Raw genomic sequence first — 53169 nt, forward strand, 5'->3', positions numbered from 1 at the left:
AGTCCAATAGCTCATCCCAACTGACGGGGATGTGTCAGTAGCGTTTTGATTGGGAGAGGAAATGCGCAAGGCGTCGCGCCTGTTCGAGATCATCCAGATCCTGCGGCTGGCACGACAGCCGGTGACCGCCGCCATGATCGCCGGGCAATTGGAAGTGACGGTGCGCTCGATCTATCGCGACATCGCCGCACTGCAGGCCATGCGCGTGCCGATCGAGGGCGGGCGCGGTATCGGCTATATATTGCGTCCCGGCTTCGATCTGCCGCCGCTGATGTTTTCGATCGAGGAGATGGAGGCGATCGTGTTGTCGCTGGCGTTGCTCGAGCGCACGGGCGACAGCGAGCTCAAGCAAGCGGCCAAGCGGGTCAGCACCAAGATCGCCGGCGCGGTGCCGCCGCCCTTGCGCCAGGCGTTCGACGCCAACGCGCTGCATGTCTGGGGTTTCGCCGCACCCTCGATCGGAACGATCGATCTGGCGCTGGTGCGGCGCGCCATCCGCGACGAGGAGAAGCTCGACCTCTCCTACCGCGACGAAATGGGCCGCGCTTCCGAGCGGCTGATCCGCCCGATCGCGCTGATCTACTACGCCGAGACCGCCAACATCGTCGCCTGGTGCGAGTTGCGCGAGGCGATCCGCAATTTCCGCAGCGACCGCATCGAGGATTGCCGGGCGACCGGCCTGCGCTTCAAGGGCGAAGGCGATCGCCTGCGCAAGCTCTGGGTCGACGGCTGGGAGGCGAACGCCGCTGTCGCCGGTTGAGCCGGCCCTGGCCGTAGACCACGGTCATGTCGCCTGGACGCTTGCCGCGGCAAGACGCTGTCCGCGCAGCAGTGCCAGTCCGATTTCGGCCACTGCGAACAACAGGACTGCGACCAGGAACCCTTGGGTTCCGACATGGACGATCAGCCAACCACCGAGCACCGGGAAACCGAAGACGCCCAGGAAATAGGCAACGACGAACCATGTCAGTGCGGCGTTGCGGTGTTCGGCTGGAGCATCGTTCACCACCTGCGTCTGGATGACCGAGTAGACCAGGCCGTAGCCGACACCGAGCAGGATCGCGCTGACGATCTGGACCAGCACTCCATAGGCGAGGCCGAAGGCGACAACGACGCCGGCGATCATGATCGCCAGCAGGATGATGGCGACATGATCGCCCTTGGCACGGCCAATGATTGGCGCCAGCAAGAACCGCGACGCGACCACGGTGATTGCATAGACGGCAAAGAAGGTGCTGGCCTGCAGCCCCGTGCCGCGAACCAGCGACGTCTGGAAGGTCAGCATGCCGCTGAACACACAGGCGCCAAGCCCGACCATCAGGATCGGATACATCGCCCGCGTGTGCAGCAATGCGGGCAGGGTCCGTACCCAGGCGTTGCCCGCTGCTTTGATCGCCGCCGCAGCCGGCCGTACCGCGTTGGCTTCGAAGATAGCCAACATCAGAGCCGCCAGCACACAGATAGCCGTGACGATGAAGAAAGCCTGCGCGGTGGTGAGCCCGACCTGGTTGATCAACGCGCTCGCCACGATCGGGCTCAGCCCTATACCGCCCATCTGGAAGGCGCCGAAGCGGGTAAACCAGAAGCCACGCTCCTGATCGGCCACGCGCATGGACAGCGCCATCGGCGCGGCCAGGTAGAAAATGCCCCAGCCAAGGCCGATGAAGAAGCCGGCGACGCCGATCAGTGGCGTCAGCGCCGACAGCGATGCCAGACCGAGATAGCCGCAGGCAACCAGCACCGCGCCAAGGGCGGCCATGCGACCGGCGCCGAGGCGCCAGGCAAACCAGCCGACCAGGGGAACGCCGACCAGCGTGCCGAGCATGGCGCCGCCAAGCGTCGTGCCGGTTTCGATCTCACTGCCGCCAAGCGCGCGAAAATGCTCGGTGAGAAGGAATGTGGCGCCATAGCCCATCGATGTGAACAGGGTGGCGACGAAGAGCAAATAGGCGTGCGCTGTGCGCATGGAGCTGCACCTTTCCGAAAATACGTTCTGCCTGTCTCAGGCAATGTGGTACAGTGATCTCTCAATTTTCGATCGATTTACAGGTCCTCTTGGAGCCGCCTCCGGGGACCACTTGGAGGGAGGCGCATGACAGAGAAGGCATCGCGCCGGCACGAAGGCGCCACGCATCTGGTCGACATCGCCGTCGACCGGACGTCGCAGGCCTCGATTGGCCGGCAGCTCTATTTTGCGCTGCGCGACGCCATTATCTCTGGCCGGATGCCGGCTGGCGCACGCCTGCCCTCGACGCGGGCGGCGGCCGGGCTGTGGGGCGTCTCGCGTGGTGTCGTGGTCGAAGCCTATGACACGCTGCTGAGCGAGAGCTACGTCGTCGGCCAGCACGGCTCCGGCACCTTTGTCTCGGCCGACGTGCCGGGGCGACCGGAGCGCGCACGCCGGACCGCGCGTCCAACTCCAAGAAGTGACATCTCCTCAGCGGCGCGCTCGGTCCTCGGCAACGCGCTGCTCGTTCCGCAGCTCCCGGTCGCTTTCGCCACCGGCCGCGCCGCGCCCGACGACAGGACGCGCGCCATTCTCAAGCGCCTGGGCCATCGGCATCTCGACGCGCTCAGCGACCATTACCGTGATCCGCAAGGTGAAGAGCGGCTGCGCCGCGAAGTGGTGACCTATCTCGCAGCGGCCCGCGGCGTGCGCTGCGATCCGGAGCGCGTCTTCATCACCTCCGGTTCGCAGCAGGCGATCGATCTAGCCATCCGTACCCTGATCGACAGGGGAGACAATGTTGCGATGGAAGAGCCGGGCTATCCGCCGGCACGGCTGGCCTTCACCGCAGGCGGTGCCAGACTGATCCCCATCCCCGTTGACCCGAACGGCATCAACGTCGACCTGCTGGCCGAGCGCGCGGAAAACGTTCGCGCCGTCTATGTGACACCCTCCCATCAATACCCCACGGGCACGGTGCTTTCGATGGCGCGGCGCCTGGCGCTGATCGATTGGGCAGCGGCGAAGGGTGCGTGGATACTCGAGGACGATTACGACAGCGAGTTTCGCTACGACGATCGCCCGCTGGCGGCGCTGCAAGGTGTCGACGAGCATGACAGGGTCATCTATCTCGGCACCTTCAGCAAGGCGCTGCTGCCCGGCCTGCGGCTGGGCTACCTCGTGGTCCCCGCGGAGCTGGTACCGGCCATCCGCGCCATGCGCGTGCTGCTCGACCGCTTCCCCGCACCCTTTCACCAGCTGGTGGTCGCCGACTTCCTCAGCGAGGGGCATTTTTCCAGCCACCTCAGGCGGCTGCGGGAAAACTATCGCGGCTCGCGCGACATGCTGGTCGAGCTGCTGCGCGAACAGTTCTTTGACCAGCCGGAGATCGCGATCGAGGTGCCTATGCAGGGCGTCCATCTGCTTGCCCGATTGCCCCCGGGCCTCGACGATGTCTCAATCGCGCAGGCGGCGCGCCGAGCCGGCGTCACCGTGCTGCCAATCACCCCGATGCATATCGCGCCTGAGGTCAGCCACGGCCTTCTTCTAGGCTTCTCCGCCCTTAACCGCGAGGACGCAGCATCCGCTGTCAGGCGATTGGCCCGGGTCGTTCAGCAGGCCGGGCAGGGATAGTCGGCCTATCGCACCTCCACCCAGCGCTTTTCGTCGAACGAGCGCGCCATGGCGTGCACGGTGCGCTCGATCTCCAGCCCTTCGGCAAACTCGATCACCCGCGCCGGCTTGCCGGCAAGCCTGGTCAGCAATTCGTGGCATTCGATGATCTTGAGATCGTTGAAGCCGAGGCCGTGGCCGGGTGCCGGCAGAAAGGCGTCGTAGGGCTTGTGGTGCGGTGCCACGAGAATGGTACGGTAGCCCTGCTCGGTCGGGCGGTCGGCGGTGACGTAGAGCTGGATTTCGTTCATCCGCTCTTGGTCGAACAGGATCGATCCCTTGGAGCCGAAAATCTGGATGGCGATGCGGCCCTTGCGGCCCCAGGCGGAACGGTTGACCAGCAGCGTGCCGGCAATGCCGTTTTCCAGATGCATCAGCACACTGGCGATATCGTAGGTCTCGACGGCGCGGCGGCCGCCGCTCGAAACCTTGCGGTCGGCATAGGGCTTGGCCATATCGCAGATGACTTTTGCCACGCGGCCGAACAGCGCTGAGACCAGCGACAGCGGGTGCACGGCGAAATCGTCGAGCGCGCCATAGCCGGAGGCCGCCTCATGCTTCCAGAAGAACAGCGCTTCGGGGTCGGCCATGAAATCCTCATCCATCTCGATGCGCAGATGGTTGACCTCGCCGATGATTTTTTCGTCGAGCAGCGCGCCGATGTGGCGGATCGCCGGGCTCTGTATGTAGTTGTAGCCGAGTGCGGCGACCTTGCCGGACTTCTTCGCCGCGGCTGCCATCGCCTCGGCCTCGACAAAGCTCGGCGCCATCGGCTTTTCGCACCACAGATGCTTGCCGGCTTCGAGAATGGCGATGGCCATTTCCGGGTGGAACTGGTTCGGCGTGGTCAAGGAGACGATGTCGACCTCGGGATCGTTGACCACGGCGCGCCAGTCGCCGGAGGCTTTGGCAAAGCCGAACTCGCCAGCCTTGCGTTTGGCAAGCTCCTCATTGACCTCGCCGAGATGGACGAGCCTTGGCTTGGCGACATCGGGAAAGACGGCGCCGACGGCACTCCACGCAATGGCGTGGCACTTGCCCATGAAACCCGTGCCGATAAGCCCGACGCCGACCATCTTCTTCTCCACTGGATAGATCCTCGGTGGATGAATTAGTCCATTTTGTTCGGAAATGGAATGTCTGCCTCATTTTTTATAGCGTTCTTGCGCAGGCTCGCTATGATGGGGCAGAGAGGACGTTTCACCGATGAGCTTGGACGGGCCGACGATGGACGAACGGGTACCTCGCGACTTCGAGACGCTGCGCGCCACGATCCTCAATCGCCGCGAAACCTTGCCCAAGCGCATCGCCCAGATCGCCGCCTACGCGCTCGACAATCCCGACGATATCGCCTTCGGCACCGCCGCCAGCATCGCTGCTTCGGCCGGCGTGCAGCCGTCCACCTTGATCCGCTTTGCCCAGCAGCTTGGCTTTGACGGCTTCACCAGCCTGCAGCAGGTGTTTCGCGAGCGGCTGCGCGAGCGCAACTCCTCTTATGACGAACGCTTGCAGGCGCTGCGCGCCAAGGCCGATGCGGGTGCGGGCCACCGCGCCATTTTCGACGGCTTCGTCGCCGCCGCCAGCACCTCGCTCAACGACATTTCGCGCGCACTGGACGAGGCGCATCTCGAAGACGCGATCTCGCTGCTGGCCAAGGCCGAGACCATCTATGTGCTCGCCAAGCGCCGCTCCTATCCGGTGGCGACCTACATCGCCTATGCCCTGGGCAAATTGAAGATCCGCAACCAGCTGATCGAATCGGCCGCCGGTCTCAACGCCGAAATGGTCGCCTTCGCCACCCCGGCGGACGCCGTCATCGCCATCAGCTTCTCGCCCTACGCACCGGCCACGATCGAGGAAGCCCGCACCATTTCCGAACAGGGCGTGCCGATCGTCGCCATCACCGACTCTTCGTTTTCGCCGCTGGCGCAGTTCGCCAGCGTCTGGTTCGAGGTCGCTGAGGCCGATTTCGCCGGCTTCCGCTCGCTGTCGGCAACCATGGCGCTGGCCATGGCGCTGACCGTCGGCGTCGGCGAGAAGCGGCGCAGCACGGGCAAGAAGCGCAAAGCCTAGATCACTTCGACGGCGGCCTCGCCTGCAGCCGAAAGCCGCGCCGCGTCGCGCGCCGGCGGTGACCCGAACTGGCGGGCATATTCCCGGCTGAACTGGGAAGCGCTCTCATAGCCGACGGCAAAAGCGACGCTGGCAACATTGCCTGGCTGGGCAAGCAGCAGATGGCGGGCCTCCAGCAGCCTTATCTGTTTCTGATACTGGATCGGGCTCATCGCCGTCGCCGCCTTGAAGTGACGGTAAAAGGCAGCTTCGCTCATGTGGGCGATTTGGGCGAGGTCGCTGACCCGGATCGGTTGATGACAATGCGTCCGGATCCAGGCGATCGCCTGGCCGATGCGGGACAGATGGCCATCGGTGCGCGCCAGCTGGCGAAGCTTTTCCCCCTGCGGTCCCTGCAGCAGCCGAAACAGCAACTCGCGTTCAAGCGCGGCCGAAAGCACGGGTATCTCGGCCGGCCGGTCGAGCAGCCGCATGATGCGACGCAATGCGTCGAGCAAATCGTCATTGACGGGCGAGGTGGAGAAACGGTCGCCGCCAAGCGCCGGCTCGTGCTCGACAAGCAGGGCGGCGACAGCCTGCAGATCAAGGGCGAAGCCGATGGCGAGGTACGGACGCCCGGCGCTCGCTTCGACGATCTGGCTGATCGTGGGCGTTTCCACCGTGTAGATGAAATAGCTGGCGGGATCGTAGCGCAGAGCCCTGTCGCCGATCAGCACCGTCTTCGCGCCCTGCAGCACGAACAGGATCCCGGACCCCCACACACCCGCCACCGGTGCCGTGGTGGTCTCGCTGCGGCCGATCGAAACATGCGGGATTGCCGTTCTCACCCGCCGTCCGTCTGCGTGACGGCCGGCAATGTCGATCAGTTCCCGCAAGGCCTCGCTCATGGCGCCAGCATCGCGCATCCGAACCGACCGGGCAAGCCGGATGAGAGGATCAGGCAAGAGGAAGAGAGGTTCCGGCGCGCGGCATTGCCGGCGAAGCGCCATCTCTGTGTCCCCGATATGGAGAAATGGAGATATCAAAATGACGACGACGAAAAACGCCGTGGTGACCGGCGCCAACAAGGGCATCGGCCGCGAAATCGCCAGACGGCTGGCGACGATGGGCTTCAAGGTGTGGCTCGGCGCCAGGGACGCCGAGCGTGGCATGACGGCAGAACGAGAATTGCGCGCCGAAGGCCTGGACGTTCAATGGCTTGCGCTAGATGTCACGCAGGACGACAGCGTGGCGGCCGCGGCCAAAACCGTCGGCGCCGAAAGCCCCGGTCTCGATGTGCTGGTGAACAACGCCGGCATCGCCATCAATTATGAGCTGCCGCCGAGCGAGCAGCATCTGGCCGATATCAGGGCAACCTATGAGGTCAATGTCTTCGGGCCGATCCGCGTCACCCAGGCCTTTCTGCCGCTGCTGCTGGCCGCGCCGGCCGCGCGCATCGTCATGGTCAGCAGTTCGACGGGATCAATCGGCCGCTCGCTCGATTCCGGCACCCCGAACCAGGCGGTCAACCTGCTGGGCTACGGCAGCTCCAAGACGGCGCTGAACGCCATCACCGTGGCCTTTGCCCGGGAGTTCGGGCCGAGTGGTATAAAAATCAACGCTGCGGCCCCCGGCTATACCGCCACTGACTTGAACGGCTTCAAAGGCCACCGCACCGTGCAGCAGGCGGCCGAGATCGTGATACACTTAGCGACCCTGGATGCCGATGGTCCGAACGCCGGCTATTTCAACGACGATGGTCCGCTCCCCTGGTGAACGGAGCCGGCGCGAAAGTCGTCCAGCGGCGATCGTCCATAGCACTTTTCCGAGAAGGAACGCTCATTCCATATTGACTATGGATTGGAATTATTATTTCATATTGGCGGCGTCACGCTGCCGCTCGCGCGTGTCCCCCAACTAGGTTGCAAAGCAATTCCAGCGAAAGTGTGAGCGGTTTCGCGTCCGGAATTGCGTGAAACAAGAGTTAGAGTGGTTCGCCGTGAAACGGCTAGCCGCTCTAACGACAACATGACTGACGGGAGGTTCCAATGAGCGAAGCCGTGGACGCGAAATACGCTCCGCTCGATGTCATCACCATCGGTCGCGCTTCCGTCGACCTTTATGGCCAGCAGATCGGCTCGCGGCTGGAGGATATCGGCTCTTTCGCCAAGTCGGTCGGCGGCTGCCCGGCCAACATCTCAGTGGGTACGGCGAGGCTCGGCCTGCGTTCCGCACTGCTCACCCGCGTTGGCGACGAGCAGATGGGCCGCTTCATCCGCGAACAGCTCAGGCGCGAAGGCGTCAATGTCGACGGGCTGAAGACCGACAAGGAACGGTTGACGGCTTTGGTGCTGCTTTCGGTCGAGAGCGAAGGCGTTTCGCCGATGATCTTTTACCGCTCGGACTGTGCCGACATGGCGCTGGCGCCGGAAGACATCGACGAGGCCTTCATCGCCTCGTCCCGTTCCATCGTCGTCACCGGCACGCACTTTTCCCGCCCCAACAGCGACGCCGCCCAGCGCAAGGCGATCCGCATCATCAAGGCCAAGGGCGGCAAGGTGGTGTTCGACATCGACTATCGCCCGAATCTCTGGGGCCTTGCCGGCCATGCCGAAGGCTTTGAACGCTACGTGAAATCCGACCGCGTCTCGTCTCAGCTGAAGACGGTGCTGCCCGATTGCGATCTCATCGTCGGTACAGAGGAAGAGATCATGATCGCTTCGGGCGCCGATGATTGCCTGAGCGCGCTGAAGACCATCCGTTCGCTGTCGGCCGCCACCATCGTTCTGAAGCGCGGCGCCATGGGCTGCATTGTCTATGACGGGCCGATCAGCGACGATCTTGAAGACGGTATCGTCGGCAAGGGTTTTCCGATCGAGATCTACAATGTTCTCGGCGCCGGTGATGCCTTCATGTCCGGCTTCCTGCGCGGCTGGCTGGGTGGCGAAAACCATGCGACGTCGGCGACCTGGGCCAATGCCTGCGGCGCCTTTGCCGTGTCGCGGCTGCTCTGCGCGCCGGAATATCCGACCTTCGACGAGCTGCAGTTCTTCCTCAAGAACGGCAGCAAGCATCTGGCCCTGCGCAAGGACGAGGCGATCAACCACATCCATTGGGCGACAACCCGTCGGCGTGACATCCCCTCGATGATGGCGCTCGCTTGCGACCACCGCGTCCAGCTGGAGGACGTCGCGGCCAAGACCGGCGCCGATCCGGCCCGGATCCGCGATTTCAAGGTGCTGGCGGTCAAGGCTGCGGCCAAGGTCGCCGCTGGCCGTGACGGCTATGGCATGCTGATCGATGAGAAGCATGGCCGCGACGCGATGTTCGAATTCGCCCGCCATCGCTTTGCCTGGCTCGGCCGTCCCGTCGAACTGCCGGGCTCGCGGCCGCTGCGCTTCGAATTCTCGCAGGACATCGGCTCGCAGCTGGTGGAATGGCCGGTCGACCACTGCATCAAATGCCTGTGTTTTTATCATCCCGACGATCCGGCGGCGCTCAAGGAAGAGCAGCAGCAGAAATTGCGCGCGCTGTTCGAAGCCGCGCGAAAAGTCGGCCGCGAACTTCTTGTCGAGATCATCGCCGGAAAGCACGGCACGCTCGACGACACGACGATCCCGCGCGCCCTGGAAGAGCTCTATGCACTCGGCATAAAGCCGGATTGGTGGAAGCTCGAGCCGCAGGCGTCGGCCGGTGCCTGGGCCAAGATCGAAGCCGTCATCCTGAAGCACGATCCGTGGTGCCGCGGCGTCGTGCTGCTCGGCCTGGAAGCGCCGCAGGACGAGCTGGAGGCTGCCTTCGCCGCCACCGCCAAGGCGCCCATCGTCAAGGGTTTTGCCGTCGGCCGCACCATCTTCGTCCATGCGGCCGAACAATGGCTGGCCGGCAAGATGTCGGATGACGAGGCCGTCGCCGACATGGCCGCGCGCTTCGAACAGTTGACCGAAGCGTGGCTTGCCGCGCGTGGCCGTAAAGCAGCATAAAGGCGCGGCACAGGACTGCGGAGGAAAACACCATGAGCAAGACCATTCGCCTGACGATGGCGCAGGCACTGACCCGCTTTCTGAGCAAGCAGATGACCGAGATCCACGGCAAAAAAGTGCCGATCTTCGGTGGCGTCTGGGCGATTTTCGGCCACGGCAACGTCGCCGGCATCGGCGAGGCGCTGTACCAGGTGCGCGACGAACTGCCGACCTTCCGCGCCCACAACGAACAGGCGATGGCGCATGCGGCGATCGCTTATGGCAAGGCCAATTTCCGCCGCCGTTTCATGGCCGCGACCTCGTCGATCGGCCCCGGCGCGCTCAACATGGTGACGGCGGCAGCACTCGCGCATGTAAACCGGTTGCCCGTCCTGTTTTTGCCGGGCGATGTCTTTGCCAACCGCATCCCCGACCCGGTGCTGCAGCAGGCCGAGGATTTTTCCGACGGCACGGCAACGGTCAATGACTGCTTTCGTCCGGTGTCGCGCTATTTCGACCGCATCACCCGGCCCGAGCAGATCATTCCGGCGCTGGCGCGCACCATGCAGGTGCTGACCGATCCGGCCGATTGCGGTCCGGTGACGCTGTCGCTGTGCCAGGACGTGCAGGCCGAGGCCTATGACTATCCCGAGAGCTTTTTCGCCGAGCGGGTCTGGCATCAGCGCCGGCCGCGTCCGGACCGTGGCGAACTGGCGGCGGCGGTGGCAGCGCTCAAGGGCGCGAAGAAGCCGCTGATCATTGCAGGCGGCGGCGTGCTCTATTCGCAGGCGTCGGATGAACTGACGACATTCGCCGAAGGTGCCGGCATCCCGGTCTGCGAAACGCAAGGCGGCAAGTCCTCGCTGCCCGACACCCATCCGCTCAACATGGCTGCGGTCGGCGTCACCGGCACATCGGCCGCCAACCGGCTGGCGGAAGAAGCCGATGTCTTGCTCGCCATCGGCACGCGCCTGCAGGATTTCACCACCGGCTCATGGGCGCTGTTCAAGAACTCCGGCAAGACCATCATCGGCCTCAACGTGCAGCCTTTCGACGCCGGCAAGCATCGCGCGCTGCCGCTGGTCGCCGATGCGGCCGAAGGGCTCGCCGAACTCGGCGCGGCGCTCAAGGGCTGGAAGGCGCCGTCCTCCTGGACCGACAATTCCGCCACCGGCAAGCAGGCCTGGCAGGCCGACGCCGGCAAGGTGACGGCCTCGACCAACGCCGCTTTCCCCTCGGATGCGCAAGTGATCGGCGCCGTGCAGCGCGCGCTTGGCTCGGGCGTGACCTTGTTGCATGCCGCCGGCGGTCTGCCCGGCGAATTGCACAAGCTCTGGCAGGCCGGCGCACCCGGCTCCTACCATGCCGAATACGGCTTTTCGACCATGGGCTACGAGATTGCCGGCGGCCTCGGCGCCAAGATGGCCAAGCCCGACGAAGAGGTCGTCGTCATGATCGGCGACGGCTCCTATTTGATGCTGAATTCCGAGATCGCCACGTCGGTGATGCTTGGCCTGAAGCTCACCATCGTGCTGCTCGACAACAGGGGCTATGGCTGCATCAACCGGCTGCAGATGGCCACCGGCGGAGCCAACTTCAACAATCTCCTGAAGGACTCGCGCCACGAGGTCCTGCCCGACATCGACTTCGCCGCGCATGCCGCCAGCATGGGCGCGATATCAGAAAAAGTGCCGTCGATTGCCGGCCTGGAAAACGCGCTGCAAAAGTCGAAAAAGAACGACCGCACCACCGTTCTGGTCATCGACACCGACCCGCTCGTCTCCACCGATGCCGGCGGCCATTGGTGGGATGTCGCGGTGCCGGAAGTCTCGGCGCGCAGCCAGGTCAACGCGGCGCGCAAGGCATATGACGAAAAGCGGCAGATGCAGACCATCGGCGATTGATGTACATGCACTCGGCCCCTACCTCCCCCTTGTGGGGAGGTCGGACCGAAGGTCCGGGTGGGGGTCGGTGCCGCACCCGCGCCCCGCTGCTTCGCAGCGACTCTCCCCACAGGGGGGAGGGTTAACAAGAAACCGGAGTGACGACTTGAAAGCCAAACTGGGCATGTCCCCCATTGCATGGTGGAACGACGATCTTGCCGAACTCAGCGACGACGTCTCGCTGGAGGAATGCTTGGCGCAGTCGCGCTCGGCCGGCTTCACCGGCATGGAAATGGGCCGGCGTTTCCCCAACGATCCCGCTGTGATGCTGCCGATCCTGAAAAAGGCTGACGTCACGCTATGCGGCGGCTGGTTCTCCGGCACGCTGGTCGATGAGGACATGGGCAAGAACAAGGACCGCATCCAGCCGATGATCGACCTGTTCAAGGCGGTCAACGCGCCTTGCATCGTCTATGGCGAGGTCGGCCGTTCGATCCAGGGCGACCGCTCCAAGCCGCTCGCCACCAAGCCGAAATTGTTCGGCGACGAGATGAAGGCCTATGGCCGTCGTCTGACCGAATTCGGCGAATGGTGCGCCGAACAGGGCATGCCGCTGTCCTATCACCACCACATGGCGGCCGTGGTCGAGACCGAGCCGGAGCTCGATGCCTTCATGCGCCATTCCGGCGACGGCATTCCGCTGTTGCTCGACGCCGGGCATCTCGCCTTTGCCGGCGGCGACGTGCTGCGCGCCATCGACAACCACCACAAGCGCATCAGCCATGTCCATGTGAAGGATGTGCGCATGGCCGTGATCGACGGGCTCGACCGCACGAAACAATCCTTCCTCGACGCCGTGGCGCTTGGCGCCTTCACCGTGCCGGGCGACGGTTCGCTGGATTTCGGCGCCATCGTGCAGCGCTTCGCCGATCATGGCTATGAAGGCTGGTTCGTCGTCGAGGCCGAGCAGGACCCGAAGAAGAACCCGCCGCTGAAGATGGCGCAGGTCGGCCACAAGGAGCTGATGCGGGTGATGACGGCCGCCGGCTACACGGTGGAAACGCAGGGCTTTCCCAATGCGTGAGCCGATCCGATGAAGGATTACGAGCACCCGTTCTTCCGGCCGTTGTGGCGGCGCGTTGCGGTCGTTGCCGTCTGCGTGATCTGGGCGGGAATAGAATTTGCCTCCGGCACACCGTTCTGGGGCGTCATCGCGCTGGGCTTCGCCGCCTACGCCGTCTGGCAGTTTTTCTATCTCTACAAGCCGGCCGAGGAAGCGAAGCCTCCGGTCGAGCCGAAGACAGGTGCTGAACCGAAGGAATGACCGCAATGTCGAAACTGCTCGTCAAAGCCGACAAGGGCCATGGCCGCGTCGCTCATGTCACGCCCAAAAGCGCCGGCTGGACCTATGTCGGCTTCGACCTGCACCGGCTGAAGCCGGGCGAAAACGCCTCGGGAAAGACCGGTGATCGCGAAATCTGCCTGGTGTTCGTCACCGGCAAGGGCGCCGCAACAGCCGGCGGCCGGGAACTCGGCCTGCTCGGCGAACGCATGTCGCCCTTCGAAGGCAAGCCATGGTCGGTCTATATCCCTGAGGGGTCGGACTGGTCGGTCACCGCGGACACCGATCTGGAACTCGCGGTTTGCTCTGCGCCGGGCCTGGGCGGCGGCTTGGCCGTCCGCGTCATTGCGCCCGACGATCTCGGCCAGGAAGTGCGCGGCAAGGGTACCAACACGCGCTACGTCACCAACATATTGCCGGAGGGAAAGCCGGCCGACTCGCTGCTGGTGGTCGAGGTCATCACGCCCGGCGGCCATACGTCGAGCTATCCGCCCCACAAGCACGACCAGGACAATCTGCCGGCCGAATCCTATCTCGAGGAAACCTACTATCATCGCCTCAACCCGCCGCAGGGCTTTGCCTTCCAGCGCGTTTACACCGATGCCGACAAGAATGGCGCGCGTGAACTGGACGAGGCGATGGCGATCGAGGACGGCGATGTCGTGCTGGTGCCCAAGGGCTACCACCCTTGCGCCGCCTGCCACGGCTACGACCTCTATTATCTCAACGTCATGGCCGGGCCGAAGCGGACGTGGAAATTCCACAACGCGCCCGAGCACGAATGGCTGATGAAGGCCTGAACAGCCTTCATTTTCGGCTGAACCTATTGGTCCAGCTTGGAAAAATCGTCGGCTAAGGACCTGTGGGCTCGATTCGCCATCGAAAACCCGCATAAGCTTCGTCAATCCGTCATGGAAATCACCTATGGCAGCGTGCTGACGAGGATTTTCGATGCGGTATGCCATCTACTTCACCCCAAGGCAGGACGAGACGCTGGCGCGGATCGCCGCCAATTGGCTGGGACGTGACCCCTTTGGCGCCGCCACACGGCCGGTCGAGGCGGTGGGCGAGCTGTCGGCCGCGGAAGTTGCCTTCCACACCGCTTCGGCGCGCCGCTACGGTTTTCATGCGACGCTGAAGGCGCCTTTCCGGCTGGCCCCGAACGAGACGGAAGCCTCGCTACGTGCTGCCCTGGACGTGTTTGCCGAAGCGACGCCGACCGTCACCGTCCCGCGCCTCATCGTCAGCCAGATCGACGGTTTCTTCGCCCTGGTGCCGGAAGGCCCGCTGCCGCCGCTCAACCGTTTCGCCGACGATGTCGTGCTTGGTTTCGACCGTTTCCGCGCGCCGCTCACCGAGGCCGAGATCGAGCGGCGCAGCCCGGATTCGCTCAAACCCGCCGAGTTCCGTAATCTCTGCCAGTGGGGCTATCCCTATGTGTTCGAGACGTTTCGCTTCCACATGACGCTTTCCGGACGGGCCGGGCCACAGGAAAGCCAACGTCTGCGTGCAGCAATCGACAGCCTGTTCGCCGAGGTGCTGCTAAAGCCGGTACTGGTGGATGCGCTGACACTGTTTGTCGAAACCGAACCGGGAGCCCCATTCATGGTGCTCTCCCATCATGCGCTCGGCCGCCGCGCGGCCAAAAAAACCGCCTGACCACTTCGCCTGAAAACCTAAGGACTGCCTGAAATGACCGCCGAGACCGTTTTGACCAATGCCCGCATCGTGCTTGCCGACGAGATCGTTGAGGGCTCGCTGCTGCTTCGCGACGGTCTGGTCGCCGGCATCGACGCCGGCAGCGGGCGGAGTGGCGAGGATATGGGCGGCGACTACATCATCCCCGGTCTGGTCGAGCTGCATACAGACCATCTCGAAGGCCACTATGCGCCGCGCCCGAAAGTGCGCTGGAACCCGATCGCCGCCGTGCTCGCCCATGACGCGCAGGTGGCGACCGCTGGTATCACCACCGTGCTCGACGCCTTGCGCGTCGGCATGGACGAGGATGCCGACCTGACCTCCGACGATATCCGCAAACTGGTCGACGCCATCGAAGACAGCGGTGCGAAGGACCGGTTGCGGGCCGATCACTTCCTTCATCTGCGATGCGAGGTTTCCGCGCCGGATTGCCTGCAGGCCTTCGCCAATTTCGATGGTGACGAGCGGGTCAAGCTGGCATCCCTGATGGACCACGCGCCGGGCCAGCGCCAGTTCGTCAACCTCGAGACCTACGCCTATTACTACCAGCGCAAGCTGAAGCTGACCGACCGCGACTTCAAGCTGTTCTGCGAAAAGCGCATGTCGGAATCGGCGAAGAACTCGGGACCGAACCGGGTGGCGATCTCGGCTGCCTGCAACGAGCGCGGCATCGTGCTGGCAAGCCATGACGATGCCACATCAGGCCATGTCGACGAAGCCATCGAACAGGGCGTGCGCGTTGCCGAATTCCCGACCACGCTGGAAGCCGCCAAGGCTTCGAAAGAGGCTGGGCTGGGTGTGCTGATGGGCGCGCCCAACGTCATGCGCGGCTCCTCGCACTCCGGCAATGTCTCGGCCCGCACACTGGCCGGCGATGGGCTGCTCGACATCCTGTCCTCCGACTACATCCCGTTCAGCCTGATCCAGTCGGCCTTCTTCCTCGGCGACGTCGTCGAAGGCATTTCCTTGCCGCAGGCGGTCGCCATGGTATCGAAGAACCCGGCCGAGGCCATCGGCCTCAGCGATCGCGGCGTCATCGAGCAAGGCCGCCGCGCCGATCTGGTGCGCGTGCGCGTCGATGACCATGTGCCGGTCGTGCGCACGGTCTGGCGCCAGGGACGCCGGGTCGCCTGATGGTTTCGGCGTCGATCGAACGCGAACTCACCGCCGAGGCCTTTCCGGTCCGCAATGGCGTCTTCGTCGCCGTCGTCGGTCCGAGCGGCGCCGGCAAGGATACAGTCATTGGCTACGCCAAGGCGCTGTTTGCCGACGAGACGCGGCTGGAGTTCGTGCGCCGGGTCATCACCAGGCCGAGCGACGCGGCGAGCGAGGATCACGACACGCTGGCCGACGCGGCCTTTGTCGAAGCCGAAGCCGACGGCGCCTTCGCCATTTCCTGGGGGGCGCACGGCCTGCGTTACGGCATCCCGGCCGATGTCGACTGGTCGATCGCCAACGGCCATGTCGCGGTCGCCAACGTGTCGCGCGGCGTCATCCCGGTGCTGCGGGAGCGCTACGCCAATCTGGCTGTCGTCGAGATCACCGCCGCCCCGGAAATCCTCGCCGAGCGGCTCGCCCAGCGCGGCCGCGAGTCGCGCGGCGAGGTACTCGCCCGCCTCGCCCGCAGCGCCAATGTCGCTTTGTCCGGCCCCGGCGTCACCTCGATCGACAATGGCGGCCCGCGCGAGAAAGCCGGCGAGCGCTTCGCCGACGTGCTGCGCAAGGCGATGGCCTTCTCGGATATGTCGGGGGTGATCTAGCGCTACTCCGCCGCCACGGCGCCCTTCCGGCTGGCGTCGAGCATCAGTCGTCTTGCCCGGAACACGCCCCATTGCTGGTCGACCAGCACGCCGATCAGGATCACGCCGCCCATCACCGCGAAGTTGAGCGAGGAGGGGATGCCGAGCAGGTTGACCAGGTTCTGCAACTCCTGCAGCAGCACTGTGCCGAGGATAACGCCAACCAGCGAGCCTTCGCCGCCGCGCAGCGAGAAGCCTCCCAGCACGGCAGCGGCGATGGCGTAGAGTTCGTAGAACTGGCCATGGCTGGCTGGTGAGATCGAGCGCGTATACATGGCGAAATAGATCGCCGACAGCGCCGTCAACACGCCGCAGATGACATAGGCGGCCATGACGACGCGGCCGGTGCGGATGCCTGAATATTTCGCCGCCTCTTCGTTCTTGCCGATGGCATAGAGGTAGCGTCCGAACACCGAGCGGTGCAGCACCACCCACATGACGACGGAAATGACGATCAGCGCGATGAAGCTGTTCGGCACGCCATAACTGCGGCCGGCGGTGAGGAATTCGAGTTCGGGGAAATTCTGGCCGAAGGCGAAGCCGGCCGTGCCGTCGCCCGTATAGAAGCGCGCCACGCCGCGATAGATCAAAAGACCGCACAGCGTCACCACGAAAGGCTGCAGCTTGAGCCGCGTGATCAGCCAGCCATGTGCCAGCCCGATGATGGCGCCGAGCACGAGGATCAGCACGAAGGCCAGCGGCCATGGCATATCGCGCACGGCAATGAAGTCGATGAACAGCGTGCCGAGCAGCGCCACCACCGATCCGACAGACAATTCGATGCCGCCGGTGATGATGACGAAGGCCTGGCCGATCGCCAGGATCCCGAACAGGCCGATCAGGTTGGAGGTGTTGGCGAGATTGATCGGCAGCAGGAAGCGCGGGTTGATGGCGGTCACCACGGCGCCGACCACCAGGATCAGGATCAGCAGGCCGAGATCTTTCTTGCTCATCGTCGTCTCCCCATGCCGGACCGGCCCGTGCCGGAATCCGGCTAATTTGCCGGCTTGCCGACCGCCAGCAACAGCACGTTTTCCTGGCTGAATTGTTCCTTGTCGAGAATGCCCGAGATCTTGCCTTCATGCATGACGGCGATGCGGTCGGACACGCCGATCACCTCCTCCATGTCGCTGGAGATCATCAGCACGGCGACGCCGGCATCGGCCAGCGCCCGCATCAGCCCGTAAATCTCGGCCTTGGCGCCGATGTCGATGCCGCGCGTCGGCTCGTCGAGGATCATCACCTTCGGGTTCATCGCCAGCCATTTGCCCAGCACCACTTTCTGCTGGTTGCCGCCCGACAGCGAGCCGGTGCGCGTCTGCACCGATGGCGCCTTGATGCCGAGATTTTTCTTCTGCTTCTCGGCGGTGACGGTCTCCGCACTTGCCGAGACCAACTGGCGCTTCGCATGGGCCGGCAGGTTGGGCAGCGAAATGTTCTGCGCGATCGACAGATCGAGCAGGATGCCGGTCAGCTTGCGGTCCTCTGGGACGAGAAAAATACCGTGTGCGACGGCGTCTGCCGCCGAGCCCAGCACAAGCGGCTTGCCGTCGAGCTCAATCGTGCCGCCAAGCGCGCTGTCGATGCCGAAGAACACCCGCGCCAGTTCGGTGCGGCCGGAACCGACAAGGCCGGCAAGGCCGAGGATCTCGCCGCGCCTGACATCGAGATCGACCGGCCGGGCAGGGTAGGCGGGGGTGCGAACAGCTTTGGCCGACAGCGCCGTGGCGCCCGGCGCCCGCGCCGCTTCGGAGGCTTTCTCGCGCTCCTTCAGCATGCGGCCGATCATGAGCTTGACCATCTGGTCGTGGTTGATGGCGCTCTTCGGCAAGGTGCCGGCCAGCATGCCGTCACGCAGCACGACGACGCGGTCGGCGACGCGCTCGATCTCGTGCAGGCGGTGCGAAATGAAGATGACGCTGATGCCGTCGGCCTTGAGCGCCTTGATGACATCGAGCAGCTTGTCGGTTTCGGCGATCGGCAGGCTCGATGTCGGCTCGTCGAGGATCACCAGCCGCGCCTTGATCGACAGCGCCTTGGCGATCTCGACCATCTGCTGCTGTGCCAGCGACAGGTTTGCGACCGGCGTATCGGCGGAGAAATTGGCGCCGACGCGCTTCAGCAGCGGCGCCACCATCTCGCGCAGCTTCGCCCGGTCGACCAGTCTCAGCGGTCCGCCGCGCAAAGGCTCGCGGCCAAAGAAGATGTTGGCGGCGACGTCGAGATTTTCGAACAGGTTGAGTTCCTGATGGACGAAGGCGATGCCCGAACCCAGGCTGCCTTCGACGGTCAGCCCATCATGCGCGACGCCGTCGACGCTGATGGTGCCGCTGTCGGGCCTTGTGACGCCGCCGAGGATCTTCATCAAGGTCGATTTGCCGGCGCCGTTTTCGCCGACCAGGCCGATGACCTCGCCCGGCCGGACCTCCATGGAAAAACCATCCAGCGCGACAACGCCGGGATAGGTCTTGCGCACGTTCTCGAGGCCGAGGAACGGGGTAGTCGCTGCAATGGATGTGTCGGAATAGTTCATCAAGCCTGACAGCAGCCGGTGGTGGCCCTAGACCACGCTTTCAGCAGACTGACGGGCCTTCGCCCGCCCGTCAACACGATCGCCGGCCCAAGGCGAACCTTGAGCCGGCGTAACTGCTCGTGGCCTCAGTTTCCGGACATCGCCTTCAGATTGGCCGCATAGGCGTCGACATCGTCCTTGCCGATGATCTTGGTCGGGATGATGATCAGCCCGTCGGCCGGAACGCCTGACTTGTCGCCCTTGAGATAAGCGGCCATCAGCTTCATGCCCTGATAGGCCCATTCGAAGGGCTGCTGCACGACGGTGGCGGCAATGGTGCCTTCCTTGACGCCGCCCAGCGTGATCGGATCGTCGTCGAAGCCGACGACGGTGATCGAGCCGAGCTTGCCGGCATCGCGCAGCGCTTCATAGATGCGCGGCGTGTTGTAGGAGTAGAAGCCGACCATGCAGGTGATGTCGGGGCTGGCGACCAGCGCGTCCTCGACATTCTTCTTGGCCCGCGCCTGGTCGATATCGTCGCCGCGCACGTCGACGAGTTCGATCTTCGTGCCGGCCAGGCCGTCCTTCATACCCTGGATGCGTTCCTTGGCGTTGTCGGCGCCGAGCAGGCCGACGAAGCCCAGGCACTTGCCGCCGTCCGGCATCGCCTTCTTGGCGATCTCGGCCGCCTGCTTGCCGGCATCGACATTGGACGAGCCGATATAGGCGACGCGCTTGGTCTGCGGGGCATCCGAGTCGGTGGTGAACAGCGCCGTTTGAGAGGCGATCTTGTTCAAACCGTCGGTCGAGGTCTTGGGATCGACGGCGGACACCATGATGGCCTTGACGCCGGCGGTCACCAGATCGTCCATCAGCCGTTGCTGGATGGCGACCGAGGACTGCTCGGGATATTTGAGTTCGAGATTGTAGTCGGGCAGTTCGCCCTGCGCCTTCTTGACGCCGGCTTCCGCCGCCTTCCAGAAGTCGGACGCGCCGTTGACGACGAAGGCCAGCGTCGGCTTGTCGTCGGCGCGCGCAATGGCTGTCGCTGTCAGGCCAAGCAGCAGCGCTGCGGTGGCTACGGATGCGTGTCGTATCAAGGATTTCATGTTCAACCTCCCGTTTTGGCCCAGTCGTTGGACTGAACCGATCCTGCATTCACTGAATTGCCGCTTGCGATTTGGACGCCCTCCTCCTCAGGGTTCCCGGCACTGAAAGAATGGCGTCGTTCCAGTCGCAATCACGGACTTTAGAGACTCATCCCATGCTCGTAAATAGTCCGATTTGTCTGACATATCACTTGTTCGAGACAGAGCTTGCGCAGGCAATCTCCGCTCGCCATCGGGCCATTCACGTGCACTTCGCGCCGCGCAGGTCCCAGCCGAACCGGTCGCGGCGGATTGACGTTACAGCGCATCTTTGTATTAGTAAACAGTATTAGTAAAAGGCTCTACGCGAGGGCGCTGCCAAGGCGGCGGGGTTCGCTTTCCGAAGGTGCTCCGCTTTGGCTTCGTTTGGGCGGATACCTTGCAGCCGTTGAGTTTCGACCAGAACAGAGAGGCGTAGCGGCGGCAATTCAAAGCTGGTAATAAACATAATCAAATCCGGCGACCTCTATTAGTAGATGGCGCCAAGCCATCTTGTCGGCCTGACAGGCTACCGCTAGACAGGCGGTGGATTGGGGACACGAATGCCATGAGCGAGACGAGGGACCCGGACGACACGGCGCGGCGGCGCAAGGCGCCGGCCAAAAGCGCCAAGGGCGGTCGCGTCACCATGACCGATATCGCCAGGGCGGCGGGCTGCTCGCAGGCGACCGTCTCCTTCGTGCTCAACAACTCGCCCGGCATCAGGCTGTCGCAGCAGACGCGTGAGCGGGTGATCGACGCCGCGCGTTCGCTCGGCTACACCGCACCCGCCTTCTCGGCGCTGCGCAAACCGGTGCCCGCTTTCGAAGGGTTGGATGGCGTCATCGGCTTCGCCGTCGACCAGCTCGCGACCAGCCCGGAAGCCGTGGTGGCCATCGAGGGCGCGCGCCAGGCGTCCTGGAATGCCGGCAATGTCTTGCTGGTGGCGCAGACCATGGGCGACGCCGTCATGGAGCCGCGCGCCATTGCGGCCCTCACCAAACGCGGCATCTCGGCGCTGATCTACATGACCATCTTCACCCGCGAGATTACCGCGCCCGACTTCCTGTACGGGCTCGATATCCCGGTCATCCTGCTCAACTGCTACACGTCCGACTATGCGTTCCCGGCCGTGGTTCCCTCAGAGATCGCCGGCGGCCAGAGCTCGACCCGGCATCTGATCGGCCATGGCCACCGCCGCATCGCCACCATCACCGGCGAGCCGTGGATGCAGGCAGCCCAAGACCGGCTGAAAGGCTATCGCCGGGCGCTCGCCACCGCCGACATCCCGTTCGATCCCGACCTGGTGGTCGAAGGCGACTGGTCGGCAAGCGCGGGCTATGCCGCGACCGTCAAGCTTCTTGCGCTGAAAGACCGCCCGACCGCCATCTTCTGCCAGAACGACCGCACGGCCATCGGCTGCTACGAAGCGTTGAAGGAGGCCGGCCTGCACATACCGCAGGACATCTCCGTCGTCGGCTATGACGATGAGGAGATTGCCCGGCATCTGTTCCCGCCGCTGACGACATCGATCCTGCCGCATATGGCCATGGGCCAATGGGCGATCGAGCAGCTGGAAGTGCCGCCGCCTCCCGGCCGCGGCCGCTACCCCATCACCAAGCTGGAATGCCCCCTGGTAGAGCGGGACTCGGTTGCGGCGGTGGCGAGTCAAGCCTGACGGACCCATCCCGAAGCAAGTCGGGATGGGTCTGTTCAGTATTTGCGCCTCAGGGCAGGCTAGAACCGCAAGATGACATAGGAGCGCCTGCGATAGCAGCGCCGGCGCAGCCGGCCATGCCGCCAGAAGGTGCGGCAATGCCGTCTCCACACCCGCCGCCTGTGGCGACGATGCCACCGCCGATGGTAGATCTGCTCGACATCGCCCGCGCCTTCGCCGTCGTCGAGAGAATTGGCATCCTGCTTGTCGAGTTCATCGAGAATGCCGTTGCCGATATTGGGAACCCCGGCCACGGCCTCGAGAGGCCGAACCGTGGTAGCAAGCGCCGCGGCCCCCGCAACGCCGAACAATGCTGTCAAGAATGATCGCCGATCCATCAAAACCTCCATCAGCGGATAAGGCTAACATTAGCCAGATAGAGCGGCTGAGAGAAAAGGCCAGAGGGGCAGTTTCTTGGGCCCGGCAGAAGCCGATCGTCCCGGGTCGGCAGCCAGCCGAAGCGGGCTAGCGCAAGGCCGCAACCGGGCGCCGCGCTTCCTTCGGCTGGGCGACCGAGCCATGCAGAATGCTGCCGATGCTTGCGACCAGAAACGCGGCCAGCTCGCGCGCCGGCGCCTCCAGCCGCTGCGAGGTTGCGATCAGGGCCAGCTCGGATGGCGGCTGTTCGGCAAAACCGTCGGCGGCGCTCAGCAGCCGGTGCTCGGGCAGCACCGCATCCACCGGCAGCAGGCTGATGCCCAGCCCCGACGCCACAGCCGCCTGCACGCCGATCAGCCCCTGGCTCGTATAGGCGATGCGCCACATCCGCCCCGTCGCCTCGATCGCCCGCGTCGCCCTTTGCCGGTAGATGCAGCCTTGCGGAAACATCGCCAGCGGCACGGGATCGGCGTCGAGCGCACCGGAAGGGCCAGCCACCCAGGCAAGCTTCTCCTCCCAGCGCCCCAGGCAGGGCGCGTCGCCGGGTTCGCGCTTGATCAGCGCCAGGTCGATCTCGCCATTGTCGAGCAGGCGCCGCAATTCGAAACTCCAGCCGCTGACAGTGTCGAGACGTAGATGCGGCGAGGCCTTCGAAAACCCTGACAGCAGGTCGATCAGCCGCCGGCCGGCAAAATCTTCCGGCACGCCGAGCCGCACCGTCTTTGGCGCCGCGGGCTGCCGCAGGGCCGCTTCCGCCTCCGCCGAGATCGAGAGCAGCCGCCTGGCATAGCCGAGCAGCACTTCGCCCTCTTCGGTGAGCTGCACGCCGCCGGCAGAGCGCTCGCGCACCAGCAGGCTGTGGCCGACGCTGTCCTCCAGCCGCTTGATCTGCTGGCTGATGGTCGATTGCGTCAGGTGAACGCGCTCCGCCGCGCGCGTAAAACCGCCGGTTTCGACGACCGCGACGAAGCTGCGCAACAGATCGAGATCCAGATCCATTCGAATTCCCACTTGATCCTATCGCAACATTTAATTTTCAAATGACTGAAATCGCTGGCAGTGTCCAGCCAACTTCCCCCTGAGGTATCTTCAAATGGCATTGAACGGGCCGCGCCCGACCTGGCTGACATTCGATTGCTACGGCACGCTGATCCAGTGGGACGAAGGCCTGATGGCGGCGATGGCAACGATCCTCGCGCGCAAGGGCCGCAAGATCGAGGCGAAAGATTTCATCCCGGTCTATGACCGGCACGAGCACGCGCTCGAGCACACCAGGCCGCATTTGTCCTTCGCCGAGGTTACCGCAAAGGCTTTGCAACTGGCGATGCGCGATTTCTCGCTGGAAGCTGCGGCCGACGACGCGGAACTGCTGACCGCCTCGATCGGCAAGATGCCGCCTTTCCCGGAAGTTGTCAGGACATTGCGCCGGCTAAAGGATGCCGGCTTCAGGCTGGCAATCATCTCCAACACCGATGACGCCATCATCGCCGGCAATGTCGCGCAGCTCGGCGGCGCCATCGACAGGGTCATCACTGCCGAGCAGGCGCAGGCCTACAAGCCGTCGCGGCAGATCTTCGAACATGCCTGGCGAACCCTCGGCGTGACCAGGGACCAGCTGGTGCACATCTGCGCCAGCCCGCATCTCGACCTGACCGCCGCGCGCGATCTCGACTTCCGCGCCCTGTGGGTCGACCGCGGCACCGGCCGCCGCCCGCCGCCCGACTACCAGCCGGACGCCATCGCCCGCGGGCTGGATGAGGTATCAGGCTTTTTCGAAGCGGCAGGCTGGCTTCGGTAGGCGCGCACGCGAAGCCCGCCATCTGCGAAGCGGCAGGCTGGGAAGCCGCCACCGGTCCTCGCGAAAACGGTGAACCGCCTTGGCCTCACGGCCGATGAGACAGTCTCAGCGCCGCGCCAACAGCAGGCAGAGCTGCTTCAGGTCGCGATCGTAGGTGCCCTGGCCGCTGAGCACACTGGCGCAGCGCTTCTTCATCTTGGCGAGCTGGCCAGCCGACATGGCGTTGATGGCCGTCACCTCCGGTCGCGTCGGGATTGCCGGCGTGTAGGGATCGCGCGGGCTGGTTGGTCCCCCGCCAATGCCGATGCCGACCACGGCCGTCACCCCACTGCCCACGCCAACCCCGGCGCCGACCCCGACACCGCTGCCTACCGATGCGCCGACGCCTGCGTTGACGCCATTGCCGACCGATGCACCGACGCCGGCGGCAACGCCACTGGTGCCGCCAACTGTTGCGCCGACACCGGCGGTGACGCCGCTGGCGCCGCCGACCGTTGCGCCGGCATTGACGCCCTTGCTGCCGCCGACCGAGACGCCGACGCCAAGCCCGCCGCCACTGCCGCCGACCGAGACGCCTACCCCGCCGACGCCCACATTGATCCCGCCCGCGCTAGCCGGAAAGCACAAAGCAGCGGCAACAGCGCTGCCAGCCAAGATTTTGGTGAAACTTTCAAAGAAACCCATCAGAACGATCCCCCGTGTTGGTTGCCTGGATGCAGGTTGAACAGCATCCGTTACCAATATGATTACGGGAGAGTAGCGTTTTTAGTTTCTGCAAGAATAGGTAGTATTGGAAATCGTTGTTATGGTTGCTTATGGTTGTTAGGATAGATATTTGAGGATTGGTGTGAAAAATCGAGGATTTCGATATTGTCGGAGGAACTGGCGCGGTTTGTAAGCGCGGAGCCCATTGGACAGCACGTCGCTCGTGTCCGGTCAGCGCCGAAAACCGAGGTCACTCGGTTATCCTGGATTCATTGTGCGGAAATCGTCGGTGCACCCGCAGGATACGCCTTGGTCCGCGTAGCTTCGCACGCGATGGTGCAACTCCATGGGCCTTTGACAGAGCAATTGAGAGGAGACGACTATGCCGACCTATCGCCGCTTCTGACGCTCATCTCGAAGACCGCCTCACCGGAAACAGCATCAGTGTGCCCGCCATCCAAATGCTCAAGCAACGTGTGGCGAAACCGATCAAGATTTCCTGTCATCTTAGCCCGAGCATCGACCATGTGCTGGAAAGTCTCCCACTCTCCAATCGAAAAGAAGGCGCCATCTCCAGACTTGATGAGGGCTATACTCCGCAACCCCTCGAAATTGCGCGGGGCGCTGCGGAACAGTTCGATAAACTCATCCTCATGACCCGGCTTGATTCGGAAGCGGACGCTGTTGAACGCTGTCATGGTGTTCTCCTCTGAAAGAAATCAAGAATCTGGTAAGGTGGTGGCCAGAAGGTAAACATGGAGTCGAAAGTAGTTGTAAAACTGACGACTGTGATGCCTCGCTCTGATACGATAGGAACACAATACCATGGAACGGCAGGGACTCGAACTCCCGCGCTAAGATGAAATCGAAACTGCACTAATGTTATTCCTCGCCAAACGTGGCCCCATTCGCCCATGTGACGTCTATACCCCGCTTGCAGAGCAGTTTGGATTGACTCCTATGCAGCGGCGGACACAACGAGCCGATAACTCCACACCCTTATGGAACAATCGAGTGCAGTGGGCGCGTAGAGCGCTCAAAGACAAGGGATATCTTACAGATAAACTGAGTCCACCGGTGCCGCCTTTAGGTAAGATGAAAAGGCAGTGCTTATCCCTAGCTTGCCCAAGCGCTCGAGCTACGAAGCAAGATGGCCATAAGTATTTGATATGTTGGCGCACCCGACAGGATTCGAACCTGTGACCTCTGCCTTCGGAGGGCAGCGCTCTATCCAGCTGAGCTACGGGTGCCTTCAGGGAACCTGAAAACGAACCAGCCGATAGGCCGGCCAGCCACGGCTTCTTAGCGGAAGCCGCGCCGGGCTTCAACGGGCAATTGGACTGCCTCTTCAGCCAAAGGTCACAGGTTCCAGTCCTGTCAGGATCCAACCGATGGTTTCGAGAGGCCCGAAGGCCCGCAAGCCCGAAAACGAAAAACCCGCCTCGTCGGCGGGTCGCTGGCGCAAATCGGCACCATGTCCAGAATGATAGCGCAATTGCCTCACCGGACAACGGATCGTCAGCCGGCTCGCTGGCTCTCCGCCTTGCAGACCGGCGCGTTCGCCACTCGAAAAGCCAGGTTGGCTTTTGGTCCGCTACGCGGGCCTCACCCCGCAACCCCACCCTTCACCGCCCGCTTCCTGACACTGCGCACCGTCCGCTTCGTCTTCTTCGCGCCCGTCAGCTCATGCATGGCATCCAGCTGCATCTGCTGCATTTCGGCCAGCCGCGTCCATTGGCGCGAGATCAGGTAGTCGAGCTTTTCGTGCAGGTGGCGCACTTCCAGTTCGGCTTTCAGGTTCACCCGGTAGTCGTTGAAGGAGCGCAGGCGGTCCTTGGACTCCTGCCGTCTCTGGCTCATCATGATGATCGGCGCCTGGATGGCGGCGATGCAGGAGAGCAGCAGGTTGAGCAGGATGAAGGGGTAGGGGTCGAAGGCGCTCTGCAAGCCCTCGAGCAGGTTGATGCCGATCCACACCAAAAGCACGCTGGCGAACGAGATCAGGAACCACCAGCTGCCGCCGAAGGCCGCCATATTGTCGGAGACGCGGTCGGCGAACGACCGGTGCTCCTCGAACTCCTCTTCCGAGTTTTCCGAAATCGTGTCCTGCCTGGCGATCGATTCGACCACCTGGCGGTCGAGTTCGGAGAATTCGCCATGCTCCTGCTGCAGCAACTCCTCCATGTAGCGCATGCGGTAGCGGCCGAGCTCCTCGCGGCTGATGCGGGCGCCGCGCGGCAGGTCGGGATGGTCGGAGCGGATGCGGTCGGCAAGGCTCGGCCTGAGGTCGTCGATGCGCACCAGGTCGCGCTTGCGGAATTTGCGCCCCGATATCGCCGACGGTTTCCGCTTCGGCTTCAGGCGGCCATGAACGGTCGGTTCGGAGTCCGGCACGTCGGGCGCTTCGAGCGCCTCGTCGGCGACCAGCTCGGCTTCGTCGGCGGGCGGCGCCTCGAAATACTCGCTGCCGCTGTCGTTCTCGTTGGCGGCCTGTTCGGAAGGTTTTGGGACGGTGCTCATGGTGCCGGCTCCTGCTGTCGCGCCCACGATACGCCAAGCCGGCGCGGCATAGCCACTGTTGCGGTGAGATTTGCGGCTTGTGCAAGCGCTTGTGATGATGGGAGGGTAGTCACGCGTGCCGGCTGGCGCCATGGTCATCGGTGGCTGGGCTCATCATGGCCCTGTGGCGCGCCGGCCCGTGCGCTCATATCCAGATCAGTCCTGACGATGTTGCATGAAAGCGCTAGGGTCAGGTTGCCGCCAGGGGCACTGGATCGCCCCACAACAGGGGTTGTCGCCATGTACAAACATATCCTGATCGCCACCGACGGTTCGGAACTCGCCGCCAAGGGCGTCGCTCACGGCCTCGCACTGGCCAAGGGCCTTGGCTCCGCTGTCACCTTCGTCAACGTCTCGGAATCCTTTCCGGCATTGGCCTGGGGCGGGGCAATAGGCGGCTATGTCGCCGCCGAAGAGCTGGTCAATTACGAGGAAAACGCCCGCAAATATGGCCGCGAGGTCCTGGACAAATGCAAGGCTGCGGCCGACGCGCTCGGCATTCAGGCAAAGACTTTGCACATCGAGAACAGGACGCCGGCAGAGGCCATCCTCGAGGTCTCCCGCGCCGAGGCCTGCGACCTCATCGTCATGGCCTCGCACGGCCGCCGCGGACTGGGCAGGCTGGTGCTCGGCAGCCAGACCTCGGAAGTCGTGTCGCTGACGGAGATCCCGGTGCTGGTGGTGCGGTAGAGGCAAAGTAGGGCGAGGCCCCCGTAACTTCGTCATCCTAGGGCGGAGCGACGCGAAGCGGCGCGTAGACCCTAGGATCCATGCCGTTACATCTGCCGAAAAATGCGGCGGAGCAGAAATGACGACGTCAGCGCCGGCGTTTCAACGCTAGGTTTGCACGGTAGCATCGCTCATAGCTCGCGGCATGGATCCTAGGGTCTGCGCGCGTCGCTTCGCTCCTTGCTCCGCCCTAGGATGACGAAGCACTATGAGCCTTCGCCCTGCTGCAGCGACGCTGTGCAGGCGCAGTCCTTGCAACGCGCTACTGCGGCGGCAAACCAGGCAACTGCGACTCTGGCGCCGGCAAACCGGGTGGCGGCAAGCCTGGAAGCGACGAACCTGGTGGCGGCAGGACCGGAAGCGGCGACGCGGCCGGCTGGTCGCCTGCAAACATCAGCCGAGTCTTGGTATCGGCCATCGTCGGCGAAAGGCTGCGCTGGATCAGCGCTTCGACATGGTCGTTGCGCTGGCGGGCGCTGTCGGCGCCCATCACCACCACGATCAGCCGGCGGCCGTCGGCATTGTAGGACGTCACGATGTTGAAGCCGGAGGCCTTGATGTAGCCGGTCTTGATGCCGTCGACGCCGCGCACCCGACCGAGCATATCGTTGTGGCCGCGCACCAGCCGTCCGCGGAACATGAAGTCGCTTTCGGAGAAATAGTGGAACTGCTGCGGGAACCGCGCGCGCAGCGCCATGCCAAGCGTCGCCATGTCGCGCGCCGTCGTGTGCTGGCCGTTGTCGGGCAGGCCGGATGCGTTGCGGAAGACGGTGCTGGTCATGCCGATCTGGCGCGCCTTGGATGTCATCATGGCGGCGAACTGGTCTTCCGAGCCACCGAGGTATTCGCCCACCGCCACCGCTACGTCATTGGCCGATTTGACCACGATCGCCCGGATCGCCGAATCGACATCGATGCTCTCGCCGCGCCTGAAGCGCAGCTTGGTCGGCGGCTGCCTTGCCGCATTGTCGGAAACCGGGATCTGCGTTTCCTTGGAGACGCGGCCGGTCTCCAGCGCCTCGAACAGCAGATAGAGCGTCATCATCTTGGTCAGCGACGCCGGATAGCGCTGCGCCGTCGAACTGACCTCGAACAGCGTCTTGCCGCTGGCATCGACGACGATGGCGGCATACTTTTCCTGCGGCGCCGGCACCGCCAGCACGCTGTCGGGCGGTGCCGTGGTGCTGCAGCCGGCAACGAAGACGAGCAGCATGAAGGCTGCGACGAATCTCTGGAGGAGAACGGGCAAATGGAAATCGGGCAAGGCAAGTCCGGCGTTGCTGAGAGGGCCGGAACCTAGCCTAACCCATTGCCTTCGTCCATTTGGTTAACGGCGAAGCTGGGAAACGCCACAGGCCAAAGGCCCCTCACCCGGATTGCCAACCGAATTGCGAAGGGCAATTCGGGGCAATCCGACCTCTCCCCGAGGGGAGAGGAGGGAGCCGACGATAGTGCCCGCCTCTTCTCCCCTCGGGGAGAAGGTGGCCGCGAAGCGGCCGGATGAGGGGGCCTTGTGCCGTGCGCAAACCACCGCCCGCCCCGAAATCGCCCGTTTCCTGTCCTGTTTTGCTTGCGGGGCTACGCTGCTGCTATAGCTGCGGGCAATTGCGTGGGGGATTTGACAATGACCGGTGACATCGGCGCGGCTGCGCCATCTCTTATCAGGGCTTCGCTCAGCCGCACCGGCAAATGGGCCGGCAGCGTCGCTTTCATTGGCGGAGCTGCCTCCGACATTCTCAATCCGCTGGCGCCGTTCGCCGCCTACGTCGCGCTGGTCGCTTCGGTTGCCGCTGTCATCATCGCCATCGCCATTGTTCTCAGGCTGGTGCTCGCCGCCAAGGCGCTGCCGGCGCTGATCTTCGCCACCAGCGCTGCCGCCGTTGCCGGCGGCGTCTATGGCCTGCAGCAGCAGACCAATTCGCAAAACGGCGTGATCGCCGGTCTGGTGCCGGCCATCGCGCAGCTGCAGCAGCAACTGGGCATCGTCTCGGCCAGCGTGGCCAGGATCGAGCAGACGGTCACGCAAACGCAGCAGACGGTCGACCAGGTCAAGCAGTCGACCGACGCTGTGGCGAAGAAGACCGAGGAGATCGCGTCGAACCAGCAGCAGCAGACCGAACAGGGCGCGCAGACGCAAAAGACCGTCGATCAGGTCAAGCAGACCACGGAAACGCTCGCCGCCGGCCAGCAGAAACAGGCAGAACAGGCCGAAAAGCTGCAGGCGACCACCGAGCAGATCGCCGCCTCCATCGACACCATCGCCAAGGGCTTTGCCGCACTGGCCGCGCAGGGCGGGGCGATCGCCGAGCCGAAGCGGCCGGACGAATTCTACCACAATGCCCGTGTCTACGAACTGTCCGGCGATATGCTGAATGCGCGCCGATCGTATCTCGCCTTTGCCGGCTTCGACGTCGATGCCGTCGATCCCTACACACGCTTTGCCACCTTGCTGCGTGTGCAGGACGGCAAGGCGGGTGCGCGCGAAGTGTTCGGCCAGCTTGCCGACAAGGGCAAGGCGCTGTCGATCAAGCTGGTCCATATCCTGCAGTTCGACGATGCCCAGCGTCTCGACAAGCTCAACGCCTTCATCGTGGCCAATCCGGATTTCGCACCAGCCTATTATCTGCTCGCGCAGGAGTTTTCCGAGGACCGTCTCGGTGTCCAGTCACTGTCGGACAAGCGCAGCGAGGCCGAGGCGCTGACCAAATTCGCCTCCTACGAAAAGGATGGCGGCCTGCTCAAATATTTCGTCGACCAGACGCAGCTTGCCGACTGGCTCGACCGCAGCCGTACCCGGCTGACAGCGCTAGGCGACGTGCTGGACCCCGCGCGCTTTGCCCCGTCGCTGACGCCGATGCGCTCCAATGCCGGCTGGACGATCTCCATCTCGCTGCCCGAGGCGGCGACCGGCATTTCCTGGCGCCTGGGTGAATCCGGTCCGTTCACCGACACCGGGCTGATGGCAATGAACGACCAGCGCACCGGCAAGCCGATGCCCAATCCGAGCTTCGAATTGCCCGACAGCACCACGGCCACCATCATCGGGGTAAAATATCTCGATCTCAGGGGCCGCGAGACCGGACCGTTCAACATAAGCTTCGATCCGGAAGCCGCGCTCCAGCAGGGCAACAAGCAGATCCTCGACCAGTTCTGGACCTCGTGGATCGCCTTCGACGCCAGCGGCAATCACGGCCTGGTCTATTTCTCCCAGATGCTGTCGTACCGTTGCGGCATCAAGGAGGTGCGCTACAGCCTGAACGGCACCGCGCTCGACAAGGAGATCAAGCTGCCGCCTTGCGACAAGAAGGACCCTTACGCCATCCCTTATGACTACCAGCCTTACTTCAAGGTCGCCGACAGCGTGACGTCGATGGCGGTGCAGGTCACCTACACCGACGGCACCAAGTCGCCGGTGCGCGAGTACAAGCGGCAGTAGGGGGTTACCCTCCCCCTTGTGGGGAGGGTCGGTCCACGCAGTGGACCGGGGTGGGGGTCTTTGAGACTCATGCTTTTGCCTGCCCCCACCCCGTCGAGCGATCTCCGCTTCGCTACGAACGTTCGCCGACCCTCCCCACATGGGGGAGGGTGGAACTGGTCTGATGCAAAATGCCGGAAGCTGTGCTTGCGCATCCGGCGCGGAGCGGGTTTGTTCGCTGCCATCAGAATCAGCGGGTGCATGGATGGATACGGTCACGATCAAGGCAAAAGGCATCTCGGTCACGCTCGACCTTACCGTCGGGCATATCGCCGACATGACCGTCGACAGCGATGGCCGCCAGCTGAAGCCGCTGCACCGCGCGCCATGGGTCGATGCCGGCGAAACGCTGCCGCCGGACCTGCCTGAAGGCACCGTGCGGCTGTCGGGCGATTTCCTCTGCGCGCCGTTTTCGGCGAGCGATATCGAGGCAGCACCCTTGCATGGCTGGCCGGCCAACAGCGGCTGGGATGTCGTTGCCAGCGAAGCGACATCCGATGGCTGGCGCGCCGTCTTCCGGTTGCGCCGCACGGTCATGGGCGCCACGGTCGACAAGATCTTCACCCTGCGCGATGGCCACCCCTTCCTCTACCAGGAGCATGTCTTTTCCGGCGGCTCGGGCGCGGTGTCCGCCGCCCACCATCCGATGACGGCTATGCGCGACGGCGGCCGGCTGGCTTTTTCGCCGAAACGCTTTGCCGCAACGCTGGACACGCCGCTGGAGCCCGATCCGGCCCGCGGCCGCTTCAAGCTTGCCTATCCCGCGCGCTCGGCCGATCTGACGCGCTTCCCGGCCACCGGCGGCGGCACGCTCGATCTCACCGACTATCGCATGGAGGATCAGCGCGAGGATTTCATCACCATGGTCGAGGCCGATCATGGCGGCCCGGGCTGGACGGCGCTGGCGCGCCGTGCCGAGCAGGATCTGGTGCTGGTGTTGAAGAACCCTAGTGAATTGCCGGTCACCATGCTGTGGTTCAGCAATGGTGGCCGCGACTACGCGCCGTGGAGCGGCCGTCATCGCGGCGTGCTCGGCATCGAGGACGGCCGCGCCGCCGTCGGCCATGCCGCATCGGTCGGCGACAACTGGCTGAAGCGCGAAGGGGTGGCGACCGCCTTTGCGCTCGGCGGCGACGTCTCCTTCCGCCATGTCATCGGCGCGCTGTCGCAGGCAGGCGCCGAGCCGCCGCGCGATATCGCGACGGCCGATGGGCAGTTGCGCGTCACTGGAGCCGACGGCTCGACCCGCGACGTCGCCTTCGACAGCGATTTCCTGCGCATCTGAGCAGCGGTTGCAAGAGCCTCTTTCTCCCCGTTTACGGGGAGAAATGCCCGGCAGGGCAATGAGGGGCGGCGCTGACCTCTGCAATTAGCCGTCCCCCTATGCCGTGCAAATCCCGGTTTGAAATTTCCGCCAACAGCCGCCAAGATGCAGCCGAAACCATCCCGCTGCCAAAAAGGCTCTCATGTCCGAAATCGCCCACCTCGCCGCAACCATCTTCAAGCGCGCCGGCAAGGCGAAGCGCTTTATCGTCGCCATTGCCGGCCCGCCCGGCGCCGGCAAATCGACGCTGTCGGCCGGCCTGCATGGTCTGTTGCCGGAAGGTGCCTCGGAAGTCGTGCCGATGGACGGGTTTCACTATGACGACATCGTGCTCAACCAGCGCGGTTTGCGGCCAAGAAAAGGCGCTCCCGAAACCTTCGACTTCGCCGGGTTTGAGACGCTGTTGAAGCGCATCCGTTCGGGCGAACCCGACATCGCCATTCCGGTCTTCGACCGCAGCATGGAATTGTCGCGCGCAGCCGCGTCCATCGTTGCCGCCGAGACCAAGTTTATCCTAGTCGAGGGCAACTACCTCCTGCTCGACGAGGAGCCGTGGTCGCGGCTGGCGCCTTTGTTCGACTTCACCATCTTTGTCGATGTGCCGCGCGCCGAACTCGAGCGCCGCCTTTTGGTGCGCTGGCACGAGCATGGCCGCTCCGACGAAGACGCCCGCGCCTGGATCGCCTCCAACGACATGCCCAACATCGACCGCGTGCTGGGCCGTCGGCGCGCCGCCGACCTGGTTGTGGGCGATCCCGCTTAATTCTCAGGATTTCCGAACGGGAACCTTAAGACTTTCAGGTCGTTATCCCCAACGAGGCAATTCTGCCACAGAGGGATTTCGTCCGATGGCAACCAAAGCAAGAAAACCCGCAGCCGCCAAATCCAGGGCAACGCCCGCCAAGGCCACCCAGGCAAAGGCAGGCGCCGGCCCGGCAATCGCGGCGCGCTCCAAGGATGCAAAGCCGGCTTTCGGCAAGGCAGCGCCGAAGAAGGTGGTGCCGGCCGTAGCGGCCAAGGTGGCGGCAAAGCCTGCCAAGGCCAAGAAGCCGGCAACCGGCGGCAGCTCGGTAGGCACCATGCGCAATGTAGCCAACGTAGCCGCCGGCGCGGTGGTCGCCACCGCAAGGGGCGCTGCATCACTTGCCGCGTCCGTGATGGGCAAGGGCGGCTCCAAGGCCAAAGCCAAGGCAAAATAGGATCAAGGCCGCTTTCAAGCGGCTTTGACCGTCAGCCCTTCGCGGGAATGGTGAGGCCGCGCTGCACCGCTGGCCGCGCCAGGCCGCGTTCCAGCCACGCCGCGACGGTGGGGAAATCGTCGAAGCCGACGAGTTCGCGCGCCTCGTAGAAGCCGATCAGATTGCGCACCCAGCCCAGCATCGAAATGTCGGCGATGGTAAAATCGTCGTCCATGATCCAGCTGCGGCCCTTCAGCCTTGTCTCGAGCACGCCGATCAGCCGCCGCGATTCGTTGCGGTAGCGATCCAGCGGCCGCTTGTCGGCGATCTCGCGTCCGGCGAATTTGTTGAAAAACCCGACCTGTCCGAAGATCGGTCCGATCGAGGCCATCTGAAAGAACACCCACTGAATGGTCTCGTAGCGCCGCGCCGGATCGGCCGGGATCAGCTTGCCAGTCTTGTCGGTGAGGTAGAGCAGGATGGCGCCGGATTCGAACAGGCCGAACGGCTTGCCGCCCGGGCCGTCGGGATCGATGATGGCCGGTATCTTGCCGTTCGGGTTCAGCGACAGGAATTCCGGCGTCCAGCTCTGGTCCTTGCCGATCTCGACCAGATGCGCCTCGTAGGGCAGGCCGAGTTCTTCCAGCGCAATCGATATTTTCACGCCGTTCGGCGTCGTCGCCGAATAGAGCTGCAAGCGGTCGGGATGCTTGGCCGGCCAGCGCTTGGTGATCGGAAAGGCGGACAGGTCGGTCATCGAAAGCTCCGGTCGGGAATTTGGCGCGGCATCGCGCCGTTTGGCGGGTTGCGAAGGATTATCCGCGACGTCTTTGCCGATCAACCGGCGGGCGGTGGACACAGCGTCTTCACCAGCGCGGGGCCTGTGCCTGCCGCTTGTTGTCAGACCGCCTTGAACGCCACCACGGCATTGGTGCCGCCAAAGGCAAAGCCGTTGCTGATCGCCGCCCGCACCTTGCGTTCGCGCGCCACGTTCGGCGTGACGTCGAGATCGCAATCGGGGTCGGCCTGCCGGAAATTGGCCGTCGGCGGCACGATGCCTTCGCGGATCGCCATCACGCAGGCGATCATCTCCAGGCCGCCCGAGGCGCCGAGGCAGTGGGCATGCATGGATTTGGTTGACGACACCGAAAGCTTGTAGGCGTGGTCGCCAAACACGCGCTTGATCGCCGCCGTCTCGATCTGGTCGTTGGCCTTCGTGCCGGTGCCGTGGGCGTTGAGATAGTCGACGTCCTCGGGGTTGAGCCCGGCGTCGGCCAGGCAGGCGCGCATCGCCGCCGTCGGTCCTTCGACAGTCGGTGCGACGATGTCGGAGGCGTCAGCGGATAGGCCGGCTCCGGCGATTTCGGCCAGGATGTCGGCGCCGCGCGCCATGGCGTGTTCGTAGGTTTCCAGCACCGCCATTCCAGCGCCTTCGCCCAGCGACAGGCCCTGGCGGTCGGCTGAGAACGGCCGGCAAGTGTCCGGCGCCAGCACCCGCAGCGCCTCCCAGCCTTTCAGAATGCCCCAGACCAGCGGTGCATCGGTGCCGCCGGCGACCATGACGTCGGCACGGCCGAGCCTGATCTGGTCGACCGCCGAGGCAAAAGCGTGATTGGACGACGAGCAGGCCGAGGTGACGCCGAAAACAGGCCCGCGCAGGCCGAGATTCATGCTGACGTGGCCCGATGCCGCGCTTGGCATCACTTTCGGCACGGTGAAGATGCCGGCCCGGTTCTTGCCGTCGATCAGGATGGCGCGATAGTTTTCCTCGATCGCTTCCCAGCCGCAGACACCGACGCCGACCACCGTGCCCATCCGGTAGGTGGTGGCTTCGCTCGACGTCAGGCCGGCATGCTGCATGGCCTCGCGCGCGGCAATCGTTGCCAGCAGGCTGAAGCGGTCCATCGACACGGTCTGCTTGTGGCCGATGCCATGCTCCGGCATCGCCTTGATCTCGCAGCCGACCTTGACCTTCAGATCATGCAGCAGCGGGTTGTCGATCTGGCCGATCGCCGAACGTCCGGCGCGCATTTCGTTCCAGATCGCAGGCGCATTGGTGCCAAGCCCGCATATGCCGCCTATGCCGGTAATGACGACGCGCTTGTGCATTCAGGCTTTCTTCGCGATCAGCGCGCGAACAGCCTCGACCATGTCGCCGACATTCTTCAGATTGCTCCAGGCATCGACCGTGTTCATCTCGATCTCGATGCCGTACTGCTCCTCGAGATCGAAGATGATCTCGGTCAGTTCCAGGGAATGGATGCCAAGCGCGGTCAATTCCGTATTGGTGGTGATCTCTTCGCCGCCGGGCTCCGCATGTGCCCTGATCTTGGCGATGATTTCCGTTGCCAGCTCGTCAGCCATTCGATTCCTTCCCCAATTTTATCATTTCGCGGTGCCGATTGGTTGGCGCCGTGTTGCCTGGACTGAAAATCGCCGTCGCCTTCAAAACCCCGCCAGACGCGGCATGACCGTTCCAAAGAGGCTCCCTCTATAGAAACGGAAACGCTGTCAAGCAACAAGCTATATCAACACGCACCATATCGACAAAGCAGCCGGAGTGCTTAACGTTGGGGCCATGGATACGTTGCAACATGGCTTGACCCCGGTGCTGCCGGCCCAGCGCGTCGCGGGTGTGGCTCGGCTTGCATGCGGCGTCAGTGCCGGCCGCACCAGGCTTTCGCGCCTCTATCAGGATGGATCGGCCAAGATCCGCATGCCGGCCGTCGCGGCCGATCCGCTCGAAGCCGTGCTCATCAACACCGCGGGCGGGCTGACTGGCGGTGATCGGCTTGGCTGGGAGATCGATGTCGGGCCAGCTGCCTCGGCTTCGATCACCACCCAGGCCTGCGAAAAGATCTATCGCGCCGAAAGCGACCGTGCCGAAGTGCGGGTAAAGCTTAAGGTCGGCGCGGATGGCCGTATTGCCTGGTTGCCGCAGGAAACCATCGTCTTCGACCGCTCGGCCTTTGCCCGCACGCTCGACGTCGAGCTTGCCGCTGGCGCCGAGGCATTGCTGCTCGAGGCCACCGTCTTTGGCCGTCTGGCCATGGGCGAACAGGCCGCGCACGGCCATTTCCACGACCGCTGGCGGGTCCGCCGGGACGGCGCGCTCATTCATGCCGAGGATTTCCGCATCGGACCGGCCATTGCCGCAGCGCTGGGTCGCCAGGCGGTCGCCGGCGGTGCCATTGCCGTGGCGACGCTGTTGATGGTTTCACCGCAGGCCGAAGCCTTGCTCGAGCCGGCCCGCGACATCATCGGCGCCGAGGGCGATGCCAGCGCCTGGAGCGTGAAACAATCTGGCAAGCTTCTTGCGAGGCTGTTTGCCGAGGACGGCTACCAGCTCCGCAAGCGGCTGGTTCCGCTCGTCGAACTGCTCAACGGGCGGGCCGGTCTGCCCAAATTATGGTCACTCTGAACCAAATCCAGGCCAAATCCAGGAAAGCGCATGAACCTTACGCCGCGTGAAAAGGACAAGCTGCTCATCGCAATGGCGGCGATCGTGGCCCGCAAGCGGCTGGAACGCGGCGTCAAGCTCAATCACCCCGAAGCGATCGCGCTGATCACGGATTTCGTCGTCGAGGGCGCCCGCGACGGCCGCCCGGTCGCCGAACTGATGGAGGCCGGCGCCCATGTCATCACCCGCGCGCAGGTGATGGAAGGCATCGCCGAGATGATCCATGACGTCCAGGTCGAGGCGACCTTTCCCGACGGCACCAAGCTGGTCACCGTGCACGAACCGATCAGGTGAGGAGGAAACGATGCTCGAACTCAGGCCCAACTGCGAATGTTGTGACAAGGACCTGCCGCCGGAAGCGACGGATGCGCTGATCTGCACTTTCGAATGCACGTTTTGCGCCGACTGCGCGGAAAACGTGCTGGGCGGCGTCTGCCCGAACTGCGGCGGCAATTTTTCCGCCCGACCGATCCGCCCGGTGGAGAAGCTGATGAAATATCCGGCCTCGACCAAACGCGTGCTCAAGGCCGAAGGCTGCGGCCCCCGCAAGGCCGCGTGATTGTTGTCCTGAATTGGAAGGTAGACCGATGATCTCCGCTTCAACCAAACGCACCATGCTTGCCGCGATCCTGCTGCTGGCGGCCGCCATGCCCGCCTATGCCCATGTCGGCATCGGCTCGACCTCGTCCTTCACGGCGGGCTTTTCACATCCGCTGTCCGGGCTCGACCACATGACGGTCATGATCGCCGTCGGCCTGTGGGCTGCGCTCAAGGGCGGCAAGGCGATCTGGGCCTGGCCGCTGGCCTTTGTCGGCGTCATGCTGGTCGGCGGCGCGCTCGGCATGCTGCATATGCCCTTGCCTTTCGTCGAACCGGGCATTTTGGCCTCCGTCGTCGCACTCGGCCTGCTGGTGGCGCTGGCCGTCGACCTGCCGGTCTCCACCGGTGTCGCCATCATCGGGCTGTTCGCGCTGTTCCATGGCCATGCCCACGGCACCGAAGTGCCGGAAAATGCCAGCGGGCTTGAGTACATGGCGGGCTTTGCCGTCGCCACGGCGCTTCTTCATGCCGTTGGCATCGCCGCCGGCCTCGGTCTCGGCCTGCGCTTTCGCGGCCTTGCCCGCGCCGCCGGTGCGGCCTGTGCTGCGGTCGGCGTCGGCCTGGTCTTCGGCGTTCTGTGAGGCTCGCGATGATCCCCGGCGAAATCATCACCACAAGCGGCGACATCGAGCTCAACAAGGGCCTGCCGACCGTGACGCTGAAAGTCGCCAACAGCGGCGACCGGCCGATCCAGGTCGGCAGCCACTACCATTTCTTCGAAACCAATGAGGGGCTGAAATTCGACCGCGACAAAGCCCGCGGCATGCGTCTCGACATCGCCGCCGGCACCGCGATGCGCTTCGAGCCGGGGCAAGAGCGCGATGTCACCCTGGTGCCGCTCGGCGGAAAACGCGAGGTCTACGGTTTCCAGCAGAAAATCATGGGCAGACTGTGAAATCGACGGGGTCGAGCGCCCTAAGGTCAGTTCGACGGCCTGGCCGCTGCATAAATGACGATTCCTGCAGGGCCGTCGAATTCGACGGCGAGAACGTCTTGCGCCAGCACGCGCCTGGAATCGATCGCATTGAACAGCAGCGCGTTGGCGTCGATCTCCTTGCGCAATTCGGCGATGTCGTCCTTATGCTGCCTGACCTTGCTCTCGACGGCCGGCGGCGGGCCGCCTTCGCTGCGCGCAGCGTCGGTGAGGAAGACGATATCCACCGTGTCGAGCCTGGATGTCTTGCGCACGGTGCCGATGTTTTCACGCGTCCGCTCGATCGCGGCGATGAGCTTTCCGGTCTGCGTCGTCGTGCGCGCCTCTTCCTGCCGAACGTCGGAGCCGACGATCCGGTTGACGGTCTCCTGGCTTTCAGCGGCCTGCGCGGCAAGCGGGCCACAGGCCGCGAGGAACACGCAAGTCGCTATGGTATGCAGCCACCTGGCGTCGGCAAAGGGAATGGTCGGCATGGATCGCTCCCGGCGAACTTTTCTGCGCAACGCCGTTCGGCGCCAAAGGGACGAGACGACTCCTGTCCGGCGAAGGTTCCCTCTGGGATAGGGCTGGCGGGCCGGATGCCGGCCCGCCGATCGCTGTCTTCAGCTCGCCTTCTTGGTGACCAGCGTCAGCGCGCCATTCGTGTTCATGCTGGCGGCGACCACCTGTGCCGAGGTCAGGCCCTTGGCCTCAAGCGCCGACTTGAGCTGAGGCGTCGCGTCGATCGAGGAACGCAGTTTCTTCAGATCGGCATCGCCGCGCTTGGCGATCACCTGGTTGACCTGCGTCTGGGTGGCCTCAGGCAATTCGCTGATATCGACGATCTTGACGCTCTGGATCGCCGGCGCCGCCGGCTGGGCGCTGGGCGCAGCGGGCTTCGGTTGCGGCGTCGGCTGCTGCTGGGCGCCGGCTATGGTCGCGGAGGCCAGCGTGGCGGCGGCTGCAAGAGCAATGATTTTGCGCATGGATTTTCCTTCCATCGATTTGGCCAGGGATTTGGCAAACGGTCGGTTCGGGGTGGCACGCCCACCTCAACGGCCAAATGGGATCAGAAGGTGTCGCCGAGCGGGTCATTGCATGACCATTGGATGGCGGCGATGTGGAGTTCGGCTGCGGCCGGATTGCGTTTGGGGAGCATTGACTGATGGCTAGAATTACCCGCGCCGCCTATGCGCAGATGTACGGTCCGACGGTCGGCGACAAGGTCCGCCTGGCCGACACCGAATTGTTCATCGAGGTCGAAAAGGACCTCACCATCCATGGCGAGGAAGTAAAATTCGGCGGCGGCAAGGTCATTCGCGACGGCATGGGCCAGAGCCAGGTTTCTCGCGCGCAGGGCGCGGTCGACACCGTCATCACCAACGCGCTGGTGATCGATGCCTCGGCTGGCATCTTCAAGGCCGATATCGGCCTCAGGGATGGTCGTATCGCTGCCATCGGCAAGGCCGGCAATCCTGACACGCAGGATGGCGTCACCATCATCATCGGCCCCGGCACCGAGATCATCGCTGGCGAGGGCAAGATCCTCACCGCCGGCGGCTTTGACGCGCATATCCACTTCATCTGCCCGCAGCAGATCGACGAGGCGCTGATGTCGGGCATCACCACCATGCTCGGTGGCGGCACCGGCCCGGCGCATGGCACGCTGGCCACCACCTGCACACCGGGCCCATGGCACATGGCGCGCATGATCCAGTCCTTCGACGCCTTTCCGATGAACATCGGCCTGTCGGGCAAAGGCAACGCCTCGCTGCCGGCGGCGCTGGAGGAAATGGTGCTGGGCGGCGCCTGTTCGCTGAAGCTGCATGAGGATTGGGGCACGACGCCGGCGGCCATCGACTGCTGCCTGTCGGTCGCCGACGACTACGACGTGCAGGTGATGATCCACACCGACACGCTGAACGAATCCGGCTTTGTCGAAAACACGGTGGCGGCGATCAAGGGCCGCACCATCCACGCCTTCCACACCGAGGGCGCCGGCGGCGGCCATGCACCCGACATCATCAAGGTCTGCGGCCTGCCCAACGTCATTCCGTCCTCGACCAACCCGACCCGGCCCTACACCGTCAACACGCTGGCCGAGCACCTCGATATGCTGATGGTCTGCCACCATCTGTCGCCGTCGATTCCCGAGGACATCGCCTTCGCCGAAAGCCGCATCCGCAAGGAAACCATCGCGGCGGAAGACATTTTGCACGACATCGGCGCCTTCTCGATTATCTCGTCGGACAGCCAGGCCATGGGCCGTGTCGGCGAGGTGGCGATCCGCACCTGGCAGACCGCAGACAAGATGAAGCGCCAGCGCGGTTCGCTGCCGCAGGAAACCGGCAACAACGACAATTTCCGCGTCCGCCGCTATATCGCCAAATACACCATCAACCCCGCCATCGCGCATGGCCTGTCGAAGGACATAGGCTCGATCGCCGTCGGCAAGCGCGCCGATCTGGTGCTGTGGAACCCGGCCTTCTTCGGCGTCAAGCCGGACATGGTGCTGATCGGCGGCATGATCGCCGCCGCCCCGATGGGCGACCCCAACGCCTCGATCCCGACGCCGCAGCCGATGCATTACCGGCCGATGTTCGGCGCCTATGGCAAGGCCAGGACCAACTCGTCGGTGACCTTCGTTTCGAAGGCCGCGCTGGAGTCCGGCCTGCATGGCCGGCTTGGCGTCGACAAGCAGTTCGTCGCGGTCGAAAACACCCGTGGCGGCATAGGCAAGCACTCGATGATCCTCAACGACGCCACGCCGCATGTCGAGGTCGACCCCGAAACCTATGAGGTTCGCGCCGACGGCGAGTTGCTCACCTGCGAGCCGGCAACCGTGCTGCCGATGGCGCAGCGGTATTTTCTGTTCTGACGCCGGCAATCCGACCGATCGGGCAAAATGCGTTGCGGCTGGCATTCCAACGCCGCAATATGCTGCCCACGACAAGCGGCATAGTGATCAGGCATGGCCACCGAAATAGCGTCCGCCCACGACATCTTCCCGCATATCCGCATCGTCATGGGCATGGTGATCGGGCTTGGCGTCACCAGGCTTCTGTCAGGGCTCGCCCGCATCGTCCAGCATCCCGGCCAATACAGGCTCTATTCCGTGCACCTCGCCTGGGTCGCGTCCATGCTGTTGCTGCTCGTGCATTTCTGGTGGTGGGAGTTCGGCCTCTACACCATCGAGACCTGGACCTTCGGCAAGTATCTGTTCCTGATCTTCTACGCCATCACGCTGTTCCTGCTATGCGCGCTGCTGTTTCCGGATTCGATGCTCGACTACACCAGCTACGAGGACTTCTTCTACTCGCGCCGCGGCTGGTTCTTCGGCCTGCTGGCGACGACCTATCTGCTCGACGTGATCGACACGCTGCTCAAAGGTCCCGAGCATTTCGCTCGCTATGGCAACGAATATCTGTTCCGAACGCCGATCTTCGTCGTGCTGTGCATTGCCGCCATCCTGGTGCGCGACCGCCGCTTTCACATCGCCTTTGTCGTCGGCACGCTGATCTACCAGGTCTCGTTCATCCTGCGGCTCTTCGACACCATCGTCTGAGCAGGGGCTATGGTTTAGGGTCACGCGGAAAGAGGGTTCAACCATGTACAAGGCCATCGGATCGCGTGGCTCCCGCGTCAGCCGGGTTCTGTGGATGCTCGAGGAACTCGGGCAGTCCTATGAATTCGTCGAGGTCAAACTGCGCTCGCCCGAAGCCTATGCGCTCAACCCGTCCGGCAAGGTGCCGGTGCTGATCGACGGCGAGCTGACGGTGACCGATTCGGCGGCGATCTGCGTCTATCTCGCCGACAAGCATGCCGACAAAGGCATGGGCGCCAATCCCGGCCTCGCCGGCCGCGCCGAGATGGATTCCTGGATGCATTTCGCCCAGTCGGAGTTCGAGGCGCCGCTGTGGAACAAATTGCGCCACCGCTTCCTGCTGCCGAGGGAAGTTCGGGTCGATGTCGGCCCTGCCGCCGTCTACGATTTCGCCTCCGAGATCAAGGCGCTGGACCGCCGGCTGGGCGACAAGCTGTTTGCGCTCGGCGGCCGGTTTTCCGCCGTCGACGTGCTGCTCGGCGACATGGGAAACTGGGCTCGTGCCGGCAAATTCCCGATCGAGTCCGAGCGGGTCAACGCCTATTTCGACCGCGTCTTGGCGCGGCCTGCCCGTGCGCGGGCGCAAGCCAATGGTGGAGCCATGCGATGAAACTCAACCTCAACACTGACTTCACCAAATTTCCACGCGCCGTCTCGGTGCTGCCTGCCGGCAAAGCCGCCGCTACGCCATCCGGCCGAGCCGTTCTGCCTCATGACGAGCGCCACCTGCGCCGCCGCGCCATCGAACTTGCCGACGGCAGCAAGGTGTTGGTCGACCTGCCCGAGCCTGTGACCTTGAACGATGGCGACCGGCTGGTGCTGGAAGACGGCAGCCATATCGAAATTACCGCGGCACCCGAAGAGGTCTACGACATCCGCGCCCGCGATGGCGTGCACCTGACCGAGCTTGCCTGGCATATCGGCAACCGGCATCTGGCGGCAGCCATCGAGCCCGGCCGCATCCTGATCCTGCGCGACCATGTCATCAAGGCGATGCTGGAAGGACTCGGCGCCACGGTGCGCGAGGTCTCCGAGCCGTTCAAGCCGGTGCGCGGCGCCTATTCCGGCGGCCACGATCATGGTCACGCGCATGCCGAAGCGCATGCACACGGCCACGCCGAGGCGCACTCTCACTCACATAGCGAATCGCATTCCCACAGCCATTCCCATGACGGGCATCACCACGATCATGACTGATCAACCGTCCGGCATCGCTCTGTTGCGGCTGATGGCGTGGCTCTCGCCGGTCTTTCCGGTCGGCGGCTTCTCCTACAGCCACGGCCTCGAGCGCGCCGTGCATGATGGGTTGGTCGCCGACAGCGAAAGCCTCGCCGGCTGGCTGGAAACACTGGTCGAGATGGGCTCTGGCTGGAACGACGCTGTGCTGTTTGCCGAGGCATGGCGCCGCGCCCGCGACGGCGGCAACCTCGATGAAATTGCCGATCTCGCCGAAGCGCTGGCCGGCTCGCAGGAGCGCCACACCGAAACCATGCTGCAAGGTGCTGCCTTCCTCAAAGCGGCTTCGGCCTGGCCCAATCCGGTGCTGGGCCGCTTGCCGGCTGAATGCGCCTACTGCGTCGCCGTCGGCGCAGTTGCCGGCGGCAACGGCATCGCGCTTCAGGATGCGCTGTCCGCTTTCCTGCAGGCCTTCTTCTCCAACCTCGTCCAGGCTGCGATCCGGCTCGGCGTCGTCGGCCAGAACGGAGCGACGGCCCTGCTCGCCGGCTTCGAGCCGCTGGCGCTGGCGACCGCGGCGCGGGCGGCCGGCTCGACGCCTGACGATCTCGGCGGCTGCGGCTTCGTCTCCGACGTCATGGCGATGAAACACGAGACGCAATATTCAAGGCTGTTTCGTTCATGAGCGCTGGCACGAACAGGCTTCGTCTCATTGAGGCTTTCAACGGCATTCGCCGGTTGCCGATCAGTGTGGTAGGGCATTCGACCGGATCGACCATCAACATAGGATTCGGCGCGACCAAGCCACGCCGCTACGCAAAGCACCGGACGGGCAAACGCCGCACGGGCTACTTCGACCGTGCGGCGTGCGATCTCTTTCTGGCCTCGGCCGTCTGGGAGTTGCGTGGTCCTAACGGATACAGCCTGCGCTGGTCGGATAACCCGCGTCGAATTGCCAGGGAAATTGAATGGTTTATCGGCAAAGAGGTGGTCAGGACGATCTTTCGCGGATCCCGTCAGGCCGTTGAAATTCGTTTCGCGGGCTGCGCCACACTGCGGTTCTGGCTTGACCATGGCGATGACCGTGGTGGCTGGATTTTCTTCTCCGGCAGAAAAGACATGCCCGCTTCGGGTTTGCATTCATGACCACGCTCGCCTTCGCCCTCTCTGCCGTCCTGCTGCTGATCACTGCGCTGCATGCCTATTGGGGCCTTGGCGGCATCTGGCCGGGTAGGGACGGCGCTTCCTGCGCCCATGCTGTCGTCGGCTTTCGCGGCGTCGATGAGATGCCGACGCCGTTTGCCTGTTTTGCCGTTGCCGCGTGCCTGTGTCTGGCGACGCTGTGGCCATTGGCGCTCGCCGGTGTCTTTGCCTCGCCCTTTCCCAGGGAAGGCCTCGCCGCTACAGCGCTGCTCATCGGGCTGGTCTTCCTCGGCCGCGGCATTGCCGGCTTCACGCCCTGGTGGCGCCGGCTGGCGCCGGAACAGCCTTTTGCCCGGCTCGATACCAGCTTCTATTCGCCGCTGTGCCTGCTGATCGGGCTCAGCTTCGCAATCCTCGCCATCACGGAGTTTTCGGCATGACCCAGGCCAACGGCCCTCTTCGCATCGGCATCGGCGGTCCTGTCGGCTCCGGAAAGACGACGCTGACGGAAAAGCTCTGCAAGGCGCTGCGCGACGATTTCTCCATCGCCGTCGTCACCAACGACATCTACACCAAGGAAGACGCCATGATGCTGGCTCGGCTGCAGGCGCTGCCCGAGGATCGCATCGTCGGCGTCGAGACCGGCGGCTGCCCGCACACCGCCATCCGCGAGGACGCCTCGATCAATCTGCAGGCGATCGCCGGGCTGAACAAAAAATTCCCCGATCTCGACATCGTCTTCATCGAATCCGGCGGCGACAACCTCGCCGCCACCTTCTCGCCCGACCTTGCCGACCTGACCCTCTATGTCATCTCGGTCTGCCAGGGCGAGGAGATCCCGCGCAAGGGCGGACCTGCGATCACCCGCTCCGATTTCCTCGTCATCAACAAGAGCGATCTGGCGCCCTATGTGAACGTCAATCTCGATGTGATGGAGAGCGACGCCGCCCGCATGCGCGGCAAGCGTCCGTTCGGCTTCACCGATCTGTCGCGCGGCAAAGGGCTGCAGGAGGTCATTAACTTCATCGTCGAACACGGCGGGCTGCAATCGACGCGCTCGGCCGCCTGAGCCAGTACTTATCGGTTGCTGGCCGGGGTTGGGCGCGGCATTCTCCCGAAAACGGAGGTTTTCAGATGAGCATCGCCCGCCTGCAGAAGGAAACGCTGACCAACCTTCCCTACTACGAAGAGCGCGTGGATCTCGCCGCCGCCTTCCGCTGGACGGCAAGGCTGAACATGCATGAGGCGGTGGCCAATCATTTCTCGCTGTCGGTCAACGAGGACGGCACCAAATTCCTGATGAACCCCAACCAGGTGCATTTCTCACGCATCAAGGCGAGCGACCTGCTGCTGATCGACGCCAACGATCCCGACACGCGGACCGGCCCCAACGCGCCCGACCCGACGGCCTGGGGCCTGCATGGCGCCATCCACCGCAACGTGCCGCATGCCCGCTGCGCCATGCATGTGCATTCGATCCACGCCACCGTGCTGGCCTCGCTGGCCGATTCGACCCTGCCGCCGATCGACCAGAACTCGGCCATGTTCTTCAACCGCCACGTCGTCGACGCCCATTATGGCGGGTTGGCTTTCGAGGAAGAGGGCGAGCGCTGCTCGCAACTGCTCACCGATCCGAAGGTCAAGGTGATGGTGATGGGCAATCACGGCGTGATGGTCATCGGCGATACCGTCGCCGACGCCTTCAACCGCATGTTCTATTTCGAGCGCGCCGCCGAGACCTACATCAAGGCGCTGTGGACCGGCCGTCCGCTGCGCACGCTGTCCGACGCCATCGCCGAGAAGGCCGCGAGTGAAATGGACGACTATCCCGGCCAGGCCGAGCGCCATCTGGCGGAGCTCAAGGCGATCCTCGACGAGGAAGAGCCGGTTTACCGGAGCTGAGCGGCCATCAACACAGCCACTTTCTCCCCGTCACTATACGGGGAGAAATGTCCGGCAGGACAATGAGGGGCAGCGCCAAGGTTTCAGAAATCAGCATCTGGACGCCGACGCTTCGCCAGGTCAGCGCTGCCCCTCATCCGCCTGCCGGCACCTTCTCCCCGTATAGTGACGGGGAGAAGGGGTCCTCTCAGAGACCCAGCTGAGCCCGCAACTCTTCCGCGTTGTTGATCACAACAGCACCCGGCGGTCCCGCCATCGGCGCTTCCGGCCAGAAGATCGTCCGCATCCCCGCCGCCAGGCCTGATGTTGCGCCGGTGACACTATCGTCGACCGCCACCGCGTCCGCGGGATCGACGCCGGCCAGCCACGCGGCACGCAGGAAGGGTTCTGGGTGCGGCTTGCCTTCGCGCACATCGTTGCGGCTGATCGTGCGCATGCCGGGATAGATCAGGCCGACGGCGCTGAGATTGGCGTCGACGATCACCCGGTCGGAATTGGACACCACCGCCTGCTGCACGCCAAGCGCGCGCAATTCGTTGAACACTTCGATCGCGCCGGGGCGCGGCTTTAGCGTCTCGGCCATCGGCAGGTAGTGGTCGTATTTGCGCACGATCCAGTCGTCGAAGGGCAGGTCGAGGCCGAAGTCGCTGCGCAGCATGTCGTAGACCGGCGCGGCGGCGACGCCCAGCACCCGCTCATGCAGGTCGACCGGCGGCGCGATGCCGACGCTGCGCAGCGCCGCCACCAGGGCGGCCTCATGCAGCGGCTCGCTGTCGACCAGCGTGCCGTCCATATCCCAGAAAACCGCTTTCGGCGTCATGCGAGGCTCCTTTTGCCGATCCCCTTAAAGCGTTTGTATCGGGAGATAAACCGTCGAACCCGTTTGCTGGCGATTTTGGCGGAGGCGGCTGCTCCGGCGGAGCCGACTTTACCGCGTAAGCAATTGCCCTTCGCATAGACAATTGCGCACCGGGCCAATCCCTGCAAGACTATGGGCTTCGCCCAAAGGGGGCGGGCCAAAGGGGCAGGGCTGGAGGCGGACTTGAATTCGCGGCAGGACAGCGGCAGCAACAGGCTGGACGAGGCGGCGCGCGCCGGCTGGCTTTACTATGTCGCCGGCAACACGCAGGACCAGATCGCGACTACGCTCGGCATTTCCCGGCAGACGGCGCAGCGGCTGGTGTCGCTGGCGGTTTCGGAAGGGCTGATCAAGGTGCGCGTCGACCACCCGATTGCCAATTGCCTCGACCTGGCCGCGCGGTTGAGGTCGCGCTTCGCGCTCGATCTGGTCGAAGTGGTGCCGAGCGACCCGACCTCGTCGTCGACCACGATCGGCATTGCCGAGGCGGCCGCCGCCGAGATCGAGCGGCGGCTGAGGTCGCCGACGCCGATCGTCATGGCCATCGGCACCGGCCGCACGCTGAAGGCGGCGATCGAGCAGTTGCCGCCGATGGAATGCTCCCAGCACAAGGTGGTGTCGTTGACCGGCAACATCTCGCCCGACGGTTCGGCCGCTTTCTACAACGTCATCTTCACCATGGCCGACAGGGTCAAGGCGCGCTCGTTCCCGATGCCGCTGCCGGTTATCGCCTCGTCGCCCGAAGAGCGCGAAATGCTGCTTGCCCAGCCGATGATCCAACCGACGCTGGCGCTGGCCGCGGAAGCCGACGTCACCTTTGTCGGCATCGGCGATCTCGGTCCCAAGGCGCCGCTCTACGAGGACGGCTTCATCTCGGAAAGTGAATTGAAGGCGCTGCAAAAGGCCGGCGGCGTTGCCGAGATCGTCGGCTGGGTGTTCGACCGGGAAGGCCGCATGATCGAGGGCATCACCAACGACCGTGTGTCGTCGGCCGCTTTGCCGTCACGCGAAAAGTCGCTGGTCATTGCGCTGGCCATGGGCGAGCGCAAATTGCCGGGCATTCTGGCCGCTGTGAACCGGCGGCTGGTCAATGGCCTCATCACCGACGAGCGGACCGCCACGGCCCTGCTCGACGGCGCCTGAGTCTCGATCAATGCATGTCGCTCAAAAGTGGCCCCGGTTTTGAGACCACGACATGCATAAGACAAAGACTGCTTGGCGATAAAAATCGGCACGGCTATTTATGCCGCCCGCAAACGTCGTTGCCATCGAGGAAACCCATGTCGCGCTGCAGATGCGGCGACAATTCCCTGACGTCGACGTAACCGCGCTTGCGGCTCACCAGCGCTGAAAATTCGTGCGCCAGCGCGGAAAACCAGCTCTGTGCTGGGGTCGAATGAAGCTTTTGCTGCACCGTGGTCATGATCTTCAGCCTCCGCTATGCTTGAACTGGATGGATCGTCGACACCAAATATCGGTCTGATCGGCTCCGGCTACCAATCAAACGTCGATCATGACCCATAAGGAGGGCTTATGCCCGAACTCAAGGCACCACAGCTCGCCCAACTGCCGCCGCTGCAGGCCATCAGGGTGTTCGAAGCCGTCGCGCGGCATCTCTCCTTCACCAAGGCCGCGGAGGAGCTCGGCATGACCCAGGCCGCCGCCAGCTACCAGATCAAGCTGCTGGAAGAGCGCATCGGCTCGCCGCTGTTCCTGCGCCAGCCGCGCCAGATCGTGCTGACCGAACCCGGCCAGCGCCTGGCGCCCGCCGTCAGCGAGGCGTTCAGTCTGATCAGCAGCGCCTATTCGGCCGTGCGCGGCGGCGCCGACGGCGTGCTTTGCGTGTCGACGCTGCTGACCTTCGCCTCGAACTGGCTGGCGCAGCATCTCGGCTCCTTCCAGCTGTCGCATCCGTCGCTGGCGGTGCGCGTCGATACCTCGAACAGGGTCATCGATTTCGCCCGCGAGGACATGGACATCGCCATCCGCTCCGGCAGCGGCAAATGGCCGGGGGTGGAAACCCACCTTCTGTTCAAGGCCGATTTCACGCCGGTGCTCAGCCCGGCGCTCGCCGCCACCATTGGTGGCGTCCACGAGCCGGCCGACCTGTTCAAGCTGCCCATTCTCGATCCCACCGACATCTGGTGGCGGGAATGGTTCGCCCTGGCCGGCGTGCCGGCGGATGAACTTGCCAATCGCACCGGCACCAGCATGGGCGCGCAGGCCTATGAGGCGAATGCGGCGATCGCCGGCCATGGCGTGGCGATCCTGACCACGGCGCTGTTCAAGACCGAGCTCGCCGCCGGTCGCCTGATCCAGCCCTTCGACCTGGTCGGCGACGACGGCCACGCCTATTGGCTGGTCTATCCGACTGCGCGCCGCAACGTGCCGAAGATCCGCGCCTTCCGCGACTGGATCCTGGCCGAGATCGCCTGCGCTCAAGGCGCGGACTGATTCGGCAAGGGTTCCTGTCGGGTCCCCCGGGGTCGAGCCACAGATTCTCGACAATTCTCGCTTTTTCGTGGGCTGACAGGCGTGGCAAAGCCTACGCGGTTAACCAAACCTTACAAAAACGCTGTCGATATCACCTGCCTAGCGTAGGCTTGTGCTTGTCGCGGCACAGTTGAACAGGATCAATCCTTTGCAGATTGGAAACGGGATCGATCGGCAGGCTGATGAAAGTCTATCGTGTTGAAGAAGTCGAAAACAACACCGTGCGCATGACGCACGTGATTGAAGCATTTACGCCATTTCAAGCTGCCATAAAGGCAATCGGTCGTGAAGTTACGCTTCGAAGAGACGAGCCAAGCTGGATCAAGGTGACGGAAACGCTGACCAGGGCCAAGCAAATTCGCGACGGCAGGGTTTTCGAATATTCCGTCGGAAGCTACCCGGCTCACGGCTGAGGGTCCCCGTTCGACGCAAAAAAGCTTGGAATGAAGGAGAGCATTCACGGCTTCGGCGAGCGTAGGGCCTGGCGGGATGCTCAAGTGGCGATTGTTTCAGGCACTGATGGCAGCCTTGGTCGCTGCGCCGTTTGGACTTGTCGTCCTGTTTCATGCACCGCGATGGCTAAGGAACGTGGTCGCGTATCCGCTCGACAGCTCGTACCGAATTGTCGGCCAAATTGTCAGGGATCACGGTATCAACCGACTGTTGTTCGGCCGGGATAGCCAAATGACGGCTCACTACACCGAGGCCATCGTCATCTATGCGTATTTTTTCGTCCTCTCCTTGTTGTTGATCATAGCTCTCGCCAGAATCTTGCGCTGGCGGAAGGGTCGGCTGTCCGGGCAGCAGACGTCCGGCTGAACCTCCAAGGTCTGAATGGCGTGCCTTTTGCGGCTCGCGGTCGGCGAAAGCCGCGCCCGCTTTGATCCCTCTTCGCCTGCGGCTCCGGCCAACGGCCTCACATCCTCCGCTGAAACCCCATTCTAAATGCGCGCGCGGCATCCGCGCTTGCTGCGCTGCAGCATCGAATCCGTCTTGACATAATTAATGCCGAGTGAGTAATTGCTCAACACCAAGGCAAATGCTCATCTTGGTTCATGGGAGGAATTTGATGAAACTTCGCACGCTCACTCTGGGCCTGTTGTCGGCCAGCGCTTTCGCTTTCGCCGCGCATGCCGAATCCATCACCATCGCCACCGTCAACAATGGCGATATGGTCCGCATGCAGAAGCTGACCGACGACTTCACCAAGGCTAACCCCGACATCACGCTCAACTGGGTCACGCTCGAAGAGAACGTGCTACGCGAGCGCGTCACCACCGACATCGCCACCAAGGGTGGCCAGTATGACGTGATGACCATCGGCACCTACGAGGTTCCGATCTGGGCCAAGCAGAGCTGGCTGCTGCCGCTCGACAAGCTCGGCGACGACTATGACGCCAAGGACATCATCCCGGCCATCGCCGGCGGCCTGTCGGTCGACGGCAAGCTCTATGCCGCGCCCTTCTACGGCGAAAGCTCCTTCGTCATGTACCGCAAGGACCTGATGGAGAAGGCTGGGCTGACCATGCCCGATGCCCCGACCTGGGACTTCATCAAGCAGGCTGCCGACAAGATGACCGACCGCGCCAATGGCGTGAACGGCGTCTGCCTGCGCGGCAAGGCCGGCTGGGGCGAGAACATGGCCTTCCTGACCGCCATGTCGAACTCCTTCGGCGCTCGCTGGTTCGACGAGAACTGGAAGCCGCAGTTCGATCAGCCGGAATGGAAGAACACGCTGCAATTCTACGTCGACCTGATGAAGGCCGACGGTCCTGAGGGCGCCTCGTCCAACGGCTTCAACGAAAATCTGGCGCTGTTCCAGCAGGGCAAGTGCGGCATGTGGATCGACGCCACCGTTGCCGCCTCGTTCGTCTCTGACCCGAAAGCTTCCACTGTCGCCGACAAGGTCGGTTATGCTCTTGCTCCCGACAACGGTCTGGGCAAACGCGGCAACTGGCTGTGGGCATGGTCTCTGGCCATTCCCGCCGGTACGCAGAAGGCTGATGCGGCTCAGAAGTTCGTCTCCTGGGCGACCTCGAAGCACTATGCCGAGCTCGTCGCGTCCAAGGAAGGCTGGGCCAACGTTCCTCCGGGCACGCGCTCCTCGCTCTACGCCAATGCCGAGTACCAGAAGGCGGCTCCGTTCGCCAAGATGACGCTGGACTCCATCAACGCCGCCGACCCGACGCATCCGACCGTCAAGCCGGTGCCCTATGTCGGCGTCCAGTTCGTCGCCATCCCTGAGTTCCAGGGTCTCGGCACCACCGTCGGCCAGCTGTTCTCGGCGGCGCTTGCCGGCCAGTCGAGCGTCGACGATGCGCTCAAGCAGGCCCAGGACGCCGCCACGGCAACGATGACCGAAGGCGGTTATATCAAGTAAGGCTCCTCCCGGTGCCGACTGCCGGTCCCCTTCCTGGCCGGCAACGGCCGCCCGAATCCCAGTTCGGGCGGCCCCTTTCACACACTTGAAAATTTGGCTGACCTTGAAGGGTGACCGTCATGGCTACTCAGCAGACCCGCTCGCTTGCCCGCTTCATGATGGCGCCATCCGTGGTGCTGCTGTTCGTCTGGATGATCGTGCCGCTGGTCATCACCGTGTGGTTCTCCTTCCAGCAGTACAATCCGCTCAATCCGATCCGCGACGGCTTCGTCGGCTTCTCCAACTACGCGCTGTTCTATTCCAACCCCGCCTTCCTGCAGTCCATTCTCAACACGCTTGTTCTGGTGGGCAGCGTGCTGCTGATCACCGTCATCGGCGGCATCCTGCTGGCACTTTTGATCGATCAGCCGATGTGGGGACAGGGGATCGTACGCATCCTCGTCATCTCGCCGTTCTTCGTCATGCCGCCGGTGGCGGCGCTTGTGTGGAAGAACATGATCATGCACCCGCAATACGGCGTCTTCGCCGACATTGCGCGCTTCTTCGGGGCTCAACCGATCGACTGGTTTGGGCAGCATCCGATGATGGCGATCATCATCATCGTCGCCTGGCAATGGTTGCCTTTCGCCACGCTGATCCTGTTGACCGCGCTGCAGTCGCTCGACGGTGAGCAGAAGGAAGCCGCCGAGATGGATGGCGCCGGCTTCGTCAGCCGTTTCATCTATCTGACGCTGCCGCACATGTCCCGCGCCATCACCGTCGTCATCCTGATCCAGACCATC

59 protein-coding genes and 1 tRNA gene (1 of these 60 only partly in view) are annotated in these 53169 nt (G+C 63.9%); 40 read left to right on the forward strand and 20 right to left on the reverse strand.

Going from position 1 to position 53169, the window contains the following annotated elements; all coding sequences use genetic code 11:
* The first annotated feature begins 61 nt into the window (after positions 1-61).
* Positions 62-760 carry a helix-turn-helix transcriptional regulator gene (locus AC1DYJ_RS27380; protein ID WP_477282841.1) on the forward strand — a complete coding sequence of 233 codons (699 nt, stop codon included), beginning with the start codon at positions 62-64 and terminating at the stop codon, positions 758-760.
* Between the two features lie 24 nt (positions 761-784).
* On the opposite strand, the gene AC1DYJ_RS27385 is transcribed toward AC1DYJ_RS27380, so the two are convergent.
* On the reverse strand, positions 785-1966 hold the full coding sequence (locus tag AC1DYJ_RS27385; RefSeq protein ID WP_477282843.1) for an MFS transporter: 1182 nt from the start codon (positions 1964-1966) through the stop codon (positions 785-787).
* A 126-nt stretch (positions 1967-2092) separates the two neighbouring features.
* On the opposite strand from AC1DYJ_RS27385, the gene pdxR reads away from it, so the two are divergent.
* Positions 2093-3580, forward strand: coding sequence for a MocR-like pyridoxine biosynthesis transcription factor PdxR (pdxR, locus tag AC1DYJ_RS27390; RefSeq protein ID WP_477282845.1), 1488 nt, complete (start codon positions 2093-2095; stop codon positions 3578-3580).
* A gap of 5 nt (positions 3581-3585) precedes the next feature.
* Here pdxR and AC1DYJ_RS27395 read toward each other — a convergent pair whose 3' ends face one another.
* Positions 3586-4695 (reverse strand): Gfo/Idh/MocA family protein, encoded by a 1110-nt coding sequence (locus AC1DYJ_RS27395; protein ID WP_477426317.1) that lies wholly within the window; start codon positions 4693-4695, stop codon positions 3586-3588.
* Between the two features lie 151 nt (positions 4696-4846).
* On the opposite strand from AC1DYJ_RS27395, the gene AC1DYJ_RS27400 reads away from it, so the two are divergent.
* Positions 4847-5692 (forward strand): MurR/RpiR family transcriptional regulator, encoded by an 846-nt coding sequence (locus AC1DYJ_RS27400; RefSeq protein WP_477283315.1) that lies wholly within the window; start codon positions 4847-4849, stop codon positions 5690-5692.
* Here AC1DYJ_RS27400 and AC1DYJ_RS27405 read toward each other — a convergent pair.
* A complete protein-coding gene (locus AC1DYJ_RS27405; protein ID WP_477426314.1) occupies positions 5689-6579 on the reverse strand; it encodes an AraC family transcriptional regulator in 891 nt (296 codons plus the stop codon). The genes AC1DYJ_RS27400 and AC1DYJ_RS27405 overlap by 4 nt on opposite strands.
* A 139-nt stretch (positions 6580-6718) precedes the next feature.
* Here AC1DYJ_RS27405 and AC1DYJ_RS27410 point away from each other — a divergent pair, with 139 nt between their 5' ends.
* The 9 genes from AC1DYJ_RS27410 to phnN all read left to right on the forward strand — a co-directional run bounded on the left by AC1DYJ_RS27410 (position 6719) and on the right by phnN (position 16316).
* Complete coding sequence (locus AC1DYJ_RS27410) at positions 6719-7447, forward strand: SDR family NAD(P)-dependent oxidoreductase (protein WP_477282848.1); 729 nt, start codon at positions 6719-6721, stop codon at positions 7445-7447.
* 272 nt (positions 7448-7719) lie between these two features.
* On the forward strand, positions 7720-9654 hold the full coding sequence (locus tag AC1DYJ_RS27415; RefSeq protein ID WP_477282850.1) for a bifunctional 5-dehydro-2-deoxygluconokinase/5-dehydro-2-deoxyphosphogluconate aldolase: 1935 nt from the start codon (positions 7720-7722) through the stop codon (positions 9652-9654).
* A gap of 32 nt (positions 9655-9686) precedes the next feature.
* Positions 9687-11537 carry a 3D-(3,5/4)-trihydroxycyclohexane-1,2-dione acylhydrolase (decyclizing) gene (gene iolD / locus AC1DYJ_RS27420; protein WP_477282852.1) on the forward strand — a complete coding sequence of 617 codons (1851 nt, stop codon included), beginning with the start codon at positions 9687-9689 and terminating at the stop codon, positions 11535-11537.
* Positions 11538-11682: 145 nt separating this feature from the next.
* Complete coding sequence (gene iolE / locus AC1DYJ_RS27425) at positions 11683-12600, forward strand: myo-inosose-2 dehydratase (RefSeq protein ID WP_477282854.1); 918 nt, start codon at positions 11683-11685, stop codon at positions 12598-12600.
* A gap of 9 nt (positions 12601-12609) precedes the next feature.
* Positions 12610-12840, forward strand: a complete 231-nt coding sequence (locus AC1DYJ_RS27430) for a DUF3329 domain-containing protein (protein ID WP_477282856.1) — start codon at positions 12610-12612, stop codon at positions 12838-12840.
* A 5-nt stretch (positions 12841-12845) separates the two neighbouring features.
* Positions 12846-13658, forward strand: a complete 813-nt coding sequence (iolB, locus tag AC1DYJ_RS27435; protein WP_477282858.1) for a 5-deoxy-glucuronate isomerase — start codon at positions 12846-12848, stop codon at positions 13656-13658.
* 151 nt (positions 13659-13809) lie between these two features.
* Positions 13810-14517 carry a DUF1045 domain-containing protein gene (locus tag AC1DYJ_RS27440; RefSeq protein WP_477282860.1) on the forward strand — a complete coding sequence of 236 codons (708 nt, stop codon included), beginning with the start codon at positions 13810-13812 and terminating at the stop codon, positions 14515-14517.
* 33 nt (positions 14518-14550) lie between these two features.
* Positions 14551-15690, forward strand: a complete 1140-nt coding sequence (locus AC1DYJ_RS27445) for an alpha-D-ribose 1-methylphosphonate 5-triphosphate diphosphatase (RefSeq protein WP_477282862.1) — start codon at positions 14551-14553, stop codon at positions 15688-15690.
* Positions 15687-16316 (forward strand): phosphonate metabolism protein/1,5-bisphosphokinase (PRPP-forming) PhnN, encoded by a 630-nt coding sequence (gene phnN, locus AC1DYJ_RS27450; RefSeq protein WP_477283317.1) that lies wholly within the window; start codon positions 15687-15689, stop codon positions 16314-16316. Before AC1DYJ_RS27445 ends, phnN begins: the two co-directional genes overlap by 4 nt.
* A 2-nt stretch (positions 16317-16318) precedes the next feature.
* Here the strand turns inward: phnN and AC1DYJ_RS27455 are convergent, their stop codons facing one another.
* From AC1DYJ_RS27455 to AC1DYJ_RS27465, 3 genes are all read right to left on the reverse strand, one after another.
* Entirely contained in the window at positions 16319-17308 is a 990-nt protein-coding gene (locus AC1DYJ_RS27455) for an ABC transporter permease (RefSeq protein ID WP_477282863.1), read from the reverse strand.
* A gap of 41 nt (positions 17309-17349) precedes the next feature.
* The gene (locus AC1DYJ_RS27460; RefSeq protein WP_477282865.1) at positions 17350-18888 is read right to left on the reverse strand and encodes a sugar ABC transporter ATP-binding protein; all 1539 of its coding nucleotides are present in this window, start codon (positions 18886-18888) and stop codon (positions 17350-17352) included.
* A 125-nt stretch (positions 18889-19013) separates the two neighbouring features.
* Positions 19014-19976, reverse strand: coding sequence for a sugar-binding protein (locus AC1DYJ_RS27465; RefSeq protein ID WP_477282867.1), 963 nt, complete (start codon positions 19974-19976; stop codon positions 19014-19016).
* 586 nt (positions 19977-20562) lie between these two features.
* Here AC1DYJ_RS27465 and AC1DYJ_RS27470 point away from each other — a divergent pair.
* On the forward strand, positions 20563-21672 hold the full coding sequence (locus AC1DYJ_RS27470; RefSeq protein ID WP_477282869.1) for a LacI family DNA-binding transcriptional regulator: 1110 nt from the start codon (positions 20563-20565) through the stop codon (positions 21670-21672).
* 59 nt (positions 21673-21731) lie between these two features.
* On the opposite strand, the gene AC1DYJ_RS27475 is transcribed toward AC1DYJ_RS27470, so the two are convergent.
* Together AC1DYJ_RS27475 and AC1DYJ_RS27480 are read right to left on the reverse strand one after the other, a co-directional pair.
* Entirely contained in the window at positions 21732-22031 is a 300-nt protein-coding gene (locus AC1DYJ_RS27475; protein WP_477282871.1) for a protamine-2 (modular protein), read from the reverse strand.
* A 145-nt stretch (positions 22032-22176) separates the two neighbouring features.
* A complete protein-coding gene (locus AC1DYJ_RS27480; RefSeq protein WP_477283319.1) occupies positions 22177-23094 on the reverse strand; it encodes a LysR substrate-binding domain-containing protein in 918 nt (305 codons plus the stop codon).
* An 88-nt stretch (positions 23095-23182) separates the two neighbouring features.
* Here AC1DYJ_RS27480 and AC1DYJ_RS27485 point away from each other — a divergent pair, with 88 nt between their 5' ends.
* Positions 23183-23887, forward strand: a complete 705-nt coding sequence (locus AC1DYJ_RS27485; protein WP_477282873.1) for a haloacid dehalogenase type II — start codon at positions 23183-23185, stop codon at positions 23885-23887.
* A 105-nt stretch (positions 23888-23992) separates the two neighbouring features.
* Here the strand turns inward: AC1DYJ_RS27485 and AC1DYJ_RS27490 are convergent, their stop codons facing one another.
* Positions 23993-24571, reverse strand: coding sequence for a hypothetical protein (locus AC1DYJ_RS27490; protein WP_477282875.1), 579 nt, complete (start codon positions 24569-24571; stop codon positions 23993-23995).
* 401 nt (positions 24572-24972) lie between these two features.
* Positions 24973-25290, reverse strand: coding sequence for an antibiotic biosynthesis monooxygenase (locus AC1DYJ_RS27495; protein WP_477282877.1), 318 nt, complete (start codon positions 25288-25290; stop codon positions 24973-24975).
* A gap of 181 nt (positions 25291-25471) precedes the next feature.
* On the opposite strand from AC1DYJ_RS27495, the gene AC1DYJ_RS27500 reads away from it, so the two are divergent.
* Entirely contained in the window at positions 25472-25795 is a 324-nt protein-coding gene (locus AC1DYJ_RS27500) for a winged helix-turn-helix domain-containing protein (protein ID WP_477282879.1), read from the forward strand.
* Here AC1DYJ_RS27500 and AC1DYJ_RS27505 read toward each other — a convergent pair.
* Positions 25766-25842: transfer RNA gene (locus AC1DYJ_RS27505), tRNA-Arg, on the reverse strand. The genes AC1DYJ_RS27500 and AC1DYJ_RS27505 overlap by 30 nt on opposite strands.
* 355 nt (positions 25843-26197) lie before the next feature.
* The gene (locus AC1DYJ_RS27510; RefSeq protein WP_477282881.1) at positions 26198-27112 is read right to left on the reverse strand and encodes a DUF1003 domain-containing protein; all 915 of its coding nucleotides are present in this window, start codon (positions 27110-27112) and stop codon (positions 26198-26200) included.
* Between the two features lie 279 nt (positions 27113-27391).
* On the opposite strand from AC1DYJ_RS27510, the gene AC1DYJ_RS27515 reads away from it, so the two are divergent.
* Positions 27392-27841, forward strand: a complete 450-nt coding sequence (locus AC1DYJ_RS27515) for a universal stress protein (protein WP_477282882.1) — start codon at positions 27392-27394, stop codon at positions 27839-27841.
* Positions 27842-28142: 301 nt separating this feature from the next.
* Here the strand turns inward: AC1DYJ_RS27515 and AC1DYJ_RS27520 are convergent, their stop codons facing one another.
* Positions 28143-29093, reverse strand: coding sequence for a D-alanyl-D-alanine carboxypeptidase family protein (locus AC1DYJ_RS27520; protein WP_477282884.1), 951 nt, complete (start codon positions 29091-29093; stop codon positions 28143-28145).
* A gap of 411 nt (positions 29094-29504) precedes the next feature.
* Between AC1DYJ_RS27520 and AC1DYJ_RS27525 the strand changes: the two genes are divergently transcribed.
* From AC1DYJ_RS27525 to AC1DYJ_RS27540, 4 genes are all read left to right on the forward strand, one after another.
* Positions 29505-31316: a methyl-accepting chemotaxis protein gene (locus tag AC1DYJ_RS27525; RefSeq protein ID WP_477282886.1), complete on the forward strand. Its 1812-nt coding sequence runs from the start codon at positions 29505-29507 to the stop codon at positions 31314-31316.
* Positions 31317-31560: 244 nt separating this feature from the next.
* Positions 31561-32640: a hypothetical protein gene (locus AC1DYJ_RS27530; RefSeq protein WP_477282888.1), complete on the forward strand. Its 1080-nt coding sequence runs from the start codon at positions 31561-31563 to the stop codon at positions 32638-32640.
* A 181-nt stretch (positions 32641-32821) separates the two neighbouring features.
* Positions 32822-33442 carry a nucleoside triphosphate hydrolase gene (locus AC1DYJ_RS27535; RefSeq protein WP_477282890.1) on the forward strand — a complete coding sequence of 207 codons (621 nt, stop codon included), beginning with the start codon at positions 32822-32824 and terminating at the stop codon, positions 33440-33442.
* Positions 33443-33527: 85 nt separating this feature from the next.
* Positions 33528-33878, forward strand: coding sequence for a hypothetical protein (locus AC1DYJ_RS27540; RefSeq protein ID WP_477282892.1), 351 nt, complete (start codon positions 33528-33530; stop codon positions 33876-33878).
* Between the two features lie 31 nt (positions 33879-33909).
* Here the strand turns inward: AC1DYJ_RS27540 and AC1DYJ_RS27545 are convergent, their stop codons facing one another.
* The 3 genes from AC1DYJ_RS27545 to AC1DYJ_RS27555 all read right to left on the reverse strand — a co-directional run bounded on the left by AC1DYJ_RS27545 (position 33910) and on the right by AC1DYJ_RS27555 (position 36221).
* A complete protein-coding gene (locus tag AC1DYJ_RS27545; protein ID WP_477282894.1) occupies positions 33910-34614 on the reverse strand; it encodes a glutathione S-transferase family protein in 705 nt (234 codons plus the stop codon).
* Between the two features lie 143 nt (positions 34615-34757).
* Positions 34758-35966 carry a beta-ketoacyl-[acyl-carrier-protein] synthase family protein gene (locus tag AC1DYJ_RS27550; RefSeq protein ID WP_477282896.1) on the reverse strand — a complete coding sequence of 403 codons (1209 nt, stop codon included), beginning with the start codon at positions 35964-35966 and terminating at the stop codon, positions 34758-34760.
* Positions 35967-36221, reverse strand: coding sequence for an acyl carrier protein (locus tag AC1DYJ_RS27555; RefSeq protein WP_023671226.1), 255 nt, complete (start codon positions 36219-36221; stop codon positions 35967-35969).
* A gap of 214 nt (positions 36222-36435) precedes the next feature.
* On the opposite strand from AC1DYJ_RS27555, the gene AC1DYJ_RS27560 reads away from it, so the two are divergent.
* The 5 genes from AC1DYJ_RS27560 to AC1DYJ_RS27580 are packed head-to-tail and all read left to right on the forward strand — an operon-like array spanning position 36436 to position 38812.
* Entirely contained in the window at positions 36436-37278 is an 843-nt protein-coding gene (locus AC1DYJ_RS27560) for an urease accessory protein UreD (protein ID WP_477282898.1), read from the forward strand.
* A 30-nt stretch (positions 37279-37308) separates the two neighbouring features.
* A complete protein-coding gene (locus tag AC1DYJ_RS27565; protein WP_023671228.1) occupies positions 37309-37611 on the forward strand; it encodes an urease subunit gamma in 303 nt (100 codons plus the stop codon).
* A 10-nt stretch (positions 37612-37621) separates the two neighbouring features.
* Entirely contained in the window at positions 37622-37876 is a 255-nt protein-coding gene (locus AC1DYJ_RS27570) for a DUF1272 domain-containing protein (RefSeq protein ID WP_477282900.1), read from the forward strand.
* Between the two features lie 28 nt (positions 37877-37904).
* The gene (locus AC1DYJ_RS27575) at positions 37905-38498 is read left to right on the forward strand and encodes a HupE/UreJ family protein (protein WP_477282902.1); all 594 of its coding nucleotides are present in this window, start codon (positions 37905-37907) and stop codon (positions 38496-38498) included.
* Positions 38499-38506: 8 nt separating this feature from the next.
* On the forward strand, positions 38507-38812 hold the full coding sequence (locus tag AC1DYJ_RS27580; protein WP_477282904.1) for an urease subunit beta: 306 nt from the start codon (positions 38507-38509) through the stop codon (positions 38810-38812).
* A 26-nt stretch (positions 38813-38838) separates the two neighbouring features.
* On the opposite strand, the gene AC1DYJ_RS27585 is transcribed toward AC1DYJ_RS27580, so the two are convergent.
* The gene (locus AC1DYJ_RS27585; protein WP_477282906.1) at positions 38839-39324 is read right to left on the reverse strand and encodes a hypothetical protein; all 486 of its coding nucleotides are present in this window, start codon (positions 39322-39324) and stop codon (positions 38839-38841) included.
* A gap of 129 nt (positions 39325-39453) precedes the next feature.
* A complete protein-coding gene (locus tag AC1DYJ_RS27590; protein WP_477282908.1) occupies positions 39454-39816 on the reverse strand; it encodes a hypothetical protein in 363 nt (120 codons plus the stop codon).
* A 179-nt stretch (positions 39817-39995) separates the two neighbouring features.
* On the opposite strand from AC1DYJ_RS27590, the gene ureC reads away from it, so the two are divergent.
* From ureC to AC1DYJ_RS27635, 9 genes are all read left to right on the forward strand, one after another.
* Complete coding sequence (gene ureC, locus AC1DYJ_RS27595) at positions 39996-41708, forward strand: urease subunit alpha (RefSeq protein ID WP_477282910.1); 1713 nt, start codon at positions 39996-39998, stop codon at positions 41706-41708.
* 93 nt (positions 41709-41801) lie between these two features.
* Positions 41802-42395, forward strand: coding sequence for a hypothetical protein (locus tag AC1DYJ_RS27600; RefSeq protein WP_477426315.1), 594 nt, complete (start codon positions 41802-41804; stop codon positions 42393-42395).
* A gap of 43 nt (positions 42396-42438) precedes the next feature.
* Positions 42439-43044 (forward strand): glutathione S-transferase family protein, encoded by a 606-nt coding sequence (locus AC1DYJ_RS27605; RefSeq protein WP_477282914.1) that lies wholly within the window; start codon positions 42439-42441, stop codon positions 43042-43044.
* A complete protein-coding gene (gene ureE, locus AC1DYJ_RS27610) occupies positions 43041-43631 on the forward strand; it encodes an urease accessory protein UreE (protein WP_477282916.1) in 591 nt (196 codons plus the stop codon). The genes AC1DYJ_RS27605 and ureE overlap by 4 nt, the downstream gene beginning before the upstream one ends.
* Positions 43624-44295 carry an urease accessory protein UreF gene (locus tag AC1DYJ_RS27615; RefSeq protein ID WP_477282918.1) on the forward strand — a complete coding sequence of 224 codons (672 nt, stop codon included), beginning with the start codon at positions 43624-43626 and terminating at the stop codon, positions 44293-44295. The genes ureE and AC1DYJ_RS27615 overlap by 8 nt, the downstream gene beginning before the upstream one ends.
* Positions 44292-44756, forward strand: coding sequence for a hypothetical protein (locus AC1DYJ_RS27620; protein WP_477282920.1), 465 nt, complete (start codon positions 44292-44294; stop codon positions 44754-44756). The genes AC1DYJ_RS27615 and AC1DYJ_RS27620 overlap by 4 nt, the downstream gene beginning before the upstream one ends.
* The gene (locus tag AC1DYJ_RS27625; RefSeq protein WP_477282921.1) at positions 44753-45193 is read left to right on the forward strand and encodes a DUF3995 domain-containing protein; all 441 of its coding nucleotides are present in this window, start codon (positions 44753-44755) and stop codon (positions 45191-45193) included. The genes AC1DYJ_RS27620 and AC1DYJ_RS27625 overlap by 4 nt, the downstream gene beginning before the upstream one ends.
* Positions 45190-45822, forward strand: coding sequence for an urease accessory protein UreG (gene ureG, locus AC1DYJ_RS27630; protein WP_477282923.1), 633 nt, complete (start codon positions 45190-45192; stop codon positions 45820-45822). The genes AC1DYJ_RS27625 and ureG overlap by 4 nt, the downstream gene beginning before the upstream one ends.
* A 65-nt stretch (positions 45823-45887) precedes the next feature.
* Positions 45888-46655, forward strand: coding sequence for a class II aldolase and adducin N-terminal domain-containing protein (locus tag AC1DYJ_RS27635; RefSeq protein WP_477282925.1), 768 nt, complete (start codon positions 45888-45890; stop codon positions 46653-46655).
* A 187-nt stretch (positions 46656-46842) separates the two neighbouring features.
* On the opposite strand, the gene AC1DYJ_RS27640 is transcribed toward AC1DYJ_RS27635, so the two are convergent.
* Entirely contained in the window at positions 46843-47475 is a 633-nt protein-coding gene (locus AC1DYJ_RS27640; RefSeq protein ID WP_477282927.1) for an HAD family hydrolase, read from the reverse strand.
* Positions 47476-47697: 222 nt separating this feature from the next.
* Between AC1DYJ_RS27640 and AC1DYJ_RS27645 the strand changes: the two genes are divergently transcribed.
* Positions 47698-48657, forward strand: a complete 960-nt coding sequence (locus AC1DYJ_RS27645; protein WP_477282929.1) for a sugar-binding transcriptional regulator — start codon at positions 47698-47700, stop codon at positions 48655-48657.
* 94 nt (positions 48658-48751) lie between these two features.
* On the opposite strand, the gene AC1DYJ_RS27650 is transcribed toward AC1DYJ_RS27645, so the two are convergent.
* On the reverse strand, positions 48752-48937 hold the full coding sequence (locus AC1DYJ_RS27650) for a hypothetical protein (RefSeq protein ID WP_477282931.1): 186 nt from the start codon (positions 48935-48937) through the stop codon (positions 48752-48754).
* A gap of 110 nt (positions 48938-49047) precedes the next feature.
* On the opposite strand from AC1DYJ_RS27650, the gene gcvA reads away from it, so the two are divergent.
* The 5 genes from gcvA to AC1DYJ_RS27675 all read left to right on the forward strand — a co-directional run.
* Positions 49048-49968, forward strand: coding sequence for a transcriptional regulator GcvA (gene gcvA, locus AC1DYJ_RS27655; RefSeq protein WP_477282933.1), 921 nt, complete (start codon positions 49048-49050; stop codon positions 49966-49968).
* 221 nt (positions 49969-50189) lie between these two features.
* Positions 50190-50420, forward strand: a complete 231-nt coding sequence (locus tag AC1DYJ_RS27660; RefSeq protein ID WP_477282935.1) for a hypothetical protein — start codon at positions 50190-50192, stop codon at positions 50418-50420.
* Positions 50421-50496: 76 nt separating this feature from the next.
* Positions 50497-50826: a hypothetical protein gene (locus AC1DYJ_RS27665; protein ID WP_477282936.1), complete on the forward strand. Its 330-nt coding sequence runs from the start codon at positions 50497-50499 to the stop codon at positions 50824-50826.
* A 250-nt stretch (positions 50827-51076) separates the two neighbouring features.
* Entirely contained in the window at positions 51077-52387 is a 1311-nt protein-coding gene (locus AC1DYJ_RS27670) for an ABC transporter substrate-binding protein (protein WP_477282938.1), read from the forward strand.
* Between the two features lie 119 nt (positions 52388-52506).
* Positions 52507-53169, forward strand: the 5' portion of a protein-coding gene (locus AC1DYJ_RS27675; RefSeq protein ID WP_477282940.1) for a carbohydrate ABC transporter permease. The gene runs 210 nt beyond the window's last position; the window shows 663 of its 873 coding nt (coding positions 1-663); its start codon is at positions 52507-52509; its stop codon lies off the right edge, out of view.

The sequence above is a fragment of the Mesorhizobium sp. P2_B11 genome, assembly GCF_056404855.1.

What these genes read in the sequence shown, in the direction of transcription:
- AC1DYJ_RS27380 (WP_477282841.1), top strand. Translation starts at nt 62, where the DNA reads ATGCGCAAGGCGTCGCGCCTGTTCGAGATCATCCAGATCCTGCGGCTG.
- AC1DYJ_RS27385 (WP_477282843.1), bottom strand. Translation starts at nt 1,966, where the DNA reads ATGCGCACAGCGCACGCCTATTTGCTCTTCGTCGCCACCCTGTTCACA.
- pdxR (WP_477282845.1), top strand. Translation starts at nt 2,093, where the DNA reads ATGACAGAGAAGGCATCGCGCCGGCACGAAGGCGCCACGCATCTGGTC.
- AC1DYJ_RS27395 (WP_477426317.1), bottom strand. Translation starts at nt 4,695, where the DNA reads ATGGTCGGCGTCGGGCTTATCGGCACGGGTTTCATGGGCAAGTGCCAC.
- AC1DYJ_RS27400 (WP_477283315.1), top strand. Translation starts at nt 4,847, where the DNA reads ATGGACGAACGGGTACCTCGCGACTTCGAGACGCTGCGCGCCACGATC.
- AC1DYJ_RS27405 (WP_477426314.1), bottom strand. Translation starts at nt 6,579, where the DNA reads ATGAGCGAGGCCTTGCGGGAACTGATCGACATTGCCGGCCGTCACGCA.
- AC1DYJ_RS27410 (WP_477282848.1), top strand. Translation starts at nt 6,719, where the DNA reads ATGACGACGACGAAAAACGCCGTGGTGACCGGCGCCAACAAGGGCATC.
- AC1DYJ_RS27415 (WP_477282850.1), top strand. Translation starts at nt 7,720, where the DNA reads ATGAGCGAAGCCGTGGACGCGAAATACGCTCCGCTCGATGTCATCACC.
- iolD (WP_477282852.1), top strand. Translation starts at nt 9,687, where the DNA reads ATGAGCAAGACCATTCGCCTGACGATGGCGCAGGCACTGACCCGCTTT.
- AC1DYJ_RS27430 (WP_477282856.1), top strand. Translation starts at nt 12,610, where the DNA reads ATGAAGGATTACGAGCACCCGTTCTTCCGGCCGTTGTGGCGGCGCGTT.
- iolB (WP_477282858.1), top strand. Translation starts at nt 12,846, where the DNA reads ATGTCGAAACTGCTCGTCAAAGCCGACAAGGGCCATGGCCGCGTCGCT.
- AC1DYJ_RS27440 (WP_477282860.1), top strand. Translation starts at nt 13,810, where the DNA reads ATGCGGTATGCCATCTACTTCACCCCAAGGCAGGACGAGACGCTGGCG.
- AC1DYJ_RS27445 (WP_477282862.1), top strand. Translation starts at nt 14,551, where the DNA reads ATGACCGCCGAGACCGTTTTGACCAATGCCCGCATCGTGCTTGCCGAC.
- AC1DYJ_RS27455 (WP_477282863.1), bottom strand. Translation starts at nt 17,308, where the DNA reads ATGAGCAAGAAAGATCTCGGCCTGCTGATCCTGATCCTGGTGGTCGGC.
- AC1DYJ_RS27460 (WP_477282865.1), bottom strand. Translation starts at nt 18,888, where the DNA reads ATGAACTATTCCGACACATCCATTGCAGCGACTACCCCGTTCCTCGGC.
- AC1DYJ_RS27465 (WP_477282867.1), bottom strand. Translation starts at nt 19,976, where the DNA reads ATGAAATCCTTGATACGACACGCATCCGTAGCCACCGCAGCGCTGCTG.
- AC1DYJ_RS27470 (WP_477282869.1), top strand. Translation starts at nt 20,563, where the DNA reads ATGAGCGAGACGAGGGACCCGGACGACACGGCGCGGCGGCGCAAGGCG.
- AC1DYJ_RS27485 (WP_477282873.1), top strand. Translation starts at nt 23,183, where the DNA reads ATGGCATTGAACGGGCCGCGCCCGACCTGGCTGACATTCGATTGCTAC.
- AC1DYJ_RS27490 (WP_477282875.1), bottom strand. Translation starts at nt 24,571, where the DNA reads ATGGGTTTCTTTGAAAGTTTCACCAAAATCTTGGCTGGCAGCGCTGTT.
- AC1DYJ_RS27495 (WP_477282877.1), bottom strand. Translation starts at nt 25,290, where the DNA reads ATGACAGCGTTCAACAGCGTCCGCTTCCGAATCAAGCCGGGTCATGAG.
- AC1DYJ_RS27500 (WP_477282879.1), top strand. Translation starts at nt 25,472, where the DNA reads ATGTTATTCCTCGCCAAACGTGGCCCCATTCGCCCATGTGACGTCTAT.
- AC1DYJ_RS27510 (WP_477282881.1), bottom strand. Translation starts at nt 27,112, where the DNA reads ATGAGCACCGTCCCAAAACCTTCCGAACAGGCCGCCAACGAGAACGAC.
- AC1DYJ_RS27515 (WP_477282882.1), top strand. Translation starts at nt 27,392, where the DNA reads ATGTACAAACATATCCTGATCGCCACCGACGGTTCGGAACTCGCCGCC.
- AC1DYJ_RS27520 (WP_477282884.1), bottom strand. Translation starts at nt 29,093, where the DNA reads ATGCTGCTCGTCTTCGTTGCCGGCTGCAGCACCACGGCACCGCCCGAC.
- AC1DYJ_RS27525 (WP_477282886.1), top strand. Translation starts at nt 29,505, where the DNA reads ATGACCGGTGACATCGGCGCGGCTGCGCCATCTCTTATCAGGGCTTCG.
- AC1DYJ_RS27530 (WP_477282888.1), top strand. Translation starts at nt 31,561, where the DNA reads ATGGATACGGTCACGATCAAGGCAAAAGGCATCTCGGTCACGCTCGAC.
- AC1DYJ_RS27535 (WP_477282890.1), top strand. Translation starts at nt 32,822, where the DNA reads ATGTCCGAAATCGCCCACCTCGCCGCAACCATCTTCAAGCGCGCCGGC.
- AC1DYJ_RS27540 (WP_477282892.1), top strand. Translation starts at nt 33,528, where the DNA reads ATGGCAACCAAAGCAAGAAAACCCGCAGCCGCCAAATCCAGGGCAACG.
- AC1DYJ_RS27545 (WP_477282894.1), bottom strand. Translation starts at nt 34,614, where the DNA reads ATGACCGACCTGTCCGCCTTTCCGATCACCAAGCGCTGGCCGGCCAAG.
- AC1DYJ_RS27550 (WP_477282896.1), bottom strand. Translation starts at nt 35,966, where the DNA reads ATGCACAAGCGCGTCGTCATTACCGGCATAGGCGGCATATGCGGGCTT.
- AC1DYJ_RS27555 (WP_023671226.1), bottom strand. Translation starts at nt 36,221, where the DNA reads ATGGCTGACGAGCTGGCAACGGAAATCATCGCCAAGATCAGGGCACAT.
- AC1DYJ_RS27560 (WP_477282898.1), top strand. Translation starts at nt 36,436, where the DNA reads ATGGATACGTTGCAACATGGCTTGACCCCGGTGCTGCCGGCCCAGCGC.
- AC1DYJ_RS27565 (WP_023671228.1), top strand. Translation starts at nt 37,309, where the DNA reads ATGAACCTTACGCCGCGTGAAAAGGACAAGCTGCTCATCGCAATGGCG.
- AC1DYJ_RS27570 (WP_477282900.1), top strand. Translation starts at nt 37,622, where the DNA reads ATGCTCGAACTCAGGCCCAACTGCGAATGTTGTGACAAGGACCTGCCG.
- AC1DYJ_RS27575 (WP_477282902.1), top strand. Translation starts at nt 37,905, where the DNA reads ATGATCTCCGCTTCAACCAAACGCACCATGCTTGCCGCGATCCTGCTG.
- AC1DYJ_RS27580 (WP_477282904.1), top strand. Translation starts at nt 38,507, where the DNA reads ATGATCCCCGGCGAAATCATCACCACAAGCGGCGACATCGAGCTCAAC.
- AC1DYJ_RS27585 (WP_477282906.1), bottom strand. Translation starts at nt 39,324, where the DNA reads ATGCCGACCATTCCCTTTGCCGACGCCAGGTGGCTGCATACCATAGCG.
- AC1DYJ_RS27590 (WP_477282908.1), bottom strand. Translation starts at nt 39,816, where the DNA reads ATGCGCAAAATCATTGCTCTTGCAGCCGCCGCCACGCTGGCCTCCGCG.
- ureC (WP_477282910.1), top strand. Translation starts at nt 39,996, where the DNA reads ATGGCTAGAATTACCCGCGCCGCCTATGCGCAGATGTACGGTCCGACG.
- AC1DYJ_RS27600 (WP_477426315.1), top strand. Translation starts at nt 41,802, where the DNA reads ATGGCCACCGAAATAGCGTCCGCCCACGACATCTTCCCGCATATCCGC.
- AC1DYJ_RS27605 (WP_477282914.1), top strand. Translation starts at nt 42,439, where the DNA reads ATGTACAAGGCCATCGGATCGCGTGGCTCCCGCGTCAGCCGGGTTCTG.
- ureE (WP_477282916.1), top strand. Translation starts at nt 43,041, where the DNA reads ATGAAACTCAACCTCAACACTGACTTCACCAAATTTCCACGCGCCGTC.
- AC1DYJ_RS27615 (WP_477282918.1), top strand. Translation starts at nt 43,624, where the DNA reads ATGACTGATCAACCGTCCGGCATCGCTCTGTTGCGGCTGATGGCGTGG.
- AC1DYJ_RS27620 (WP_477282920.1), top strand. Translation starts at nt 44,292, where the DNA reads ATGAGCGCTGGCACGAACAGGCTTCGTCTCATTGAGGCTTTCAACGGC.
- AC1DYJ_RS27625 (WP_477282921.1), top strand. Translation starts at nt 44,753, where the DNA reads ATGACCACGCTCGCCTTCGCCCTCTCTGCCGTCCTGCTGCTGATCACT.
- ureG (WP_477282923.1), top strand. Translation starts at nt 45,190, where the DNA reads ATGACCCAGGCCAACGGCCCTCTTCGCATCGGCATCGGCGGTCCTGTC.
- AC1DYJ_RS27635 (WP_477282925.1), top strand. Translation starts at nt 45,888, where the DNA reads ATGAGCATCGCCCGCCTGCAGAAGGAAACGCTGACCAACCTTCCCTAC.
- AC1DYJ_RS27640 (WP_477282927.1), bottom strand. Translation starts at nt 47,475, where the DNA reads ATGACGCCGAAAGCGGTTTTCTGGGATATGGACGGCACGCTGGTCGAC.
- AC1DYJ_RS27650 (WP_477282931.1), bottom strand. Translation starts at nt 48,937, where the DNA reads ATGACCACGGTGCAGCAAAAGCTTCATTCGACCCCAGCACAGAGCTGG.
- gcvA (WP_477282933.1), top strand. Translation starts at nt 49,048, where the DNA reads ATGCCCGAACTCAAGGCACCACAGCTCGCCCAACTGCCGCCGCTGCAG.
- AC1DYJ_RS27660 (WP_477282935.1), top strand. Translation starts at nt 50,190, where the DNA reads ATGAAAGTCTATCGTGTTGAAGAAGTCGAAAACAACACCGTGCGCATG.
- AC1DYJ_RS27665 (WP_477282936.1), top strand. Translation starts at nt 50,497, where the DNA reads ATGCTCAAGTGGCGATTGTTTCAGGCACTGATGGCAGCCTTGGTCGCT.
- AC1DYJ_RS27670 (WP_477282938.1), top strand. Translation starts at nt 51,077, where the DNA reads ATGAAACTTCGCACGCTCACTCTGGGCCTGTTGTCGGCCAGCGCTTTC.